The following is a 56083-nucleotide window of genomic DNA, read 5'->3' as shown; positions in this document are numbered from 1 at the left end:
CGCAGCCGCAGGTCGACGCCGAGTTCGGCGGCCCGGTACGCCAGGAAGTCCCCCTCGACGACCTGGGGATCGTACGAGGCGATGTCGGCGAGCAGTTTCTCGGTCGCCCGTTCCGCCAGCAGCCGGGAGCGCAGCATGACCGACTCCCGCAGCAGTATCTCCGTCTGGCGCTTCACCAGCAGACCGAAGCGCCGCACCTGGGCGGGCGTACCGGTGATGCCGACGGTCCCCACCGCCTGCCCGTCGCTGACCAGCGGCAGGGTGACACCGGGGCGCACCCCGCGCAGTCCCTGGGCCTGCGACGCGTTGTGGGTGGCGGGCTCCTTGGTACGGATGACCTCGACGGACGCCTCGTGGAAGCTGCCGACCCGGCTGCTGTCACCGCTGCCGATGACCAGGCCCTCCGCGTCGGTGATCAGCACGTTGAAACCGATGACGGCGGAGGTGTCCGAGGCGATCTCCTGCGCGAGTGACGGGCTCAGCACGAGCGTTCCTCCCGTCGAGAGGCGGGCCGGGCGAGCCGGACTGGACGCAACGTACAGGCGATCGAACGATTTCGGCCACAACTTCGTACGAAGTGAACGGTGACGTGCGACGGAACCCCTCCATAACGTATGGCCCCACCACCTCCCCGCCGAGGGCACCGCGCAGTGAACGGCGGGTTCCTTCAGTGCCGATACGGAAGGCCCGTGCCGATGATCCGTGCGCGCTCGCTCACACTCGCCCTGTCCGCCCTGCTGTCGCTGTCCACGGTCGCCGCGTGCGGTTCGGACAGCGACGCCCCGACGAAGGTCTCCGCGAAGACCGCCTCGCTGGGCACGCTCACGCCCGGCGTCATCAAGGTCGCCGTACAGCCGTACGCGCCCTACACCAGTGTCCGGGGAAACAAGATCGTCGGTCTGGACGGCGACATCCTCGCCTACGCGGCCAAGAAGCTGGGCCTGGAGATCAAGCCACAGGTCACCGACTTCGCCGGCATGCTCGCCGGGGTGCAGTCACGCCGGGTGGACATCACCATCGGCGGGGTCGCCTGGTCCGCCGACCGGCAGAAACAGGGCCTGTTCACCGATCCGCCCTACTACTCGCCCCCGGCGATGGCGGTGCGCGACGGGAAGACGTACCGGACCGTCGACGACCTGAAGGGCCTGAACCTCGGCACGGTCGAGGGCTATGTCTGGGTCAAGTCGATCCAGGACGTGCCCGGCGCCAAGCTGCACGCCTACCCGGACGCCAACGGCGTCTTCGACGACCTCGGGGCGGGCCGCGTCGACGTCGGCTTCCTCGACCCGCTGATCATCATCGCGGCGCAGAAGCAGCGCCCGGAACTGAAGATCAGCACGCAGTACCTGACGCCGCCGACCGCCGCGCAGGTCAAGGCAAAGCCCTCCTACCAGTACTTCCAGCCCTACCAGACCGGCTTCTACCTGCCCAAGCAGGACACGAAGCTGGAGAAGGCGATCTCCGCGCAGATCGACGCCATGTACAAGAACGGCGAGATGGCCAAGCTCGTCAGGAAGTACGGCGGCGACCCCCAGCAGTTCCTCGAGCCCGCCGCCGAGGTCGCCACCGCCCGCCGCGGCGTGGACCGGCCCGCCGACTGGAATCCGCCGTCCGTCGCACCTTCCGGTCAGTGAGGGGATGACATGTCCGGTCTCTTCCAGGTCCCCTGGTCCGACTACCGGCCCGACCTGATCGACGCGCTCGGCCGTACCGTCTCGTACACGGTGGTCAGCTTCGTCGGCGCGGTGCTGCTGGGCCTCGCGGTGGCACTGCTGCGGCTGAGCCGGGCCTGGCCCGCGCGGACCGTGGCCGCCGTCTACACCGAGGTGTTCAAGAACGTCCCGCTGCTGGCCATCATCTTCCTGACGTACTTCGGCCTGGCGTCGGCCGGGATCCGGCTGGACGTGTTCACGGCCGGCTGTCTGAGCCTCGTCGTCTTCTACGCCGCCTACCTCTCCGAGATCTTCCGCTCCGCGATCGGCGGGGTGCACGCCGGACAGACCGAGGCGGGCGAGGCACTGGGGCTCGGTCGGGCGGGCATCTTCGGCCAGGTGGTGCTGCCGCAGGCGGTCCGTCAGGCGCTGCCCGGCACCAACACCATGCTGGTCGACCTGCTGAAGTCCACCTCGCTGCTGGTCACCGTCTCCGCGGCCGAGCTGATGTCCGAGGGGCGGCTGATCACCTCGGCCACGTTCCGGGCCCTGGAGGTGTACCTGGTCATCTCCGGTCTGTACTTCGCGCTGTGCTATCCGCTCTCCCAGCTCCTGCTGCTGCTGGAACGCAAGGTACGGGCGGGCGTCCCCCTGTCCCCGTGGCGGCGACGCAGGGTGCGCGCGGCCCGCGTGCTGCTCGCGGCGGACATCGGCACGGGCCTTGCCACGGACGTCGGCACGGACATCGGCACGGACCTCGAACGCAAGGAGGCGACGGCATGACCGAGCCCCTCACCACGGCGGAAGCAGTACCCCCGGCCCGCACCGAAGCGGTCGTCCGCATCGAGGGTCTGCGCAAGTCCTTCGACGGCCGGGTGGTCCTCGACGACGTGGACCTGGAGGTCGGCCGCGGCCGCATCGTGAGCGTCATCGGCCAGAGCGGCGGCGGCAAGACGACCCTGATGCGCTGCGTCAACCTGCTGGAACGCCCGGACCGGGGCACGGTCGAGGTGGCCGGCGAGGTGGTGCACCAGGGCGGCCGGACGGTCTGCCGTGACCTGCCGCGGCTGCGCCGCACCGTCGGCATGGTGTTCCAGCGTTTCCATCTGTTCCCGCATCTCACGGCGGTGGAGAACGTCGTCCTCGCCCAGCGCAGAGCGGGCATCCCGGAGCAGGAGGCGCTGGAGCGCGCCGTGGCGCTGCTGCGCCGGGTCGGCGTGGCCCACCGCGGCCTCGCCCAGCCCGAGCAGCTCTCCGGCGGTGAACAGCAGCGCGTCGCCATCGCCAGGGCGCTGGCGCTGCGGCCCGAGGTCCTGCTCTTCGACGAACCCACCTCCTCGCTGGATCCGGAGGCCACCCGGGAGGTGCTGAGCGTGATGCGCGAACTCGCCGCGGACGGCATGACGATGCTGCTGGTCACCCACGAACTCCCCTTCGCCCGGGAGGTGTCCGACCACGTCGTCTTCGTCGACGGCGGGAGGATCGTGGAGGAGGGCAGGCCGCGGGACGTCATCGACAACCCCGCCCGGGCCCGTACCCGGGAGTTCCTCGCCGCGTACGGATCCACGTCATGAGCACGGCGCCCGGCCCGGTGGGCGCCGGACCCGTCGTGGGTGCCGGACCCGTCGTGGTCGTGGGGGGCGGTGTCGTGGGCCTGTGCACGGCGTACTACCTGGCGGCGGCGGGGCTGCCGGTCGAGATCGTCGAACGGCGTGGACTGGGCTCCGGGGTGTCCCGGGGCAACGCGGGCTGGATCTGCCTCAGCCACTCCACTCCTGTCCCCGCGCCGGGTGTCGTCCGCTACGCGCTGCGCTCCCTCGGGCGCCCGGACTCGCCGCTGTATCTGCGTCCGCTGCCCGACCCGGCCTTCGTACGGTGGCTGTGGCGGTTCTGGCGCAGCAGCACCCCGGAGACCTTCCGGCGCGGTTATGCGGCGATCGCCGAGCTGAACCGCACCACCTTCGATCTCTTCGACGGCCTGCGCGAGGCCGGCGTCGAGACGACCCTGACGCGTCCCGGGATGGTGCACGCCTTCCTGTCCGCGGCCGAGGCCCGCCACCACCTAGCGGTGCAGCGGGAGATGGCGGACGGCCGCTACCCGATGCCCGACGACGTCGTCACCGGCGATGGGGCCCGGTCGCTGGACGACGCTCTGTCGAGCGGGGTGCGGGCGGCGTACCTCGTCGAGGGCGAGGGCGTGGTGGACCCGGAGGCGTTCGCTCGAGGGCTCGGGGAGTCACTCGCCGCCAGCGGGGTGAAGATCCGCGAGCAGGCGGACGTCACCGGGTTCCGGTCCTCGGCCGGACGGGTCACCGCGGTGCGGACCACTCAGGGTGAGATCGCCTGCACGGCCGTCGTCGTCGCGGCCGGGATGCGGTCCGCCGGGTTGCTGAGCGACCTGGGCGCCCCGCTGCCGCTCCAGGCGGGCAAGGGCTACAGCTTCTCGGTCGACCTGACCCCGGCGCCCCGGCACACCCTGTACTTCGGGGAACGCCGGGCGGTCGCCTCACCGATCGGCGCGACCACCCGGATCGGCGGGACGATGGAGCTCAGCGGCAACAACAACCGCCTCGACTGGCGCCGGGTGGTGGCCGTGGCCCTCGCCAGCCGGCACTACCTGGGCCCCTGGTTCGACGACCCGGACGACCTGGTGGGCCTGATCCGCGATCCCTGGGTCGGCGGCCGGCCCTTCCTGCCGGACGGGCTCCCGGTCATCGACCGAGTCCCGGGCCACGACAACGTTTTCGCGGCCACGGGACACGGCATGCTGGGCGTCACCCTGGGCCCGGTCACCGGCCACCACCTGGCCGAGTTCGTCCGCACCGGCCGCCGCCCCGAGGAACTGTCCCCGTTCCGCTTCGACCGGCTGCGGGGCCGGCTCAGCCCTCGTCGGGGACCGGCCGGGACAGACGGCGGTTGACACCCACGGATCCGACCGGGACGCGAATGCCCGGCCCGGCGCTCCGCTCAGCCCTCGTCGGACGTCAGCTGCAGCGAGATGTTGTTGATGCGGTAACGCTGGTCGGTCGGGGTCGAATACCCCTCCTCCTCGATCACATGCCCGAGGTGCGATCCACAGCGCGCGCACCGCACCAAATGGGCCATATTGCATCCGATGCAACATGCGACATCGGCGATGAAGGGCCTGCTGCCAGTTCGAACGGCACTTTGTGCGGGGCCCTTTGGATAGAAGAGCGGGCTTGATCAGGCTGGAGCTCGCGGTTCCTCGGTTGCGTCCTGGAAAGTGGTATACGGGCTCCCACCTGATCCGGGCGTTTGGCCCGGCGTCGGAGTGAGGGTCCGGATATGAGAACGGCCACCGGCTGATCTTTCAAGATGACCAAGTCTTTGAAGGAGACCAGCACGATGACCGCACCCGGCAGTCTGCCCCTGCACGCCCTCGCGGAAGGGAAGACAATCTCGCCTCGGCGAGTCCGGACCTGCTGCGCGCGATGGCCAAGACGTTCGCCGATACGCTCATGTCAGCGGAAGCCGATGCCCTCTGCAACGCCGAATACGGGCAGGTCAGCGAAGGCGGCCGGACTATCTGGCTCGCCTTCCTGCGTTCCCTGGCCGCCCGCGGCCTGTCCGGCGTCCAGTTCGTCGTCTCCGACGCCATGCCGACCTCGTCGACGCCATCGGCGCGATCCTCCCCGGTGCTTCGTGGCTGCGACGCCGCACCCACTTTGCGAGGAACTTGCTGAGCCAGGTTTCGGGTCGGTGATCAGCGGCTGTCGAGGCCTCGATAGATTGACACCCCATGGAACTCTGGGGAGCACGCCTCTATGGGAACCCTTGTCGGGACTGCGGATTCGACTGGTCGTTGACCCCGCGCGAAGCCATTGGGCAGATCGAGGATATGCCTGCACGATACGCGGCCTTGGTGAAGGGGCGCCGAGGTGATGAACGGCACCCGAAGCTTGCCTGGAACGTCGCCGCCTACACCAGCCACGTCACCGACAATCTGCGAAACTGGGCCGAGCGACTGGTCGGGGCGAGGCTCGCGGGTGTGCGCCAAGTCCCCGGTTACGACCAAGACCTTCTGGCACAGGCCCGCTACTACAACGACGTCTCCTTGACGGGGGCTTTGTGGTCGCTTCAACGGGCGGCCGATGCCTGGGACAAATCGGTGTGTGCCGCGCTGAATGAGAACGTAGTGCTTGAGCATGCCGATCGTGGCGTCCAGCGGGCCGGGGATGTGGCGCTCAACAACGCCCACGACGCCGCCCATCACGCCTGGGACATCGAGCGAATCTTGGCGTACGTCGATCAGGCAACCAGAAGCTGAGCCAGGAAGGTTGTTCCTCAAGGGCGAAGCCAGAGCCGGATGGCAGTCACGGTGACGGTGCCGCGGAAGACGTAGGCACGCTTGTCGTACTTCGTGGCGAGGGACCGAAACCCCTTGAGCGCGTTCATGGTTCGCTCGGCCTCGTTCCTGCGCCGGTAGATCTGTTTGTCGAATCCGGTGGGCCGATGTCGGCGACGGCTTAAGAGTGGACCAGTGACGGGGCTTGAAAGTGGACCTCCTAGTGTCCTGAGTCGTTGGTTTGCTTGCGGTTATAGGGTGGGGTGATGCCTGGTCCGGAAGCCGTTGCCGCTGAGTTGTCCGATCACGAAGGTCGGGTGTTGCGTGGCTAGTTGCGTAAGCGGACGGCGTCTCAGGCTTTGGGGTTGCGGTCGAGGACCGTGCTGGCGTGCGCGGAGGGCCTGGAGAACGCGCGGGGGGCGGACGATCTGGGCGTCTCGCGAGAGACAGAACGCAAGTGGGTGTCCCGGTTCGCCGCGAACCGGCTGGAGAGCCTGGCGGACCGACCGCGTTCGGGGCCACCGTGAGGGTCACCGACGAGCAGGTCGAAGCCCTGGTCGCCAGGACGCTCGGCCAGGCACCACCGACGGGTGATTCGCACTGGCCGACGCGTTCGATGGCGGAGGCGGAGGGCATGTCGCAGTCGGCCGCCTCGCGGATCTGGCGGGCGTTCGGCCTCAAGCCGCACATCGTGGAGACCTGGAAGCTGTCGACTGACCCGCGGTTCGTGACCACGGGTCCGCGACGTGGCGGGCATCTACCTCGCCCCGCCGGAGAACGCTTTGGTCCTGGCGGCAATTGGCCGACGTCACCGCCCCGAGGAGGTCAGTAGGGTGGGTTCATGCCGAAGCATGAACCGTTCGTCGTCGACGGAGTCACTTACGAGCGCGATTCAGCTCTGGGAGAGGGCGGATCAGCCGTGGTGTGGAAGGCCCGCCGTAAGCCCGACGGTCAGGTGTTCGCAGTCAAACGGATTGAGAAGGACCGCGGCGCGGACTCGGCTCGCAACAGGCGTTTCAAGCAGGAGATCGAGTACGGACAGACATCGAGCCACCCGAACGTCGTGAGTATCCACGCGCGCTCAGAGGACGCGAAATTCTTCTACTGCGTCATGGACTTCTACCCGATGACGCTGCGAAACGTGATCAACGACGAAACCGATGCTGACGTGCTTCTCGACTACGTGCGCCAGCTCTGCGATGCGCTCGCGTACGTGCACGGCGACGGCATAGTGCATCGCGACATCAAACCTGAGAATGTCCTCGTCGACCCTGATGCGCGCCGGCTCGTCCTGGCCGACTTCGGCATCGCGCATTTCAAGGACTCCTCGCTCACGAATCGCGGGGACCTCTTAGCGAACCGGAACTACCTCGCCCCCGAGCAGATGGTGAGGAACAACGCCCTCGGTATCGGCAAGCCGGCGGACATCTTTGCACTCGGCCTCGTCATAACCGAGATGTTCACGAAGCAGAACGCCCGAGGGCGACGACACGCGCTTGTGCGCGACCGCTATCCCTTCCTGGCCGACCTCGACCTGATCATTGAACAGATGCTTCTCCAAGACGAGGCGCAGCGGCTCCGCATCGACACCGTACGCGGCATGCTTCGGGTAACCCTTCAGCGGCTCGACTCGGCAATCGAGGAGATCTCCGATGATCTGCGCCCCAACGAAGCGCCCGCCGACAGCTCGTCCGGCGAGGTCGAGCGGATCCTCGGCCGTGCCGCCAGAGACGTGCTGTCGGCGAAGCATGTCTTCGAGCGGGTCGCCGACGGAGAGCTCGGCCGATTCAACCTCAACTATCACTGCGAGGTTGCGTACCGGGTGAGCACGGAGCTGTTCAATACGTGTGCTCAAGCCGTTGTATATGCCTTGTGCAAGGCGAAGTTCGACTATGAGGGCTCCGGGCGGTGGGGCGAGAACGATGACGCTCTCGTGTTGTCGGCCGCCAAGCTGGGACTCCAACGCGAGCTGGAGACGATTCTGGCTGATTTCCCCCTCCCTCAGTCTTCGCGCTGGGGCGGTCTGCCACGGCGGTCGGCTCACTTGTTCCGGTTCTGCAAGGACTACCACTGCGAAGAGCTGCTGACGAGCATCCGCGAATCTGTCTACGGTGAAGGCAATGGCTCGTTGCGGACGAATCTGATCAGCGCCCCCATCCTCTGGATCGCCCGCTGGATTCGTACGAATCTGGACACCGACTACCTGGAGTTCGACAAAACAGTTCGCGAGGACATCGGTTTCGAGCGCCACCTCTCGGTGCTCTGGGACGAGACGCTTCCGTTGGATTCGGCCCGAGAAGCGGTGGGAGTGGATCTGTTGACCGAGCCGCTCAACGCCGACTACGTCGCCGGCACACTGCAGGCGCTTGAAGCGAAGTGGGATGTCTCCGTGGGAGAGCTCGTAGACGGTGAGTACTCGGTCATGTTCCGGTCACGCAACGCGTACCGCTGCTTCCACGACGAGGCGCTCGACCTCGCGGAACCGGGCTCAGTATTCGAAGCCGACGTCCTCGATCTGCTCCGCCCTGAGGCGGAGTTCGACGACCTGGTCGCACTCAGATGGGATCGGGACTTCGACGTGGCCATCACGCTCGGGAAGGTCCTCGGCACCCGCAAGGGTCTAGTGTCCTGAGTCCAGTTCAAGGGCGGTCATAGGATGGGGTGGTGGCTGGTCCGAAGCCGTTGTCGCTGGAGTTGTCCGATCACGAACGCCAGGTGCTGAGTGGCTGGTTGCATAAGCGGACGGCGTCTCAGGCGTTGGTGTTGCGGTCGAGGATCGTGCTGGCGTGTGCGGAGGGTCGGGCGAACGCGCAGGTCGCGCTCGATCTGGGTGTCTCGCGGGAGACGGTGCGCAAGTGGCGGGCCCGATTCTTGGCGGATCGGCTGGAGGGCCTGGTGGACCGGCCGCGTTCGGGGGCTCCGCGGAAGATCACGGACGAGCAGGTTGAGGCCCTGGTCGCCAGAACGCCAGCATGAGCTCCGGGTTCCGGGTGCGTACGAACTCCTCGGTGGTCCAGGAGACAATCCACACCAGCTCGTGCTCCTCAACGTCGACCACGGACATCCGCATAGCGTCCACGCCCACAGCCCGCCACTGTTGATAGTCGCGCTCCGGCTGGTCCTCGACAGCCTGAACGGCGGCCTCTCGCTCGATCACGCATGCAGCTTCCTGCACCGAGCCCTCTCCCGACCAGCAAATTCGCACGGTCCAAAGACACGACGAGGGGGCTGAGGGCGTTCTTGGCCAGGAATACGACAACAACGGAACAAGTGCCTGCGCCGGTACCGGTGCGCATCAACCCCTGGGCCGGGTCCTGGATCAGCTCCACCCTGTCGGTGTCCTTCGGGTCTTGAAGTGCTCTCCCGGCTGAAGCCGGGAGATTCCTGCTTACCTTGCGGCAGCGGGCTTGACGCGCTTCGCGCGCCTGACGACTGCCCTCCCGGCAGCCGGGACGAGCGCGAGGCCCATCCTGTACAGATGCAAGACGTTGCGGGCTGCGTTGTGGTCGGCATTGCCCGACCAGCCGCAGTCCGGGTTCTTGCACACGAACACAGCCTGGGACTCCCTGCTGCCGGGCGTGGTGAAGCCGCAGGCTGAGCAGCGCCGGGATGTGCCGGGGGCGGGGGCCTTGACCAGGGTGCCGCCGTGCTGAGTGGTTTTGTACGTCAGCATGGTGACTGTGCGGCCCCATGCCTCCTGGCTGATGGAGCGGTTCAGCCCGGCTTTCTGGGCAACGTTCTTACCAGGTTCCTCGACGGTTCCCTTGGCGGACTTAACCATGTTCGTGATGGTGAGTGCTTCGACCACTACGGTGCCGTAGGTGCGGGCGATGGCGGTGGTGGTCTTGTGCTGCCAGTCCAGGGCCCGGCGCTTGGCTTTCGCGCGCACTCCTGAGATCTGGTCGTAGGTGTGCTGCAGTCGGCGACTGGTGCGTTCGCCGCGCTTGCGGTGCTGCTTACGCTGCGCGGCGCGCTGCTCCAGGTGCAGAAGCCTGGCCTTCTCCTCCTCCGTCAGCCATGCGCCGTGCTCGTAGGTTTCGCCGTCCGAGAGGGCGACGGGCACGGTGACGCCCACGTCGATGCCGATGTCCGGCCCCTGGTGGGGCTCGGGCCTCCTCTGAAGGGTCTGGACACGGAAGGCGATGTGCCAACCGAGCGCGTCCTTGATCAGCCGGGCCCCGGTGATCCGGTTCTTCGCACTTGCACGCTTGCCCACGGGCAAGTCTTTGGTCCACCGGAAGCGGACACGGCCCACCTTGGGAAGGTTGACCATGCCCCAGCGGCGGTGCACGCGGACGATGTTCAGGTCGCGGCCCTGCGGGATGTCCACGGACATCACCGTGCGGGGACGGCCCTTGAAGTTCGGGGCGTCGGTGCGGCCGTCCCAGCAGTTCTTCCATGCCTGGAAGTACGTCTTGAGTACTGCTTGCGCGGCCTGCGCGGGCAGGACGGCCAGGAAGTCGATGTCCTCGCGGGCCTGGCGAATCGCGGCATCCGCGTGTGGGAGAGTCCGCTTTTCCTTCGGCATCATCCGCCACCACGCGTGTAGCAGGTTCCACATCGTGCGGGCCGCGTGCGCCTGATCATCCGCCGCGCGAACCCCGGCAGGCGACAGTGCAAGCCGGGCGCGGTGCCCGAACTGCCGCTTGACCAGGGTGCCTTGGCTCACGATCGAAACCTAGCATTGGTTTATGTCACCACGCTGTGACACTGATCCCGATGTCAGAACCGGTCGCCAAGTTGTCTACAACTTGCACGCTCACTTAATTTTCGTCACCGAGTACCGGCGGAATTCGTTCACCGACGCCATGCTGGCTCGCACCGAAGAGATCACGCGGGAGGTCTGCGCCGACTAGTCAGCCGCACCTCGTCACACCTCAGGGGCCACGTGAGTTCCATCCCGCCACGCTCACACCGGGATGACGTGAACGTCCGGCGGCTGCAGCACCTCCAGGTACGCGTGGATGTCATCCGGATCACTGGTAAAGATCACCGCGCTGCCGTGCCGGGCAGCAGCCAGCGCCCACCCATGCGTCCACCGCGTCCGGCCGCTTCACTGATGGCGAGTGGGTCGTTGTCTGCTCGGGTGTCCACCTCCTCCGTCGGGGGCACCTTCTGCGTTCTGTGAATCGGTTCACGGGCTCTGCCTCGATGCCCCGCGCGGAACCTCCGCACGGGGCATCACTTCTACTCACCGGCACTGCAACAAGCGGCTGCCGTTCACTCCTCGTCCGGTGTCAACCGCAACGAGATCGAGTTGATGCAGTACCGCTGATCCGTCGGCGTCGCATACCCCTCGCCCTCGAACACATGCCCAAGATGCGACCCGCACCGAGCACACCTGACCTCGGTCCGCACCATCCCATGCGACCGATCCTCGATAAGGTCCACAGCATCAGAGTCGCGTGGATCGTAGAAGGACGGCCAGCCGCAGTGCGACTCGAACTTCGTGGTGGAGGTGAACAGTTCGGCACCGCACGCGCGGCAGGAGTAGACGCCCTGGGTCTTGGTGTCGGTGTACTCACCCGTGAAGGCGGGCTCGGTCCCCGCCTGACGCAGCACGGCGTACTCGGACGGGGTCAGCTCCGCGCGCCACTGCTCGTCCGGCTTCTCGACGTCGTACGACATGTCGGCCAACCCCTTTTCCTCGGTCTGAGGTGTCTGATCTGTGCGAGTCACTTCTGGGCGAGGCGGTCCAAGATCCGCGGACCGAGGTCCGTCACATCTCCCGCGCCCATGGTGAGAACGAGATCACCGGGCTTCGCCATTCCCGCGACCAGCTCCGGCACCTCGTCCTTGTCGTGGACGGCGGTCACATCCGCGCCCGCGGCCCGGGCGGCCGCCATGATCAGCTCGCTCGTCACCCCGGGGATCGGGTCCTCGCGGGCCGGGTAGATGTCGAGGACCACCGAGGCGTCGGCCAGCGCCAGGGCCTGGCCCATCTCCTTGCCCAGCTCCTGGGTGCGGGAGAACAGGTGCGGCTGGTAGACGACCAGGATGCGGGCGTCCCCGGCCGCCGCGCGCATGGCCTCCAGGTCCGCCGTCATCTCGGTCGGGTGGTGGGCGTAGGAGTCGACGACCTGCACACCCGCCTCCTCGCCCTTCAGCTGGAGGCGCCGCTTGACGCCCGTGTACGCGGCCAGCGCCGGGGCCAGTTCGGCGGCAGGGACGCCCAGCGCCACACCGGCGGCCAGCGCGGCCACCGCGTTGTGCGCGTAGTGCCGGCCGGGCACCGAGACCGTGAAGGTGTACTCCTCGCCGTCCAGCAGGACGGTGACCTCGCTCTTCAGCCCTTGGGCCGTCACGGACAGGACCCGTACGTCCGCATCCTCCGACTCGCCGTACGTCACCACCCCCAGGTCACCGGCCGCCACGCGCCGCGTCAGCTCGCGCGCGCCGTCCTGGTCCGCCGCGATCACCAGCGTGCCGCCCTCGATGACCCGGCCGGCGAACGTCTCGAAGGACTCGTAGATCTCGTCCATCGACGCGTAGTTCGCGTGGTGGTCGAGCTCGACGTTGAGGACGATCGCGACCTCGGGGGCGTACTTGTGAAAGCTGCGGTCGCTTTCGTCCGCCTCGGCGACGAAGATCTCGCCGTCGCCGTGCCGGGCGTTGGAGCCGGGGACGTCCAGGTCCCCGCCGATCGCGTACGACGGCTGAAGGCCCAGCTCGGTCAGCGACACGGCGAGCATGGACGTGGTCGTGGTCTTGCCGTGGGTGCCGGCAACCGCGATCGGACGCAGGCCGTCCATCAGGCGGGCGAGGGCGTCCGCACGGTGGACCACCGGGATGCCCAGCTCGGCCGCCCGCGCCAGCTCCGGGTTGTCGGCCCGGATCGCCGACGAGACGACGACACAGGTGGCGTCGTCGGCCAGATGCCCGGCGGCGTGCCCGATGTGCACGGTCACACCGAGCGCCCGCAGCGCCTCGGCGGTCCCGGTCTCCTTGGCGTCGCTGCCCGCGACACGGGCCCCGCGCTGCGCGAGGATCTTCGCGATCCCCGACATCCCGGCGCCGCCGATGCCGATGAAGTGCGGTCGGTCCATGGCGGTGGGGAGGCCGGGTGCCATGTGCGTTTCTCCCAGGGGTGCGAGACGACGGGTGAGGCCCCACCTTATTGCGCACGAAGGCCGCGGCCGACCCAGGGGCGCGGGGAACCGCGCGACCAGCCAGGACGGGCCGACGTCAGAAGGGCCCTAGGGGGTGTCCGCAAAGTCGCGTCGTCCGCCCGGAGGGCGGGCCCTGCGGCGTCCGGTGCGTGCTCTCGGCGTGCCGGGCGGGCGCCCGCGTACTGGTCGTACTCGGGTGTTCGCCCGGTGCGGCGAGAGGGCGTGCCGGGCGTCGCGGGGCAGGCGGGACTTTGCGGACACCCCCTACGCCTTGCTGTGGGAGAACAGCTTCAGCACCGGCACCCCCACCTTGTGGCGCGCTCGTGACGCCCAGTCCCGGTGGAAGAACTCCTCGACGTAGTGGGGGTCGGTCAGCACGATGACCTCGTCCGCGCCGATCTGCTCCACGAGGGACTTCAACGCGTCCAGCGGGTGGTCCTCGATCAGTCGCCCGTCCGCCTCGCTGCCGGTCGCCCGCAGGGCCCGCAGGGACACGTCGAGCGCCTGCTCCGCCGGGCCCCTCGCCTCCTGCCCCTCCGGCGTCTCCCGCTCACGGGCGGCGTCGTCGAGCTCGCCGAGCGCGACGTCGTCGATGGCCCGCAGCAGCCGGTCCGCCTGGTCGCCGCGCGGCTGCAGCAGCACCTGGAAGGCGACCTGCTCGTCACCGTGCAAGGTGGTGACGAACTCCACGTCGGCGGACGTCAGGGCCTTCTCGATCATCAAAACGCTTGTGAACACCAAACACCCCTTCTCCTTCGCAGACCCGGGCGGGTCTTGATGTCCTCCGTCGGCCTGCCAGCCCCTGCGGAAACCATCCTGCCCCGTGATCGCACGGGTACTGCCGGATTCAGTGTGCCCGTCGGAATTCAATTGGATCGGAATATTTCGGCGATGACGGTGCCAGTGGTACCAGTCGCGGCATTCCCGGACAAGCTGCACGGACGGCCGGGCCGGGCTCAGGTCCGCCGGTACCGGCTGAACAGGAATCCCTCCTCCTCCAGCAGGGAGACCAGGGCGAACCGCTGCGGCACCCTGACCGAGGGCCCCCCGGCGATGCGCTGCGCGTCCCCCGCGGTGAGCATCGGGGCCACGGTCAGGCACAGTTCGTCGAGCACCCCGGCGGTCACCAGCTGACCGAGCAGCCGTGGTCCGCCCTCGGTGAGCTGCCGGGTGTGACCGAGCTCGGCCAGTGCCCGCACGGCACGGGCGGGCTCCACGCCGACTCCGTCCCCGGCGGTCACCACCCGGGCGCCGGCCTTCTCGGCGGTGGCGATCCGGTCCGGTGCCGCGGCGGCGCCCGTGAGGATCAGGGTGGGCACCAGGGGCGAGGTGAACAGCGGGAGTGAGAAGTCCAGGTCCAGGCTCGCGCTGACCACCGCGATCGCCGGTACTGGGCCCTGCCCGGCCGCCTCCCGGGCCGCGCTGAACTCCTCGCGCGCGCGTGCCGGGCGGTACCCCTCCTGGCGTACCGTTTCAGCGCCGACGACGACCACGTCCGCGAGGGCCCGCAGGGTGCCGAAGATCCGCATGTCGGCCGCGCTGGAGATGGGCTGCGAACGTCCGTCGTGCTGGGCGGCCCCGTCGAGCGTGGACACCATGTTGGCCCGCAACCAGGCCCCCGGCCCACCGGCCCCGGCCTCGGGTTCCGGCTCGGGGTAGGCATAGGCCTCGGCCAGCTCGGCGAGGCTCCACTCCCCCTCCCCGCGGGGTGGGGCCACCGTCTCGGCTGTCTCGTCGGTCACAGGGAACAGGCGTCGCATGCCGTGAAGTGTTCCACGCGTACGGGAAACCTCACTTCCGGAAATCCCGCCGTTCCGGCCGCCCCGGCGAAGACGGGCCGGACCCGCGGAAACACCGCCACCGCACGGGCTTCACCTGAAACCCCGCCGCCCGAAACCCCCGGCGTCCAGGCCTCCCGGGCGGACGGCGGCCGGACCGCGGGGTCGGCCACCTCGTCGGCGCCCCCGGCCCCGCCGAAGCGGGGCCATCCGGCCCCGCCTCCGGCAGGGCCTAGCATGGGTGACCGTGTCTACCACCCCCGCCGCGTCCGGATTCGGCCCCATGGCCGACGCCGCCCCACTGTCCCTGTGCGCCCGTGAGCCGCATGTCCCCGCGGATCGACTGGTCGCTGAGATGGTGCCGCCGCCGCGGTTCGACTCGGTGCGTTTCAGCACGTACATCCCGGACCCGAATCAGCCGAGCCAGACGGAGGCGGTAGGGGCCTTGGAGTCCTTCGCCGCCGGGCTCGGCGGCGCGCACGCCACCGGCGCCGGCCGGCGTGGTGGTTTCCTCGGCCTCGGCCGGGGCTTCGGCAGGGCCAAGGCACCCAGCACCCCGGCGGGCCCCCGCGGCGTCTACCTCGACGGCGGGTACGGCGTCGGCAAGACGCACCTGCTGGCCTCCCTCTGGCACGCGACCCCGGCCGAGCCCGCGCTCAAGGCGTTCGGCACGTTCGTCGAACTCACCAACCTCGTCGGCGCCCTCGGCTTCCAGAAGACCGTCCAGACTCTCTCCGGGCACCGTCTGCTGTGCATCGACGAGTTCGAGCTGGACGACCCCGGCGACACCGTCCTCGTCTCGACGCTGCTCGGCAAGCTGGTCGACGCGGGTGTCGCGCTCGCCGCCACCTCCAACACCCTGCCGGGCAAGCTCGGCGAGGGCCGCTTCGCGGCGGTCGACTTCCTGCGTGAGATACAGGGCCTGTCCGCGCACTTCCGCGCGCTGCGCATCGACGGCGAGGACTATCGCCACCGCGGCCTGCCCAAGGCCCCGGCGCCCCACAGCGACGAGCAGGTCACCCGGGCCGCGCGGACCACGCCGGGTGCCTCACTGGACGCCTTCCCGCAGTTGCTGGAGCACCTCGCCCGCGTCCACCCCAGCCGCTACGGCGCCCTGACCGACGACCTGCGGGCGGTCTGCCTCACCGACGTCCAGGCGGTGCCCGACCAGTCGACGGCCCTGAGGCTCGTCGTCCTCGCGGACCGGCTCTACGACCGTGAAGTCCCGGTCCTGGCCTCGGGCGCGCCCTTCGACCGGCTGTTCAGCGAGGAGATGCTGAACGGCGGCTACCGCAAGAAGTACTTCCGCGCGATCTCCCGACTGACCGCTCTGGCACGGGACGCCGAGGGACTCGTCGAGCCGAGCTGACCCCACCGATCTCGCCGATCTCACCGGTCACACCGATCTCACGGGTCTGACCGGTCGGACCGCTGACCGGGTCGAACTCCCGGCCCCTACCCGAACGATTCACCAAGATCAAGAGACGGTTCGCGCCACCGATACAGCGGGCTTCAGCCTCTCTTCAGCTCGTAACGTTAAGTTAACCCTGCAAATGGCTTTGCAGGGTTAATGTGTTTCTTGACCAGCCATTGACCAACCGTTGGTCCGGACTTGAGCTGAGCCGGAGTCACGACTCACCTGGAGGGGGGCGCATGTTCCGAGGTAGACCGGTACGCGTCGCGTTGGCCCTCGTCGCTGCCACCCTCCTGGCTCTCCAGTTCTTCGCTCCCACCGCTTCCTTCGCAACCGCGCATACCGCCCGTCAAGCAGTGGCCAAAGCCCAGCCCGGGGTCAAGCTCGCCGGGAAGCCGCTGCGCGACGAGGTCGCCACGCACCACCACTGCGTTCGCACGGGAGGCCCGGCCGGTCCCCTGCACACCCGCGACCGGCATCGCACCGTCGACTTCGCCCCGTCGGGGCCCGAGCGCCCGATACCGGCCCAGGACCGGGCGGACGCGCGCGAACAGGTGCCGGCCGGCGCGTTCGAGCTGTCGAGACCCCCGACAGCGCACTCCCCGGCCACACTCCAGGTCTTCCGCTGCTGACAGCAGAGCAGTAGTTCTCTCCCCCCACCTCTGTCATGTAAGCCCGACGCGCCTCAAGCGCGCCAGGAGGAGTCACCACATATGCAGCCCCTCATCGACAACGCCCGCACGTTCGGACAGCGCCCTGAGGAGTTCGCCAAGCTGGCCGAAGGCCAGTCACCGCAGGTCCTGTTCATCACCTGCTCCGATTCCCGGGTCATCCCGGCACTGATCACGGGCGCCCGTCCCGGCGAGCTCTTCGAGCTGCGCACCGCGGGCAACATCGTCCCCCCGTACGCCTCCGAGCACCCCACCAGCGAGGCGGCCACCATCGAGTACGCCGTGGAGGTGCTGGGGGTCCGCGACATCGTGGTCTGCGGCCACTCGCACTGCGGCGCCGTCGGCGCCCTGGTCCGCGGCGACGACCTGACCGCCGTACCGGCTGTGCGTGACTGGCTCACCCAGGCCACACCGAGCCCGAAGGGCGCGGTCGAGGACCCGTGCGTGGCCGAGGGCGTGCAGAGCCACGTCCTGGCGCAGGTACTGCGGCTGCGTTCGTACCCGTTCATCGACAAGAAGCTGGCGGAGGGTCAGCTCACCCTGCACGCCTGGTACTACGAGGTGCACACCGGGTCGGTGCTGACCCACGACGTTTCCTCCGACACCTACCGCGCACTGTGAGGGCCGCCGTGGAGAACCGAAGCAAGTTCCCTCATCTGAAGCAGGATTTCGCCGCCTCCCTCGTCGTCTTCCTGGTCGCGCTGCCGCTGTGCGTCGGCGTGGCCGTCGCCTCCGGCGTACCGGCCGAGCTCGGCCTCGTCACCGGCATCGTCGGCGGTATCGTCACCGGCCTCATGCGGGGCAGCAGCCTCCAGGTCTCAGGACCGGCGGCGGGTCTGACCGTGCTCGTGTTCGAGGCGGTGAACGAGTTCGGACTGCCCGCGCTCGGTGTGATCGTGCTGGCCGCCGGACTGCTCCAGCTCGTCATGGGCGCCCTGAAGCTGGGGCGCTATTTCCGGGCGATATCCGTCTCGGTCGTCGAGGGCATGCTGGCCGGCATCGGCCTCGTGCTCATCGCCGGCCAGCTGTACTCGGCGGCGGGCCTGAAGGCGCCCACCTCCGGCCTCGACAAGATCCTGGGGCTGCCCGGGGCCGCGGCCGACGCGCTCGGCAGCACCGAGGCGCTCGCCTCGCTCGCGGTCGGCGCGGGCGCGATCGCGATCATGGTCCTGTGGAAGCGGCTGCCGAAGCAGGTACGGACGGTGCCCGGGGCGCTCGCGGCGGTCGTCCTGGCCACCGCGGTCACTCAGGTGTTCGGTCTGCCGATCGCCACCGTCGAGGTGAACGGCCTGCTGGACTCCATCCAGCCGCCCGGGATGGACGCCTTCGGCGAGCTGGGCAACCCGGCCATCTTCGGCACGATCATCGCCTTCACCCTGATCGCCTCCGCCGAGAGCCTGTTCAGCGCGGCCGCCGTGGACCGGCTGCACGACGGTCCGCGCACCGAGTACGACAAGGAGCTCATGGCTCAGGGCGCGGGCAACGCGGTGTGCGGCGCGCTCGGCGCGCTGCCGATGACCGCGGTCATCGTGCGCAGCTCCGCCAACGTCGCGGCGGGCGCCAAGACCAAGGCGTCCCGGGTGCTGCACGGTGTGTGGCTGGTGCTGTTCGCGGTGCTGCTGCCGTCGACCCTGGCGCTGATCCCGCTGCCCGCGCTGGCCGGCATCCTGGTCCACGCGGGGTGGAAGCTGATCCCCTTCAAGGGGATCGTGTCGCTGTGGCGGGACCACCGTGGTGAGGCGCTGATCCTGATGGTCACGGCCGTGTCCATCGTCGCGGTGAACATGTTCGAGGGCGTGCTGATCGGTCTGGCGCTGTCCGTGGTCAAGACCGCCTGGGAGGCCTCGCACCTCAAGATGGAGGTCGTCGACAAGGGCGCCGGCCCCGTCCAGGTGTACCTGTCGGGCAACGCGACCTTCCTCAGGCTGCCGAAGATCCTCGACAGCCTGGAGGCCCAGCCCCAGGACCGCCCGGTCGTGCTCGACCTGTCCGGGCTGCACCACCTGGACCACGCCTGCCGTACGGCACTGGAGAACTGGGCCGAACGGCACAGCGCGGTCGGCACGGAACCGGTCCAGGTCACCGAGCCCGAGCCGATGAAAGTCACCACGGCGTCATAGATGAGCGAGTCGGTGGGGGAGCCGGTCGAGGAACCGGTGCGAGCCACCGCTCCGTAGCCTCACCGGTGCCTGGTCCGGGGTCTGTCGTGGCCCCCGACCAGGCACCGGGCATATCGTTGCAGGAGCAGACATAACGGGCCTCTTCCCGAGGAGGTCGGGATGCTCCAGGATCTTGTCGCGGCGGCCGTGGCCGCCGGTGTCGCCGGCTTCGTGTACCTCGTCTCGGCTGCGCGGGTCGTCAAGCAGTACGAGCGCGGTGTGGTCTTCCGACTCGGACGGCTCGCCGGTGACGTGCGGCCGCCCGGATTCACCACGGTGGTGCCGTTCGTGGACCGGCTGCACAAGGTGAACATGCAGATCGTCACGATGCCGGTGCCGGGCCAGGAGGGCATCACCCGCGACAACGTGACCGTGCGGGTGGACGCCGTCGTGTACTTCAAGGTGGTCGACGCGGCGAACGCCCTCGTCCAGGTCGAGGACTACCGGTTCGCCGTCTCGCAGATGGCACAGACCTCGCTGCGTTCGATCATCGGCAAGAGCGATCTGGACGACCTGCTGTCCGACCGCGAGAAACTCAACCAGGGCCTGGAGCTGATGATCGACAGTCCGGCCGTGGGCTGGGGTGTGCAGATCGACCGGGTGGAGATCAAGGACGTCTCGCTGCCGGACACGATGAAGCGTTCCATGGCCCGGCAGGCCGAGGCGGACCGTGAGCGGCGGGCCCGGATCATCAACGCGGACGCCGAACTCCAGGCCTCCAAGAAACTCGCCGAGGCCGCCCAGCAGATGGAGGACACCCCCTCGGCACTCCAGCTGCGGCTGTTGCAGACGATCGTGGCGGTCGCCGCCGAGAAGAACTCCACGCTGGTCCTGCCCTTCCCGGTGGAGCTGTTGCGTTTCCTCGAAAGGGCGCAGGACCACCCCGCCGACCGGTGACACGCCACGCGCGTGGTTCCCGCGGCCCGACCCAGGTGATAGACACAGCGGCGTCACAGTTCCTGTCCGCCAGCAGGAAGGTCGCACCGCCATGTCCGCAACACGACGTCACGTCCTCGCCCGGTCCGGCGCCCTGGGAATGGGCATCGCCTTCACCGGAGCCCTCCCCGAACTCTTCGCGGGCACCGCCGCCGCCCAGTCCCTCGGCCACACCGGCTACGGGCCCCTCGTCCCCGACCCGAAGGGCCTGCTCGACCTGCCGAAAGGATTCCGCTACCGGGTCCTCTCCCGCGAGGGCGACCCGCTGCTCTCCGGCGAGGGCAAGGTCCCCTCCCACCACGACGGCATGTCGGCCTTCCCGGGCAGACACGGCCGCGTCCACCTGGTCCGCAACCACGAGAACCGCGCCACCGCCGAACTCCCCGTCCCGACGATCAAGGGCCTCACCTACGACCCGGCCGGCAAGGGCGGCTGTACGGCCCTCACCCTGGATGCCCGGGGCGATGTGCTGTCCGAGCGGGTCGCGATCGCCGGAACCGCGGTCAACTGCGCGGGCGGACCGACCCCTTGGGGCACCTGGCTGACCTGCGAGGAGACCGAGGACAAGGCCGGGACCAACGGCTACACCAAGGACCACGGCTTCATCTTCGAGGTGGACCCGGTCGACCCGCACCGCTCAGGCGCCGTCCCGCTGACCGCGATGGGCCGCTTCCAGCACGAGGCGATCGCCGTCGACCCGAAGCGGGGCGTCGTCTACGAGACCGAGGACGCCTTCCTCAAGCCCTTCGGCCTCTTCTACCGCTTCCTGCCCGAGAAACCCCTCGGCGGCCTCGGTTCGCTGCGCGCCGGCGGCCGGCTCCAGGCGATGCGGGTACCGGGCCTGCCCGATCTGTCCTCGATCCAGGATGCGGGCGCCTCCTTCACCGGCATCGAGTGGGTCGACGTACCGGACCCGCTCGCCGCCGAAACTCCGATCCGCCTCCAGGACTTCGGCCCCGAGGGCATCACGCACGCGCAGAAGCTGGAGGGCTGCTACTGGGGCGGGAAGAACGTCTACTTCGTGTCGTCGTTCGCGCACAGCGCGGAGGGGTCTGCGGCCGACCATTTCGGGCAGATCTGGCGTTACGACCCGTCGGCGCGCCGGTTGACCCTGGTGATCGTCTTCGGCCCGGACACCGACGTGCAGCTGCCGGGCGAGTCCCCGGACAACATCTGTCTCGCTCCCAGCGGCGGTCTGATGGTCTGCGAGGACGGCAACGGCGCTCAGCACGTCTTCGGCGTCACCGGGCGCGGCGAGGTGTACGCCATGGCTCGTAACCGCCAGAACCTGGGCACGGCGCAGGAGCCGGAGTGGGGCGAGTTCGCAGGAGTGACCTTCTCCCCCGACGGCAACACGATGTACGTGAACTGCTACACGCCCGGAACTACGTTCGCGGTGACCGGACCGTGGCGTAGGTAGCCGGACGGGAAGGGGTGCCCCGTGGCCGAGAAGAACGCCAAGCGGAAGTCCGGGAAGGTGGACAAGGCCGATCTGAGCGAGCTGCTGCGCGTACCGGGCGGCGAGCCGACCGATCTGTCCTCCTTCGACACCCGCTCCGTCCCGCTCGGCCCCGGGAGCAAGGTCGCGGGCCTCTCGGACACCACCCGGATCGGCGAACACCTCGCCGACCTGCAGGAACGCCTGTTCGCGGCGAGCACGGCCGGCGACCGGCGCCGGGTGCTGCTGGTCCTGCAGGGCATGGACACCAGCGGCAAGGGCGGCACGATCAAGCACGTCATCGGGTTCTGCAACCCGTCCGGCTGCCGGGTGAGGGCGTTCAAGGCCCCCACCCCCGAGGAACGCGCGCACCCCTTCCTGTGGCGCGTCGAGAAGTCCCTCCCGCACCCCGGTGAGCTGGGCATCTTCGACCGCTCGCACTACGAGGACGTCCTGGTCGCCCGGGTCCGCGAGCTCGCCCCGCGCGACGAGATCGAGCGCCGCTACGACGAGATCAACGCCTTCGAGAAGTCCCTCACCGACGACGGCACCACCATCATCAAGTGCTTCCTGCACATCTCCTTCGAGGAACAGCGCGACCGCCTGCTCAAACGCCTGGACCGGCCGGACAAGCACTGGAAGTTCAGCCCGTCCGACGTCGACGACCGGGCGCTGCGGCCGGCGTTCCAGGAGGCGTACGGCATCGCGCTGGAGCGCTGCTCGACGTCGTACGCCCCCTGGTACGTGATCCCGTCGGACCGCAAGTGGTACCGGAACTGGGCAGTGGGACGGCTGCTCCTGGAGCACCTCAGGGCGCTGGACCCGCAGTACCCGAAGGCCGACTTCGACAGTGCGGCGTGCCGTCGGCGACTGCTCGCGCAGTGAACCGGCGCGGACGGGGTACTCGGCCCGTATGACCGAGAACCCGCATGTCAGCGGCTCGTACTGGCTCCAGACCGCGCCCGGGCCGCAGCGCCCCGCACTGGTCGACGACCTCACGGTGGACGTGGCGGTCATCGGCGCCGGGGTCGCGGGACTGAGTACGGCGTGGGAGCTCGCGCGGGCCGGCCGGCAGGTGGCGGTGCTGGAGGCCGACCGGGTCGCGGCCGGCGTCACCGGGCACACCACCGCCAAGGTCACCGCCCTGCACACCCTGATCTACGACAAGCTGCGGCGTACCCGCGGCCCCGAGGGGGCCCGGCTGTACGCCCGCTCGCAGGCCGAGGCGATCGAGCGGGCCGCGCAGATCGCGGACGAGCTCGGCGTGGACTGCGACTGGGAGCGCCGGAGCGCCTTCACGTACGCCCGTGACCCGGAGCGTGAGCAGGAGCTGCGGGCCGAGGCGAGGGCTGCGCACGAGGCGGGACTGCCGGCGTCGTTCGTGACGGAGACCGGGCTGCCGTTCCCGGTGGCGGGCGCGGTGAAGGTCACCGGGCAGGCCCAGTTCCATCCGCGCAAGTATCTGCTGGCCCTCGCCGAGGACCTGGTGGCACGGGGTGCGCACGTGTACGAGCACACCACCGTGGTCGGGCTGGAGGAGGGCGAGCCGTGCCGGCTGACCACCGACACGGGGGCGCGAGTGACCGCGCGGGACGTGGTGGTCGCCACGCACTACCCGGTCTTCGACCGGTCCCTGCTGTTCACCCGGCTCTCCCCGCGCCGTGAGCTGGTCGTCGCCGGGACGATGGCCGCCGACCGCGACCCGGAGGGCATGTACATCACACCGGACGAGGGCACCCGGTCGGTCCGTACGGCACCGTCCGGCGGGGCCGGGGAGCGCCTCCTGGTGGTCACCGGGGAGCACTTCACGCCCGGTACCGGCGACACCCGCACACGCTTCGAGCACCTGGCCGACTGGGCCGGCGAGCACTTCACCGACGTCACCCTCACCCACGCCTGGGCCACCCAGGACAACGACCCCACGGACACCGTCCCGCTGGTCGGCCCGATGCACCCGGGCGCCCGCCACACGTACGTCGCCACCGGCTTCGGCGGCTGGGGGATGAGCGGCGGGATCATGGCGGGCCGCCTGCTCACCGCGCTGATCTCGGGCGAGGAGTGCGCGTGGAGCGAGCTGTACGACCCGCGCCGGCTCCGCTCGACGGTGCGCGAGGCCCCCTCGTTCCTCAAGACGCAGGCGGACGTCGCCCGCCACTTCGTCGGTGACCGGCTGCGGCCCTCGCCGCCCGTCGAGTCCCTGCCGCCCGGCGAGGGCGCCGTCGTCCGCACCGAGGGCGGTCGGCTCGCGGTCTACCGGGACGAGGCCGGAAACCTGCACGCCCTCTCCGCGCGCTGTACCCATCTGGGCTGCCTGGTCGCGTTCAACGCCGCCGAGCGCGCCTGGGAGTGCCCCTGCCACGGCTCCCGCTTCGACACGGACGGCAAGGTGGTCCAGGGACCGGCTGTCCGGCCGCTGGAGCAGCGGGAGATCTGAGCGGGGCGGGGGCGGGTGCGGCCGTCCTACGCTGGAGGCATGAGCGAGGAGTACTGCACGATCAGCGACGCCGGGAAGCCGCCGCGGGCTGACGGGCCTCCGTACGCGGAATGCGTGCTGTGCCGGGAGCCGACGGAGTACCCGGAGTCGTACAAGGGGATCACGCTGTGTCCGGTGTGCGAGTGGCAGGAAGCGCAGCGCACGGCCTGTTCGGGGTGATCCCCAGCATCCCGCGCTGCCCGCGCTCCCCGTGCTCCCCGTGCTCCCCGGCGCCCTCAGGGTGACCTGCGGGAGGTGAGCGCGCAGGCCGTCGCGGTGGCGGCGGACGCGAGCAGGGCGGCCCCGGCGAGCGGCAGCAGGGGCAGCTCGACCGTGCCGGAGCGGGAGCCGGTGACCAGGCCGCTGACCGCCGCCTGCGCCGGGGAGCCGGACACCACCAGCGCCACCAGTGCCGCGAGCAGCAGCGCGGGGACCGCCCGGCCGGTCGCACGCAGCAGGGGCCAGCTGGTGAGCGCGCCGACGGCGGTGCCGAGCAGGGCGCAGGCCAGCGCGGCGAGCAGCCCGGCCGCGCCCGCCGGGAGCAGCGGCACCCGGGTCTGGTGATCGGAGCTCGCCGGATCGCTGATCCCGGCGACGATCACCGTCGCGACCGCGCCGAGCAGTGCCGACACGCCCAGCGCCACCAGCAGCCGGCTCAGGTGCGCCCGCCCCGGCCCGGTCGCCGCGGCCACGCAGTGGCCGGCCGCCGCCGGCTCCCCCGTGACGCAGATCCGCACCAGCCAGGCGGCGACGGGCAGCAGCGCGGCGGCCGTGTACCCGAGCGAGTCGAGTACCGGCTGGCCGCCCTGCACCCCCACGCCCAGGAACGCGGCGTACAGGATGAAGGGCGGCAGCCACCGCTGCGAGCGGATGAGCAGGGCGGCCTGGTAGCGGAGGATGGCGGTCACCTGGGGTTTTCCTCGCCGTAGGGGGTGTCGGCGCGGGTCACGCCGCGCACGTGCCAGGGCGGGCGGGCCGTGAGCAGGTGCCGGAGCAGCACGTCCGAGTGGGACGCGGGGACGCTGAAGCGGTAGGTGCCCGGGACGGTCTCCTCGGCGGACGTGACCGTGACGGCGGGGAGCTGTGCGCCGGGCGGCCCTTGCGCTTCGACGACGACCTGCGGGCCGGTCGGCGACGTCGCCTGTTCCGTACGGCGTTCGAGGGTGCCGTCGTGGACGTGGTACGTGGCGTCGGGCACGCCTGCTAGGCGGCGCGGGTCATGGTCGACGAACACCACGGTGCCGCCGGCGGCGGTGCGTTCGGCCACGGCCCGCTCCAGTTCGGCCCGGGCGTCGGTGTCCAGTCCGGTCCACGCCTCGTCGAGGACGAGCAGTTCGGGTTCGGCGAGCAGGGCCTGGGCGACGGCGACCTTCTGGCTGCTGCCCTTCGACAGTCGGGTCATCGGGGTGCGGGCGTAGGCTGCCGCGCCGAACCGGTCGAGCCACTCGTCGGCGGCCCGTGCGGCGGCGGTACGGGTCAGGCCGTGCACGGCACCGAGGTGAGTGAGATAGCCGGACGGGGTGAAGGGCAGGGCCGACGGGAAGCGTTCGGGCACGTAGGCCGTTCGGGGGCGGCCGGTGACGCGGCCGGTGGTGGGGGCGTCGATCCGCGCCAGGAGGCGCAGCAGGGTGGACTTGCCGGTGCCGTTGGTTCCCCCGATCCGTACGAGTTCGCCCCGGGCGAGGGTCAGGTCGATGCCGCGCAGCACCCAGGAACCGCTCAAGCCGTAGCGGCGGCCCACGTTCTCCAGCCGTAGCGCGTTCTGCATGGGGGACATCATGGCGCGCGCCCCGGCGGTTGGCAGACTGGTTCCGTGAGTGAAGATGCGACGTCGAGTGACGACAGCCCTTTCCGGTCCGACCCCAGCGCACGGGACCACGCGCCGCAGTTCGTGCTGCCCCTGGTCGTCCGTATCGAGCGGGACGCTCCGCCGGCCCGTACCGACGCCCTGGAGACCGCCGCCCGGGCCGTGCTCCTGATGCTGGCCGACGAGCGGTCGGTCGGCGAGGGCGAGTGGGCGCGGGCGATGCGGGACTGGCAGGACGCGCGGATCCGCAAGGTGGTGCGGCGGGCCCGGGGGGCCGAGTGGCGGCGGGCGGTGGCGTTGCCCGGGATCACCGTGGCCGGGAAGTCGGCGGAGGTGCGGGTCTTCCCGCCGGTGCCGCTCGACGGGTGGCCCAAGGACCTGGCCCGGCTCCAGGTGTCGGGCACCGACCTCGACGATCCGGAGCCGCCGGGGGCCGCGGACCCGTCGGGGCCCGTGCTGTGGCTGAACCCGGAGCTGGACATGTCGGCCGGGAAGGCGATGGCGCAGGCCGGTCACGGGGCCCAACTCGCCTGGTGGGAACTGTCGCAGGAGGAGCGGGCCGGGTGGCGCGACGCGGGTTTCCCCCTCGCCGTACGGGCCGCGGACCCTGGCCGCTGGGGTGAACTGACCACGAGTGGGCTGCCGTTGGTGCGGGACGCCGGGTTCACCGAGATCGCGCCCGGGTCCTGCACGGTCGTCGCGGACCATCCGGCGTTGCGGTGACCCGCCTGGACGGCAGGGTCGAGCGGGGCAACCGGACCCGTCAGGCAGTGCTGCGCCGAGCGGTCGACCTGGCCTCCGTCGAGGGGCTGGAGGCGTTGTCGCTGGGGCGGCTCGCCGGTGACCTGGGGCTGAGCAAGAGCGGGGTGTTCGCCCTGTTCGGCTCCAAGCAGGAACTCCAACTGGCGACGATCCAGGAGGCCTCACGGATCTACGTCACGGAGGTGCTGGAGCCTGCCGCGACGCCCGCGCCGGGGGTGGCCCGGGTGTGGCGCCTGTGCGAGGCCTGGCTGGACTACTCGCAGCGTCGGGTCTTCCCGGGCGGTTGCTTCTTCTACGGGGCGATCGCCGAGTTCGACGCCCGGGAGGGGCCGGTGCATGACGCCCTGGTGGCGGCGCAGCGGTCCTGGGTCACGTTGGTGGAGGGCTGCAGCGAGGAGGCGCGGCGCGTCGGTGAGCTGCGCGCGGACACGGATGCCGGGCAACTGGCCTTCGAGCTGGTCGCGTTGATGGAGGCGGCGAACGCGCTGTCGGTGCTGCACGGCGAGGCGGGCGCCTACCGCAGGGCCCGCCTCGGCATCGCGGCCCGGCTGCGGCTGGCCGCGACGGACCCGTCCCTCGCACCTGAAGTGCCGTGAGGCGCGGCTGAGTTGCGAGAACCGCGGGTGATGCCTCTGACTCCGGGGGACCATCCGCGTCTCTCGTCCGAAACAAGTAGCACGATCGTTCGTTTAGTTTTACGCTGCCTGTCATGAGCTCTCCTCGACGAAAGATCCTGCGCTCCCGCTGGCAACCGGGACCGGAGCCCCCGTCCGGCGATCCCCTGCTGGTCACCGTCACGGACTTCACCGCCCGCGGATACGGCCAGGCCGCCGCGGTCGCCGTGAGCGGGCTGCGGTTGCGCCGCACCTGGCCGCAGACGCCCGGCGCGGTCGGGATGTGGCTGTGGGCCGATCCGGTCCGACGGCGCTGCGGAGCGGTGTCCGTGTGGGCGGACGAGCGGGGTCTGAAGGAGTTCGTCGGCCGTCCCGACCACGTCCGGATCGTGCGCGCCCACCACGGTCGCGGCGAACTGCGGTCCACCCGGCGCGAGTTCGCCGCGTTCGACGCGGGCGCCGTGTGGGCGTACGCCCTGGGCCTGATCACCGAGGAGCGGTGATGGACCTCGTCGAGTTGGACCGGATCGCCGTACGCGAGGCGGTGCGGGTGGTGGATCTGGCGCGGGAGCGGGACTGGGAGCGGGACACCCCGTGCGCGGGGTGGACGGTGCGGCGACTGGTGGCGCACATGACGGCCCAGCACCACGGCTTCGCGGCCGCGGCCCGCGGAGCGGGCGGGGAGGCGGAGCACTGGCGGGAGCGGGAGGACGCGAGCGATCCGGCCCTCGCGCACCGGGTGGCCGCGGCGGATGTCCTGGCCGCCTTCGCCGAACCCGGCGTGCCCGAAAGGCAGTTCACCCTGTTCGAGCTGAGCGGGAGCTTCCGCGGCCGGACCGCGATCGGCTTCCACCTCGTCGACTACGTGGTGCACGCCTGGGACGTGGCCGTGAGCCTCGGCACCGGCCTCGACCTGCCGGACGAGGTGCTCGGCGCGGCGCTCGCCGTCGCCCGGCGCGTCCCCACCGACCCGGCGGCACGCGCTGAGGGGTCCGCGTTCGCCGCCGCGCTGGACGTGCCGGAGGGGGCGGCGCCGCTTGCAAAGACGCTTCGGCTGCTGGGGCGGGCGCCGGAGCGGTGGCCAACGGTTGTTTGAACGCCTTCACCGTCCCGCGCGTACCTTCTGACGCCGGCCGCGCACCGCGCGGTCGACTCGGGGCCGGTCCGAGGCGAACCTCAAATGTTGCTCTGAACGCGGGCGCCCAGCGGTTCGAGTCCGCGCGTCCGGGCCATACCCACGTCACGTCGAAGGAGCGTCGAAGGGGACGACTCGAGGGAGACGACTCAGCGGGTTCAAGGCGTGTGGGCGGGCGGAGGAGGAGACGATGGAGCGACTGGGGACGGGCATCGGGTGGCGGCCGGAGATCGCGGACGCCGTGGAGCGCATGCCGGGCATCGACTGGGTCGAGGTCGTGGCGGAGAACACCTGCCCCGGCCACCTCCCGCAGTCCCTGCTGCGGCTGCGTGAGCGCGGGGTCACCGTCGTCCCGCACGGTGTCTCGCTCGGTCTCGGCGGCGCCGACCGCCCCGACCCAGGACGCCTGACCGTCCTCGCCGAGCGAGCTCAGGCGCTGGGCTCGCCGCTGATCACCGAGCACATCGCGTTCGTCAGGGCGGGCGGCCCCCTGACGGCCTCCCCCGGCCTGGAGGCGGGCCATCTGCTTCCGGTACCGCGCACCCGCGACGCCCTGGACGTGTTGTGCGAGAACGTCCGCATCGCACAGGACGCACTGCCGGTACCGCTCGCCGTCGAGAACATCGCCGCCCTGATCTCCTGGCCCGGCGAGGAGCTGACCGAGGGGCAGTTCCTGTACGAGCTGGCCGACCGCACCGGAGTGCGCCTGCTCATCGATGTGGCGAACCTGCACACCAACCACGTCAACCGCGGCGAGGACCCGGCCGAGGCGCTGGCCGACCTCCCCCTGGAGGCCATCGCGTACGTCCATGTCGCGGGTGGCTTCGAACGCGACGGAGTCTGGCACGACAGCCACGCCCACCCGGTCCCCCGCCCGGTCCTCGACATCCTGACCGACCTCGCGTCCCGGGTCCGCCCGCCGGGCGTCCTGCTGGAACGCGACGAGAACTTCCCCGAACCGGCCGAGCTGGAGAGGGAGTTGGGGGCGATCCGGGAGGCACTGGAGAAGGGCGGCGCCGATGCGGGGGCGGTGCTGCCCGCCGGATCCCGGACCGACGCCACCCGGCCTGCCGACGCGACGACCACACCGGCTCCGGCTCCGACTCCCACCCCTACGGCGGCTACTGCTCCCGACCCGACTCGGGCCCCGGCGCCGTCCCCGGCCGACGACCCCGCCCGTCAGCGGCTCGCCCTCGCGCAGACGGCGCTGCTGTCCGCGCTGGTCGCCGGTACGCCCGTCCCGGAGGGGTTCGACCGGGTGCGCCTCGGCGTCCAGGCCCGCGCGCTCGGCGGGAAGCGGGCGGACGTGGTCGCGAAGGTCGCCCCCGAACTCCCGGCCATCCTCGGTCCCGGCTACCGCCCGGCCTTCCTCGCCTACGCCCACGGCCACCCGATGACGGACGGCTACCGCCGCGACGCCCTGGACTTCGCCGAGCAGGTGCTGCTCGCCGGGCAGCCGGAGGACGCGACGGCACGACGGCAGCTGCGGGAGTGGTGGCTGGAGCGGTCGGGCCCGGCACCGCGCTCGCAGCGCCCGACGGCGCGGCTGGCTCGCGCCACGCGGCGGGTCCTGCTGCGTCGCTGACCACAGCACGCGGCCGAACCGGGTGGCCGACCGACCCCGTCCGTCCGCGGCCTCGGCGGACACCGCCCACCCGCAGCCGGCCCACACCGTCCAGCCACATGGCCCGCGCGACCTACGCCACCTCGGGCTCCCCCACTAGGCGCGGGCTCCCCGCGGTCGGCCTCTCAGGTGTGCCAGGGTTAACACTCCTGACAATCACCCGAGCCAGGAAGCCCGCTTCACTGCACTGTGCCCCCATACATCCCCCGCCTTTCTTCACCCATTCGTCCCGCCTCGCCCCTGATGCAACCTTCCTCCCTCGTACGGCAGTTGACGTAGACCGCGCAGTAACATGTCAACCCCGCACCTGAGACCCACTAGCGTGCGGTGCCGCAACAGGAGGCACCATGCGACCCCGTCCCCCCGTCAACGGCAGAGGCATCTTCACCGGAACCGGCATCATCATCGTCGGTCTGATCGCGACCTTCGTGGCGCTGATCTTCCCGCTCTGGTCGTACGACGACCAGCCCGCCACCGGCGTGGACGTACTGAACGCCGAGACCGTGTCGACGGTGTACGGGCCGCTGTCCGCTCTCGACCGGGACTTCGTCACGAAGGTCCGACTGGCCGGCCTGTGGGAGCTGCCCGCCGGTCAGCAGGCGCAGCAGAAGGGCACGACGGAGGCCGTACGAAGGGCGGGCACGCACCTGGTCGAGGGGCACACGTTCCTGGACGAGCGGGTCCGGGACGTGGCCGCCAAGCTCGGCCTGGAGCTGCCCAACGAGCCGACCGAGCAGCAGAAGCAGTGGCTCGCGACCCTGAACACCGCCCAAGGCGTCGACTACGACCACCAGTTCGCCAACATCCTGCGGCTCGCGCACGGCAAGGTCTTCTCAGTCGTCGCCCAGGTACGGGCCGCCACCCGCAACTCGCTCGTCCGTGCCCTCGCCGACGACGCCAACACGACCGTACTGGACCACATCAAGGTCCTTGAGGCCACCGGGTACGTCGACTTCGACGCCCTGGCCCGGGACATGGCGGCGGCGAGCACTCCCCCGGTCACCGGCTCCCCGACCCCGCCCGGCCCGATCACCGGACCGGGCCCGGTGGTCCCGGTGACCCCGTCACCCTCCCCGACGTACCCGCTCCCGCCCCCCGCCTCCAACCCACCCCCGCCGGCACCCGAGACCTCCTGACCCGGTCACCCACCGGAACGTCACCGGGTTCCTCCGAGGACGCCCCGGCCGGCTGGTCGGCGCGGGGCTCGCCGTTCCCGGCGGCGTCCGTGCGGGGGTCGCCGCCGGGAGCCGCAACGTACAGTTCGCCGCGCTCGCCGTGCCGCCCCTGGGCGCGACCGCGCTGCTGACGCCGGCCCAGTCGGACGTACCGCGCGGCCTTCGCCCACCGGGAGCAGCAGGAGGACTGGCGCGCGTAGGGCTTTGACGGGGCGTACGGGCGTATCGGGCCCGACACCGGCCGGGGTGCTTGCCTTCGCCAACAGCCGGGCGAAACATCCCTTTTGTTGCTGTCGTGCACCGAAGGGACACCCGATGCGAGCGCCCGCCCTCTACTCGGCCGCCGGGGCCTTGCTGCTGACCACGCTCGGCGCGGCCCCGGCCGACAGCGCCCCCGCAGTGCCCGGCGCGGCCGAGTTGCGCGGCACGGCGGTGGCCGCCGCCCGGGCCGGGGCGCGGGGCGTCGACTTCGGCGCCTGCCCCGCCGCGGAGGACCTGCCGGGCACCGTGCGGTGCGGCACCGTGTCCGTGCCGCTCGACTACGCCCGGCCCGACGGCCCGCAGATCGAACTGACCGTGAGCCGGGTGCCGGCCACCCACAAGGACCCGGACAACAGCAAGCGCCGGGTGCCCCGGCAGGGCTCCCTGGTCTTCAACCCGGGCGGACCCGGCGATTCCGGCATGTACTTCCCGCTGATCGGCGTGCTCCCCGAGTGGAAACGGCTCGCGGCGGCGTACGACCTGGTGGGCTACGCCCCGCGCGGGGTGGGCCGGTCCGCGCATCTGTCCTGCCAGGATCCCAAGACGTTCCTCGAAGCTCCCACACAGGCGCCGACGCATCCCTCGGAGACGTACAAGAAGGAACGCGTCGAGCGGGCGAAGGCGTACGCGCGTGGCTGCGCGCGGCGCGGCGGTGAGGCGCTGCGGCACTACACCTCCCTCAACAACGCGCGCGACCTGGACGTCCTGCGCGCCGCGCTCGGCGAGTCGAGGCTGACGTTCATGGGCGCGTCGTACGGCACCTACCTGGGGGCGGTGTACGCGACCCTCTTCCCCTCGCACGTACGGCGGATGGTGTTCGACGCGGCGGTGAACCCGGACCCCGAGCAGATCTGGTACCGCAACAACCTCGCCCAGTCGGCCGCGTTCGAGGGCCGCTGGCAGGACTTCCGGGACTGGGTCGCCCGGCACGACGACGTGTACGGGCTGGGCGACACGGCGGACGACGTGCTGCGCAGCTACGAGAAGGCCGCGGCGCAGCTGGCCGTGAAGCCGGCCGGCGGGACGGTCGGCCCCGGGCAGTTGCGTGAGGCGTTCCTGTCGGCCGGGTACTACGACGACTACTGGCCGCACCGCGCGCAGGCGCTGTCGGTGTATCTGAAGGGCGACCCGCAGCCGCTGATCGAGCAGGCCGGGCCGTACCCGGAGACGGCGGCCGACGCGGAGAACGCGCAGGCGGTCTACACGGCCGTCGAGTGCAACGACGCGCCCTGGCCCACCCAGTGGGAGGTGTGGGACCGGGACAACACCCGGCTCGCACGCGTGGCGCCCTTCGAGACCTGGGACAACGTGTGGACGAACCTGTCCTGCGCGTACTGGCTCGCGCCGCGTCAGCGGCCCCTCGATGTGCGTACCGGCCCCGGTGAGGTGCCGGGGACGCTGATCCTGGCGGCCGAGCGGGACGCCGCCGCGCCCTACGAGGGGGCGTTGGAGTTGCGTCGGCGGTTGTCGGGGTCGGTGCTGGTGACGGAGCGGGACGCCGGTAGCCACGGGATCGCGGGCGGGCCGAACCCGTGCGTCAACGGGTACGTGGACGCCTACCTGCTGGAAGGGCGGCTTCCGGGGCGGCGCGCCGCGTGTGCGCCGCACCCGGAGCCGGAACCGCGTTATGCGAGCCCGGCGACCAAGTCGGCCACCGACTTGCGGCGGCCCGTGTAGAACGGGACCTCTTCGCGGACGTGCATCCTGGCCTCGGAGGCACGCAGGTGGCGCATGAGGTCGACGATGCGGTACAGCTCGTCGGCCTCGAAGGCGAGGATCCACTCGTAGTCGCCGAGGGAGAACGAGGCGACCGTGTTGGCGCGCACGTCCGGGTAGCCGCGGGCCATCTTGCCGTGGTCGGCGAGCATCCGGCGGCGGTCCTCGTCGGGCAGCAGGTACCAGTCGTAGGAGCGCACGAAGGGGTAGACGCTGACGTAGTCGCGGGGCGACTCGTCGGCGAGGAAGGCGGGGATGTGCGCGCGGTTGAACTCGGCGGGGCGGTGCAGCGCCATGTTCGACCACACCGGCGTGAGGGCGCGGCCCAGCCTGGTGCGGCGGAAGAGGTTGTACGCCTCCTGCAGCTGGTCGCTGGTCTCCGCGTGCCACCAGATCATGAGGTCGGCGTCGGCGCGCAGACCGGACACGTCGTAGGTGCCGCGGATCGTCACATCCTTGGCGGTGAGCTGGTCGAACAGCTCCTGGACCTCGTCGGCGTAACCCGCGCGGTCTTCGGGGAGCACGTCCTTCAGCTTGAAGACGGACCAGAGGGTGTAGCGGATGGTCTCGTTCAGGTCCTTGGCCAGCTTGCCCTTGTTCGGGACCCTGCCGGACTCGGTGGTGGGGGCGTCGTCGCTCATGGTCCTTATTCTCCCGCTCCGCCGTGCAGACTCTGCACCGGGTTGGCGGTGAGCTCCCGCGTCGCGCCTAGGGCCCTTCTGATGGATCTCCGTGGGAGAAGGAGCGGCGTTCGGTGCGTGCGATCGGCGTGCGGCGTGGAGGGTCATGTGGCGGAGCCACCTGGCCCTTCGCGCCGTGCGGCTGGGGGTCCCCCCACGCCCTTGAGGCAGTGGGGGAGTGCGTGCCGGGCGACGCGACGCCGCGGAGATCCATCAGGACGGCCCTGGGCCGCCGCCGATCTGGTCCACCGCCGCGTACGCGCTCGCGATGCAGGCCGGGATGCCGACGCCGTCGTACAGGGCGCCGCACACGGCGAGCCCCGGCAGCTTGCCGACGTGTTCGCGGATCCGGGCCACCCGCGCGTGATGGCCGACCGGGTACTGGGGGAGGCCGTCGGTCCAGCGGACGACGCGGGTCTCCACGGGAGCGGCGTCCAGGCCGGTCGCCTCGCGCAGGTCGTGCCGGGAGACGGCGACGAGGTCGGCGTCCTCGCGCTGCAGGATCGCCGTCTCGCCGTACCGGCCGACGGAGGTGCGCAGGACGAGCAGATCCGGGTTCTCGGCGTCGATCCAGCCCCACTTCTGGGAGGCGAACGTCGACGCCTTGATGGTGCGTCCGTCGACGGGCGGGACGAGGAACCCGCTGCCCTCGGGGAGGGTGACGTCCGCGCGGCGGTAGGCGAGGGTGACCAGGGCCATGGAGGCGTACTCGACGGCGGTCAGCTCGGTGGCGGCCGCGGGTGACTCGGTGCGCAGCAGACCGGCGGCGACCGGGGCGGGGGCGGCGACGATCACCGCGTCGGCGTGCCGGACCCGGTCCCCGGCGACTACCCGCCAGCCGCCGGACGCCTCGCGGCGCAGCTCGGTCACCGGCGACCCGGTCACTATGTCTCCGCCGCGCTCGCGCACCGACTCGGCCACCGCGAGCGGCAACGAGCCGACTCCGCCCGCGATGCCCATGAACACCGGCCCGGTCTGCTGGTTCGCCGCGGCCTTCGCCTGGATCTCGCGGACGGCCGCCGTCAGGGAGTCGTGCGTCCGCGCGGCCTGGAAGAGCTGCGGGACGGCCGAGCGCATCGAGATGCGGTACGCGTCGCCCGCGTAGACCCCTCCCAGCAGCGGCTCCACGAGACGGTCGACGACCTCACGGCCCAGCCGCGCCGCCACGTACTCCCCGACCGCCACGTCCTCGCCGACCTCCGTGCGGGGCAGGTCGGTGTCCTGCCCGATGCGGGCGAGACCCTCGTCGGACAGCACGCCGGTCAGGGCGTCGGCGGTGCCGGGGACACCCATCACATGGCCCTTGGGCATCGGGCGCAGGACGCCGCGGGTCCACAGCGAGGCGGTCGCGGTCGCGGGCGGCTGGAGGCGGTCGGTCAGGCCCACCTCGCGGGCGAGGGCGACGGCCTCGGGGCGGCGGGCGAGCATCGATTCGGCGCCGAGGTCGACACGGGCGCCCGCGATCTCGCCGGGCAGCAGCTTGCCGCCGACGCGGTCCGAGGCCTCCAGCACGGTCACCCGCGACCCCCGTCGCAGCAGCCGGTGGGCGGCTGCCAGCCCCGCGATCCCGGCTCCGACGACGATGACATGCCCGATGCCCGTACCCGTTGCGCTCATGTGCCCACCTTCTCAGACGCCACTGACACCCCGGCGCCGGGCCGGTGTCCTGCACGAGTCCCGACCGTGACCGCATCGGGACCGTTTCCCTCCAACGTCCCGGCCCGCTCCGGCGTCGAAGGAACGTCAGTCGTCACAACCCCCGGGGGTAGCCCGCATGCGCGCACGACGTTCCGTACGACCCGTTCAGGCCCTGGCACCTCTCCTGCTGGCCGCGGCCCTCGCGCTGACCGGCTGCAGTGCCGGCGGCGGTGATTCCGGCACCACGGCGGACGACAGGCCGGCCGCGCAGAGCGACGCGAAGGCGGCCGCACCGGGTGGCGCGGCCGAGTCCGACCGTTCCCGCGGGACCGGTGGCGCCAAGGCGACCGCGCCCCTCAAGGTCACCAGCCACATCATCCGTACCGCGTCGCTGACCGTGCAGGTCAAGGACGTACCGAAGGCCCTCGACGAGGCGCGCGGCACCGTCGAGAACGCGGGCGGCTACGTCGGCGACGAGTCCACCAGCCGGGACCAGGACGGCCACGAACGCACCCGGGTGGTGCTGCGGGTGCCCGTCGACCGGTACGACACCGTCCTCGACGAGCTCCAGGGCACCGGCAAGCTCCTCGAACGCACGGCGAAGGCGCAGGACGTCACCGATCAGGTCGTCGACGTGGACAGCCGCATCGCCTCGCAGCGTGCCAGCGTGGCACGGGTGCGTGAACTGATGGACCAGGCGACCAAGCTCAGTGACGTGGTGACGCTGGAGGGCGAGCTGAGCAGGCGGGAGTCCGACCTGGAGGCGCTGCTGGCCCAGCAGTCGTCCCTGAAGGACCGCACCAGCCTGGCGACCATCACCCTGTCCCTGTCCGAGACGCCGGTGAAGAAGGCGGCCCACAAGGACGACGACCCGGGGTTCGTGGACGCGCTGGCCGGCGGCTGGGACGCGTTCGTGACGATGCTGCGCTGGCTGGCCGTGGTGATCGGGGCGGTGCTGCCGTTCCTGGCGGTGGCCGCGCTGATCGTCCTGGCGTGGCTGCGGATGATCCGGCCCCGGCTGCCGCGCCGCCCCGCGACCCCGCCCGCGACGACCGCGCTCGGCCCGCTCCCGACGGCCCGGCAGGCGCCCGAGCCGACCCACCCGCAGGAGGGCGGCGAGCAGAACTGAGCTGCGGCGAGCGGGCTTTACGGGACTGAAGTGCCCTGCCCACGTAGCGTGTTCGTATGAGTATGAGCCGTACGAAGCGTGGGTCGGAGCGTCTGGTCGTGATCGGCGGCGACGCCGCGGGGATGTCCGCGGCGTCACAGGCCCGTCGGATGAAGGGCCCGGACGAGCTGGAGATCGTGGCGTTCGAACGCGGCCACTTCACCTCCTACTCGGCGTGCGGGATCCCGTACTGGGTGGGCGGTGACGTCTTGGAACGGGACCAGCTGATCGCCCGGACGCCCGAGGAGCACCGGGCGCGCGACATCGACCTGCGGATACGCACCGAGGTCACCGAGATCGACGTGGCCGCGGGGCGGGTGCGCGCGCGTGACGTCGATTCCGGGGCCGAGTCCTGGACGTCGTACGACAAACTCGTGATCGCCACCGGTGCCCGCCCGGTGCGGCCGGATCTGCCGGGCGTGGACGCGCCCGGGGTGCACGGCGTGCAGACGCTCGACGACGGCCAGGCGCTCATCGACACGCTGGCCGAGACGCGTGGCCGCAGGGCGGTCGTGGTCGGCGCGGGCTACATCGGCGTCGAGATGGCCGAGGCGCTCATCAACCGCGGCTACGAGGTGACGGTCGTCAACCGGGGCCGGGAGCCGATGTCCACGCTCGACCCGGACATGGGCCGGCTGGTGCACGAGGCGATGGCGGGCCTGGGGATCACCATGGTCGACGACGCCGAGGTCACCAAACTGCTCACGGGCGACGACGGCCGGGTGCGGGCGGTGGCCACACAGGACGCCGAGTACCCGGCGGACGTGGTGGTGCTCGGCATCGGGGTGCGCCCCGAGACGGGGCTCGCCGCGGCGGCGGGGCTGCCGCTCGGTGCCCACGGCGGCCTGCTGACCGACCTGGCGATGCGGGTGCGCGGCCACGAGAACATCTGGGCCGGCGGGGACTGCGTGGAGGTCCTCGACCTGGTGTCGGGCCAGCTGCGGCACATCGCGCTGGGCACGCACGCCAACAAGCACGGCCAGGTCATCGGCACCAACGCGGGCGGCGGCTACGCCACGTTCCCCGGCGTGGTCGGCACGGCGGTCAGCAAGGTGTGCGACCTGGAGATCGCCCGTACGGGCCTGCGTGAGAAGGACGCCCGCAGGGTGGGCCTGCGGTTCGAGTCGGTCACCATCGAGTCGACCAGCCGTGCGGGCTACTACCCCGACGCCGCCCCGATGACGGTGAAGATGCTCGCCGAGCACCGCACGGGACGGCTGCTCGGCGTGCAGATCGTCGGCCGGGAGGGCGCGGGCAAACGGGTCGACATCGCCGCGGTGGCCCTGACCGCCGGCATGACGGTGGAACAGATGACAGCCCTGGACCTGGGCTACGCCCCTCCGTTCTCCCCCGTCTGGGACCCGGTCCTGGTGGCGGCCCGCAAGGCAGCTGTGAAAGTGCGGGCCTCCTGAACCGACCGCTACGCGGTCCCGTTGATCCTCTCGATCGCCTGCCGCGCCTGGTCGGCCGGCGGCCTCGACGGCAGCGACGAGACGGAGGCACTGCTGGTCATGGGCGCCGGCTGCTCCCCCGCCGGCTTCGCGTGGGCCGCCGACCGGGCCGACCTGAGCCGGTGGCTCACCGCCTCGTCGAGGGTCACCGGCCGCTGCATCTGCGCGGCCAGCCGCCCCGCGTCCTGGCCGAGCCGTGCCACGTCCTCCCAGGGCAGTCGCAGCACCAGCGAGATCTCCGCCTCGCCGTCGGGCGAGGCGTGCATAGGAGGAGTAACTCGGTCGTTCATCGCCTGTTCCTCACGTCGTCCCCGCGACCCGCCTTCCCCGTGCCGCGGGCGGTTGACGAGACATACGCACCCGCGGGCGGCGGCGTTCACCGATTCGCGGCCCGCATCGGGGGCACACCTTCCTTGTGGTCATCCCCGTGCACGACGTGAACCCCGTACGCCGCACCCCCTGGGTGACGTACGCGCTGATCGCCGCGAACGTCATCGTCTTCCTGTTCATGCCCGGCCTGTCCGGCTCGGTGGCGGGCGACAGCAGCCTGTCCCAGCTCTGCCACCTCCAGGCGTTCCTGGACCACTACGCGGCCGTGCCACAGGAACTGATCCACCATCAGCTGCCGCGGCTGGTGCCCACCGGCGACGTCGGGATGGGGTCGCGGGGCGCGGGCTGCGTGGTGGGGCCTCCGACGTACGACAAGTCGCCGCCCCTCAGCGTCCTCACGGCGATGTTCCTGCACGGCAGCTGGCTGCACCTGCTGGGCAACATGCTGTTCCTGCTGATCTTCGGCAACAACGTCGAGGACCGCATGGGCCACGTGCGGTACGCGCTCTTCTACGCCGTCTGCGGCTACGCGGCGTCGTACGGCTTCGCGCTGCTCAACGCCGACTCGGCGGACCCGCTGATCGGCGCGTCGGGAGCCATCGCCGGGGTGTTGGGGGCCTACCTGGTGCTGTATCCGAGGGCCAGGGTCTGGGTGCTGGTGCCGTTCCTGGTCTTCCTGCCGTTGCGGCTGCCGGCCTGGCTGGTGCTGGGCTTCTGGTTCGCCCTGCAGGCGGTGTACTCGTCCGGCGAGGGCGTCTCCGCCGCCGGCACGGTGGCGTACGCGGCGCACGTCGTCGGTTTCCTCGCGGGGATGCTGCTCGCCTGGCCGCTGAAGCCGGGTACGCCCCCGCCGCCGGAGCCGCGCGGCCTGCTGTTCGGCAGGCGGGCGAGGCCCCGGCACACGTGGTGAGCGCGCGTCAGCGGACGGTCTGCGTGTGGACGTACTCGACGAGCCGGGTCAGCGCGTCCGGGTCGGTGGTCGGCATGACGCCGTGGCCGAGGTTGAAGATGTGACCCTCCAGGTCCGCGGCCGCGTCGAGGACCTCGCGGGTCTTGGTCTCGACGGCCTCGGTGCCGGCGAACAGGACGGTCGGGTCGAGGTTGCCCTGGAGCGCCTTGCCGGGGCCGACACGGCGGGCGGCCTCGTCGAGCGGGACGCGGAAGTCGACGCCGACGACGTCCGCGCCGGCCTCGCCCATCAGCTTCAGCAGCTCACCGGTGCCGACGCCGAAGTGGATGCGCGGGACGCCGTACCCGGCGACGGCCTCGAAGACCTTGGCGGAGGCGGGCAGCACCGAGCGGCTGTAGTCCGCCGGGGACAGCGCGCCGGCCCAGGAGTCGAACAGCTGGACCGCGCTGGCGCCGGCCTCGATCTGGACCTTCAGGAAGGCGGCCGTGATGTCCGCGAGACGGTCGAGCAGGTCGGCCCAGAGCTCGGGGTCGCCGTACATGATCGCCTTGGCGTTCTCGTACGTGCGCGAGGGGCCGCCCTCGACCAGGTAGCTCGCGAGGGTGAAAGGCGCGCCCGCGAAACCGATCAGGGGGGTCGAGCCGAGCTCGGCGGTCAGCAGACCGATGGCCTCGGTGACGTAGGAGACGTCGTCGGGGGTGAGGTCGCGGAGCTGAGCGAGGTCCGCGCGGGTGCGGATCGGGTGCGCGACGACCGGGCCGACGCCGGGCTTGATGTCGAGGTCGACGCCGATCGCCTTGAGCGGGACGACGATGTCGCTGTAGTAGACCGCAGCGTCCACGCCGTGCCGGCGCACCGGCTGGAGTGTGATCTCCGTGACCAACTCGGGCCGCGTGCAGGACTCGAGCATCGGGATGCCCTCGCGGACCTTGCGGTACTCCGGCAGCGAGCGCCCGGCCTGCCGCATGAACCACACAGGCGTGTGCGGCACCGGCTCGCGCCTGCAGGCCCTGAGGAAGGCGGAATCCTGGACCGCGTCGGACGGGGCTGTCTGCTGCGCCGGGCGCGGGCTCACGGGGCTCTCTTTGGCACTCACGGGGCAAGTCTCGCACGGCACCGGACCCGGCCCCGACGCAGACCCCGACGCCCGGCAAAAGGGTGTCCCTCCCTGCACAAGGCCCCCGTTCCCCTTAATCTTCCCCGCATGGCTGCGGCTCAGGGACGACTGTCGGACGGCACTGGCGGAATGGACGAGGCGAAGGACACCGAGGAGGGCGAGGGGCATACGAGCAGGTCGGTTCCACCGCCCTTCCGGGCGGCCGTGGACGCGCTGCGAGCGGCGCGGTTGCGGCCGCAGATCGAGGTGGAGCCGACTCCGGCACCGCAGCGGCTCGCTCCGTACGCGTACGCGCTGGAAGCGGCGGTCGTCGACGGCGACCAGGACCTGGCCGACGGCCGGCTGGTGCTGCTGCACGACCCGGACGGGCACGACGCCTGGCAGGGCACCTTCCGGCTGGTGACGCTGGTGCGGGCGGAACTGGAGCCCGAGATGGCCGCCGATCCGCTGCTGCCCGACGTCTGCTGGTCCTGGCTGACCGGGGCGCTCACCGCACGCGGTCTGACCTGCGGCGAGCCGAGTGGCACGGTCACCCGGGCGAGCTCCCACTACTTCGGCGGCCTGTCCGAACGTCCGGCCGCCTCGCAGATCGAGATCCGCGCGTCCTGGACACCCCGAGAGGGTCTGGGCGGGGTGCCGGACGCCGCGGCACACCTGGCGTCCTGGTGCGATCTGCTGGCCCAGGTCGCGGGACTGCCGCCGGCCGGCCCGGGCGACGCGTCGGTGGTCACGCTGCCGCAGCGCCGGGACCCGCAGGCCCGCTGAGCCCCCCTTGACCACGCTGATTGACCGCGCTGACTGACCGCGCCGATCGACCGCGCTGACGCGCCGATGTGCCCGTACTGACCACGGTCGACCCTCGTCAACCTCTTTACTGATCCCTGTCGACCTCTTTGCCGATCTCTTTGTCGATACGGCCACTTTCGGCCTCGTATCGACGAAGAATGAAACCGTTCGATCTTCGAGTGATCGATCGCGTGTCCGAATTGCACGGATTGTTACTCACTAGATCGTGATCATTCTCTAAAGGCGAACGGGTTTGGTGCCGAAGACGACTGTGACCTTGAAAGCACGATTCGTCCCGGCTTCCTCCCCACAAGCCGGCCCCGTCCCCCACCCAGGAGGCCTGGTGTCCGTTCTCCTCGAGCAGCCCGCAAGCCTGGTCGCCTACCGCCCGAACAAGCCGACCGCCATGGTGGTCGTGGCCGACCCGCGCGTCCGCTCCACCGTCACCCGCCACCTGTGGGCGCTCGGTGTGCGCGACGTCATCGAGGCCTCGTCCGTCGCGGAGGCTCGTCCCCGCATCGGCAACCCCCGCGACATCTGCGTCGCCGACGTCCACCTGCCCGACGGCTCCGGCCTCACCCTCCTGTCCGAGACCCGCGCCGCGGGCTGGCCCAACGGGCTGGCCCTGTCGGCCGCCGACGACATCGGCGCGGTGCGCAACGCGCTCGCCGGCGGAGTCAAGGGCTACGTCGTCACCGGCACCCGCACGAACCTCGGGCTCCCCACCCGACCGGGCGCCGCCCCCATCGGCGCCGCCGCCGCCCGTATGCACCGCCGCCCCCCGGGTGCCCCGAGTCACCCGGGCGGCTACCGCGAACTGTCCGGCCGAGAGGTCGAGGTGCTGCGCCTGGTCGCGGAGGGCCAGTCGAACAAGGCGATCGGCGTCTCGATGGGCCTGTCCGCCCTGACCGTCAAGAGCCACCTCGCCCGCATCGCCCGCAAGCTCGGCACGGGTGACCGCGCCGGGATGGTCGCGGTGGCCCTGCGCACCGGGATCATCCACTGACCCACCCCTCGCGAGCCGGATCCCGCACCGCGTCTTTCACCGAGGTGACTGGTTTACGACCCTCAGGCGCCCGCCGACGGAACGTTCCGTCGGCGGGCGCTGTCCATACATGGATACCCTTGACATGTGACCGACGCCCAAGACACCGCAGCAGACATTTCACTGCGAACCACCGGAGGCGCCCCTCCGGACGACGGCGGATCTTCTGTTACGGGGGCGCCGAACTCCGAGCCCGGCCCTGAACCGGTCCCCTTGCTGGAACCCCGCGAGGGCATTCCGCCGGTGATCGCCGACGACGAGTCGCTCGCGGAGGTGATCGCCGCCTTCGCCGCCGGCTCCGGCCCGGTCGCCGTCGACGCCGAGCGCGCGTCCGGCTACCGCTACGGCCAGCGCGCCTATCTGGTCCAGCTGCGCCGCGAGGGCGCGGGGACCGCGCTGATCGACCCCGTGGCCTGCCCCGACCTGTCGGGTCTGGGCGAGGCGCTCTCCGGGGTGGAGTGGGTGCTGCACGCCGCCACCCAGGACCTGCCGTGCCTGCGGGAGATAGGCATGGTCCCCACCCGCCTGTTCGACACCGAGCTGGCCGGCCGGCTCGCCGGGTTCCCCCGGGTGGGCCTCGGCGCAATGGTCGAGGGCGTGCTGGGCTTCGTGCTGGAGAAGGGCCACTCGGCCGTCGACTGGTCGACCCGGCCGCTGCCCGAGCCGTGGTTGCGCTACGCGGCACTGGATGTGGAGCTCCTCGTCGACCTGCGGGACGCGCTGGAGAAGGAGCTGGACCGGCAGGGCAAGCTGGAGTGGGCGCAGCAGGAGTTCGACGCCATCGCGTCGGCGCCGCCGCCGGAGCCGCGCAAGGACCCCTGGCGGCGGACCTCCGGGATGCACAAGGTGCGGCGGCGTCGGCAGCTCGCGGTGGTGCGTGAGCTGTGGCAGACGCGGGACCGCAACGCCCAGCGGCGGGACGTGTCGCCGGGCAAGGTGCTGTCCGACGCGGCCATCGTCGAGGCGGCGCTCGCCGTTCCGGCCAATGTGCACGCGCTCGCCGCGTTGAACGGGTTCGGGCACCGGATGGGCCGGCGGCAGCTGGAGCAGTGGCAGGCGGCCGTCGACCGGGCCAAGGCGATGGCCGAGGCCCAGCTGCCGCAGCCGGGACAGCCGGTGACGGGGCCGCCGCCGCCGCGGGCCTGGGCCGACAAGGATCCCGCCGCCGCGGCTCGGTTGTCGGCGGCCCGGGCGGCCGTCTCGGCGCTGGCCGAACAGCTCTCCATGCCGCAGGAGAACCTGATCACGCCGGACACCGTGCGACGGGTCTGCTGGGAGCCGCCCGCCGTGGTCGAGGCCGAGTCCGTGGCGGCCGCGCTGGCGGGGCTGGGGGCCCGGCCGTGGCAGGTGGAACAGGTGACGCCGGTTCTGGTGGCCGCGCTGTCCGAGTAGCCGTCGGGGTGGGCGCGCTCACCTCGTGGCTCCGCGCATGAAGCCGTTGTAGATGAAGCGTTGCAGGCTCAGGAAGACGATCAGGGTCGGCAGGATCACCAGGACCGCTCCTGCCGAGATCGTCTCCCAGTGGGCGGCGTAGGGGCCCTTGAAGCGGAACAGGGACGTCGAAATCACGCCAAGATCCTCCGAGGGCATGTAGAGGAAGGGGATGTAGAAGTCGTTGTAGACGGTGATCCCCTTCACGATCACGACCGTCGCGACGGCCGGCCTGAGCAGCGGGAAGATGACCTTGCGGTAGATCGTGAAGGCACCCGCGCCGTCCAGGCGGGCCGCCTCGTCCAGGGAGATCGGGATGGACCGCACGAACTGCAGGAAGATGTAGATCGAGACGATGTCGGTGCCCATGTAGAGGACGATCGGCGCCCACAGCGAGTCGAACATCCCGAGGCTGTTGACGATCTGGAAGGTGGCGACCTGGGTGGTGACGCCCGGGACCAGCGCGGCGACCAGGAAGAGCGCGACCACCAGTTTCCTGAAGCGGAAGGTGAAGCGATCGATGGCGTAGGCCGTCATCGAGCCGATGAGGACGGTACCGCCGATGGAGAACAGCAGGATGACGGCGGTGTTGCCGAACGCCGACAGCATCTCGCCGCCCTCGAACGCCGACACGTAGTTGTGGAAGTTGAGCGGGTCGTCCGGGAGCGACAGCGCCCCGCCGCCCCGGGCCATCTCCGTCTCGGACTTCAGGGACGTCAGCAGGACGACCGCGAGCGGCAGCAGGACCACCAGCGTGGCGGCGATCAGCGAGAGGTACACGAGCGTCCGGGCCACGGCACGACGTGTCATACGAGGTCCACCCTGTCGTCGGGGACGAGGCGCCGCTGTACCCAGGTCACCAGCAGGATGATCAGCAGCAGCACGATCGCGGCCGCCGAGGCGAGCCCCGTCTTGTTGAAGCGGAAGGCCAGGTTCAGCGTCTGGATCACGAAGGTCTCGGTACCGGTCGCCCCGCCGGTCATGATGTACGGGATCTCGAAGGCCGACAGCGAGCCGGAGATCGACAGGATCACCGTGAGGGTGACCACGGGTTTGATGCCGGGCGCGATGATGTGCCGGAACTGGTGCCAGCGGTTGGCCCCGTCCAGTTCCGCGGCCTCGTACAACTCCCCCGGGATGGACTGGATCGCGCCGAGGAACAGGACGAAGTTCACGCCCATGTAGCGCCAGACCGAGACGCCGGCCAGCGAGGTGTTCGCCGAGACCGGGGTACCGAGCCAGGAGCGGTCGGAGTGGTACCCGAACAGGCTCAGCACCGAGTCAAGGGTGCCGCCGTCCTGGAAGAAGTAGAGGAACACGAAGCCGATCGCGACCCCGTTGATCAGGTACGGGAAGAAGAGCACGCCCTTGAAGAAGTTCCGGAAACGAATGTTGAAGCTCAGGATCGTCGCGAAGTAGAGCGCGGCGACGATCTGCACCACGGAGGCGGCGAGGTAGTAGCCGCTGACGAAGAAGACCCGGAAGAGGTCCTCCCTGGTGAAGATCTCGGTGTAGTTCCCGACGCCCGTGTAGTGCAGTTCCGGGCTCACACCGTCCCAGTCGGTGAGGCTGTACGCGGCCATGTTGGCGATCGGCGCGTAGGTGAAGGTGATCAGCAGGGCGAGCGGGACGATCAGGAAGAGCCAGGGGGTGAGGCCCCGCCGCAGCCGCGCCCGGCGCGGGGCGGGGGCCGGGACGGGGGCGGCGGATGCCACGCCCGCCCCGGCCCGCACGGCCGTCTTCTCGGTGACGTCCGTCATCAGGACCCCGAGGTCTTCCGCGCCTTGGTCCAGCGTTCACTGAGGTCGGCGAAGAAGTCGTCGAGGCTGCCCTTGCGGGCACCGCGGGCGAGGTCGACGAGGTTCTGCCGGTACTCGGGGGCGTAGATGCCGGTCTCCGACTGGTTGTCGATGTTCTTGACCTGGGCGCCCTTGCTGTCGTCCACCTCGATGAACTTCACACCGGCGTCCTCGTAGGGCTTCATCACGGCGGGCAGCGGGGCGTCCTTGAGCGGGGAGATGGCCAGGTTGTCCTGGGCGTAGGTCGACTTGTCGGTGAACCAGTCGATCCAGGCGCGGGCCGCGTCCTTGTGCTTCGAGTGGACGTTGACGGCCTGGTTGTAGTCGGGGCTGACGACCGCGCAGAACGTGCCGTCCACCTGGGACGGGAAGGGCATGAAGCCGATGTCGTCGGGGTTCACCCCGGCCTTCTTGGCGGCGTCCTGGAACTGGACGATCGCCCAGGTGCCGAGCCAGTGGGTGGCGATCTCGCCCTTCGCCAGCCTGGGCTTGGACTCCTCCCAGTTGCTGGTCGTCGGGTCCTTCTCGATCAGCCCGGACTTCACGGTGTCGTACAGCAGGGTGTCGCCCACGCGCAGGTCGGCGCCCTTCGCCCACGGGTCGCCCTCGGCCAGCTTGTCGGTGGCCTTGGTGTCGCAGTGGACCGAGCCGTTGACGTACGTCCAGGAGGTCAGCGTCCAGCCGGCCGCGAAGTTGGTGTAGTACGGGATCGCGTCGGTCTTGGACTTGATCGCCTTGAGGTCGGTGAGGAACTCGGCCGGGGTGGTGGGCCAGTCGGTGACCCCGGCCTCCTTCCAGACCCGCTTGTTGTAGACGAACCCGGGGCTCACCCCGACCGGGGTCTGTCCGTAGACCTTGCCGTCGACGGTGGTGAAGTCGGTGAAGCGGTACTTCTTCCCGCGCTCTTCCTGGGTCCCCAGCGAGGCGAAGAACTTCGGGTAGTCGCTCTTCTTGATCACCGCGGGGATCAGCAGCACATCGCCGTAGTTCTCCGTGTTCATACGGATCTTGACCTCGGCCTCGTAGTTCGTGAGGGCCTCGAACTCGACCTTGACCTTCGGATAGGTCTTGTTGAACTCGGCGGCGTACTTCTTCATCGTGCCGTCCTGCACCAGGTCGGTCCGCACGGTGAGGACCTTGATGGTGCCGGTGACCTTCGACGGGTCGTCGGGCGCCTTGGCATCGGCGCCCTTGGACGAGCCTCCGGTCCCGGTGCAGCCGGGGACCAGCAGGGCGGCTGCGACGACCATGGCGAGGATGTGACGGCGGTTCATGTGCATCAGCTCCGTTCACGGGTTCACGGGACGGACGAGCACGTACGAGATGGCTGATTCGGCACTCTGACAGCGCTTTCTCAACCGGTAAAGTCCCATTCCCGCCAACGATGACCACGTGGCGCTCGATGCTGGGGTAGACCGGTTTAGGGAGTGCGCATGCTGGAGGCCACACCGCTCACCGAGGGCTGGATCCTGAAGCACGAGGGGGGTGAGCTCCCGGCCTCCGTGCCCGGTTGTGTGCACACCGACCTGCTGGCGGCGGGGGTGATCCCGGACCCCTTGGTCGGGCAGGGCGAGCGTGAGGTCGCGTGGGTGGGGCGACGGAAGTGGACGTACGAGACCGACCTCGCGGCGCCGGACGGACACGAGCAGACCGACCTGGTCTTCGACGGCCTCGACACCGTCGCCGAGGTGCTGCTCGACGGCCGGCTCCTCGGACGGACGCGGAACATGCACCGCTCCTACCGCTTCGACGTGACCGGGCTCGGCGGCCGGCTGTCGGTGCGGTTCGGGTCCGCGTACGCCGAGGCGGAGGCCGTGCGCGGGACGCTGGGCGAGCGGCCCGCCGCCTACGCCGAGCCCTACCAGTACCTGCGCAAGATGGCCTGCTCCTTCGGCTGGGACTGGGGGCCAACGCTGGTGACGGCCGGGATCTGGCGGCCGGTGCGGCTGGAGCGCTGGTCGACGGCCAGGCTCGCGCGGGTGCGCCCGCTGGTGACCGTCGAGGACGGCTCGGGGCGGGTCGAGTTGCGGGTGGACGTCGAGCGGTCCCGGGTGGAGGCCCGGCTTTCGGTGGAGGCGAGGGTCGGCGGGGTGCGGGCGCGCGCCGAGATCGACGGGACGAGTGGGACCGTACGCGTCGAGATTCCTGACGTACGGCTGTGGTGGCCGCGCGGTTACGGCGAACAGCCGCTGTACGAAGTCAAGTTGACGCTCCTGCACGAGGGCCGGCCGCTGGACGTGTGGCGGCGCCGGGTCGGCTTCAGGACCGTCGAACTGGACCGGCGCCCCGACGCGCACGGCACCGGGTTCACCTTCGTCGTCAACGGTGAGCGGCTGTTCGCGCGGGGCGTGAACTGGATCCCGGACGACGTGTTCCCGTCCCGGATCGGACCGGACCGCTACCGGGAGCGGCTTCGGCAGGCGGCCGACGCCGGGGTGGACCTGGTGCGGGTGTGGGGCGGCGGGATCTACGAGAGCGAGGACTTCTACGACGCCTGCGACGAACTCGGTCTGCTGGTCTGGCAGGACTTCCCGTTCGCGTGCGCGGCCTACCCGGAGGAGCAGCCGCTGCGCGGCGAGGTGGAGGCCGAGGCCCGCGAGAACGTCGTACGGCTGATGCCGCACCCCTCGCTGGTGCTGTGGAACGGCAACAACGAGAACCTGTGGGGGTTTCGGGACTGGGGCTGGGAGGCGCGGCTCGCCGGGGACTCCTGGGGGGAGGGGTACTACCTGGGCCTGCTGCCGCGGGTGGTGGCCGAATTGGATCCGACGCGGCCGTACGCGGCGGGCAGTCCCTGGTCCGGGTCCTGGGAGCACCACCCGAACGACCCGGCGCACGGCACGCACCACTCCTGGGAGGTGTGGAACCGGGAGGACTACGCGGACTACCGCGCGAGCGTGCCGCGTTTCGTGGCCGAGTTCGGCTGGCAGGCGCCGCCCGCGTACGCCACGCTGCGCCGCGCGCTGCCGGGTGAGGAGCTCGCCCCCGACTCCCCCGGGATGCTGCACCACCAGAAGGCCGACGACGGCAACGGCAAGCTGGAGCGCGGGCTTGCCCGTCATTTCGCCCTGCCCGAGGGGGACTTCGACCGCTGGCACTACCTCACGCAGATCAACCAGGCCCGTGCGGTGGCCGCCGGGATCGAGCACTGGCGGGCGCACTGGCCGGTGTGCGCGGGCACGGTGGTCTGGCAGCTCAACGACTGCTGGCCGGTGACGTCATGGGCGGCGATCGACGGGGACGGCCGTGAGAAGCCGCTGTACCACGAGTTGCGGCGGCTGTACGCGGACCGGCTGCTCACCCTCCAGGTGCGGGAGGGTGGGCTGGTGTCGGCGGCCGTCAACCAGTCGGCGCGGGTGTGGTCCGGCACGCTGGCGCTGCGGCGGATGTCCGTCGAGGGGCTGGTGATCGGTTCGGCGAACGTGAGCTTCACGGCCGGGGCGCGGTCGGTGGCCGACTTCGCGGTGCCGAGGGAGCTTGTGCCGGTGGGCCCGAAGGAGTTCCTGGTCGCGGACGCGTGGGGGCCCACCCGCCCGGGCGAGGTCGAGAGCGGGGACGGGCTGCGTGCCCTGCACTTCCCGGCCGCGGACCGCGACATCCCGTATCCCCGGCCCGAGTTCGAGGTCGCGCTGGTGCCGGGCGGGGTCGAGGTGACGGCGCGCACCCTGCTGCGTGATCTGCTGCTCCAGGCCGACCGGCTGGATCCGGCGGCGCGGGCCGACCGGGGGCGTCTGACGCTGCTGGCCGGGGAACGGGTGACCATCGGTGTGCGGGGCTGGAAGCGCCGGGACGACCAGGATGCCGCCGCCGTCCGCACCGCCCTGTACTGCATGGAGCCCCACCGATGACAGACCAGCCGCCCTCGCGCGTCACCATCAGGGACGTCGCCGCGCGCGCCGGTGTGTCCAAGGGGGCGGTGTCCCTCGCCTTCAACCACAAGCGGGGGTTGTCGGAGGCGACCCGGGACCGGATCTTCGAGGCGGCGCGGGAACTTGGCTGGGCACCGAGCCCCACCGCCCGGACGCTGGCCGGTTCGCGGGTGGACGTGGTGGGGCTGGCGATCTGCCGGCCCGCCCGGCAGCTCGGCCTGGAGCCCTTCTACATGGACTTCGTGTCGGGGGTGGAGAGCGTCCTGATCGAGCGTTCCTGCTCGTTGCTGCTGCGGCTGGTGCGGAGCGTGGAGGAGGAGGTCGGGCTCCAGGAGACCTGGTGGCGGGGGCGGCAGATCGGCGGGTCCATCCTCGTCGACTTCCGCGCGGACGATCCTCGGGTGGCCGCGGTCGAGCGGCTCGGGATGCCGGCGGTCGCCGTCGGGCACCCCTCGCTGACCGGTGGCCTCACCTCCGTCTGGACCGAGGACGCGACCGCGGTGACGGAGGCGGTGCGCTATCTCGCCGCGCTCGGACACCGGCGGATCGCCCGGGTCGGGGGCGCGGCGGCCCTCGGGCACACCTCCATGCGTACCGCCGCCTTCGACGGGGCTGCCCGCGCGCTGGAGCTGGCCGGGGCGTGGCAGGTGGCCACGGACTACTCCGGGGAGGCGGGGGCGCGGGCGACGCGGTCGCTGCTGACGGCGGCGCCCCGGGACCGGCCGACCGCCATCGTGTACGACAACGACATCATGGCCGTGGCGGGGCTCTCGGTGGCCGCCGAGATGGGGCTGGGTGTGCCCGACGACGTCTCCCTGCTCGCCTGGGACGACTCCCAGCTGTGCCGGCTCACGCATCCGACGCTCTCCGCGATGAGCCATGACGTGCACGGCTTCGGGGCGGAGGCGGCCCGGACCCTGTTCGGAGTAATCACGAAAGAGGGCCCCGGATCGCACCCCGTGCCCACTCCGGTCCTGACCCCACGGGGCTCGACGGCACCTCCGAGGGTGTGACCTTCACCGCTTGAGCCGGGGGGACTGTGCAGCTACGTTACTCATAAGTAGCATGGGTGCTGAGCGCGCGCTCAGCGCATCGCAGCAGTGCAGATCCCGCACCCTGGAGGAGAGCCATCGTGCCTCGTACCGTCAAGGACGTCGTCTTCGTCGACGGCGTCCGCACCCCGTTCGGCAAGGCGGGCCCGAAGGGCATCTACCACGAGACCCGGGCCGACGACCTCGTCGTGAAGGCGATCCGGGAGCTGCTGCGCCGCAACCCCGGTCTCGACCCCAAGAAGATCGACGAGGTCGCCATCGCCGCGACCACCCAGATCGGTGACCAGGGCCTGACGCTGGGCCGCACGGCCGGCATCCTCGCCGGGCTCCCCCAGTCGGTGCCGGGCTACTCGATCGACCGTATGTGCGCCGGTGCGCTCACGGCCGTCACCACCACCGCCGGCTCCATCGCGTTCGGTGCTTACGACGCCGTCATCGCCGGTGGCGTGGAGCACATGGGCCGCCACCCGATGGGTGAGGGCGTGGACCCGAACCCGCGCTTCGTCAGCGAGAAGCTGGTCGACGAGTCCGCCCTGTTCATGGGCATGACCGCGGAGAACCTGCACGACCGCTACCCGACGATCACCAAGCAGCGCGCCGACGAGTACGCGGTGCGTTCGCAGGAGAAGGCCGCGAAGGCGTACGCCAACGGCAAGATCCAGGCGGACCTGGTGCCGATCTCCGTACGTCGTACCAACGCGGAGGCCGGTGAGACGGGCTGGGGCCTGGTCACCGCCGACGAGCCGATGCGGCCGGGCACCACGCTGGAGAACCTCTCCGGTCTCAAGACGCCGTTCCGCGTGCACGGCCGGGTCACCGCCGGTAACGCGGCCGGTCTGAACGACGGCGCGACCGCCTCGATCATCGCCAGCGAGGACTTCGCCCGCGAGCACAACCTGCCGGTCAAGATGCGCCTGGTCTCCTACGCCTTCGCCGGTGTCGAGCCGGAGGTCATGGGCTACGGCCCGATCCCGGCCACCGAGAAGGCCCTCGCCCAGGCCGGTCTGTCGATCGAGGACATCAACCTCTTCGAGATCAACGAGGCCTTCGCGGTCCAGGTCCTCGCCTTCCTGGAGCACTACGGCATCGCCGACGACGACGCCCGCGTCAACCAGTACGGCGGCGCCATCGCGTACGGCCACCCGCTGGCCTCCTCCGGCGTCCGCCTGATGACGCAGCTGGCCCGCCAGTTCGAGGAGCAGCCGGAGGTCCGTTACGGCCTCACCACCATGTGCGTCGGCTTCGGCATGGGCGCCACGGTCATCTGGGAGAACCCGAACCACAAGGACGCCGGAGGCGACAAGTGAGCACCACCGAACTCCTGAAGGGCGCGGCCGAGCTGTTCCCCGACGAGGTCGTGACCTCGGCGCACGTACGCCACCTCGACCTGCCGTTCGGCGCCGGGCGCTTCGCGCTCATCACGCTGGACAACGGCTTCGACCACACCAAGCCGACCACCTTCGGCCCGGCCTCGCTGGCGAACCTGAACACCGCCATCGACCAGGTCGAGAAGGAGGCCGCGGCCGGCGACATCGTCGGTGTCGGCATCACCGGCAAGCCGTTCATCTTCGCCGTCGGCGCCGACCTCAAGGGCGTCGAGCTGCTGAAGGAGCACAAGGACGCGCTGGCCATCGGCAAGGGCGGCCACGAGGTCTTCAAGCGCCTGGCCGGCATCGCGGTCCCGACCTTCGCCTACTACAACGGCGCGGCGATGGGCGGCGGCGTCGAGGTCGGTCTGCACTGCGCGTACCGGACCGTCTCCAAGGCGCTCCCGGCGTTCTCTCTGCCCGAGGTCTTCCTCGGCCTGGTCCCCGGCTGGGGCGGCTGCACTCTGCTGCCGAACCTGATCGGTGCCGACAAGGCCGTCTCGGTGATCATCGAGAACTCGCTCAACCAGAACAAGCAGCTCAAGGGGCAGCAGGTCTTCGACCTCGGTATCGCCGACGCGATCTTCGAGGGCGCCGACTTCCTGGAGCAGTCGCTGATCTGGACCGCCCAGGTCCTCAAGGGTGACGTCGAGGTCGAGCGCCCGGTGATCGACCGCGGCGAGGCCTGGGACCAGGCCGTGGCCAAGGGCCGCTCCATCGCCGACTCCAAGGTGCACGGGGCCGCTCCGGCCGCCTACCGCGCCCTCGACATCATCGCCGCCGCCAAGAACGGCGACCTCCAGCAGGGTTACGACGCCGAGGACCAGGCCCTCGCCGACCTGATCATGGGCGGCGAACTGCGGTCCGGGATCTACGCGTTCAACCTGGTGCAGAAGCGCGGCAAGCGTCCGGCCGGCGCCCCGGACAAGAACCTGGCCCGCCCGGTCACCAAGGTCGGCGTCGTGGGCGCGGGCCTGATGGCCTCGCAGCTCGCGCTGCTGTTCCTGCGTCGCCTTGAGGTGCCGGTCGTGCTGACCGACATCGACCAGGAGCGCGTCGACAAGGGCGTGGGCTACGTCCACGCCGAGATCGACAAGCTGCTCGGCAAGGGCCGCATCAACCAGGACAAGGCCAACCGTCTCAAGGCCCTGGTCTCCGGTGTGCTGGACAAGGCCGAGGGATTCTCCGACGCCGACTTCATCATCGAGGCCGTGTTCGAGGAGATCGGCGTCAAGCAGCAGGTGTTCGCGGAGGTCGAGGCGGTCGCCCCGGCGCACGCCATCCTCGCCACCAACACCTCCTCGCTGTCGGTCACCGAGATGGCGTCGAAGCTGAAGAACCCCGAGCGGGTCGTGGGCTTCCACTTCTTCAACCCGGTCGCGATCCTCCCGCTCCTCGAGATCGTCCGCGGCGAGCAGACCGACGAGGCCTCGCTGGCCACCGCGTTCGGTGTCGCCAAGAAGCTGAAGAAGACGGCGGTTCTGGTCAAGGACGCCCCGGCGTTCGTCGTCAACCGCATCCTGACCCGCTTCATGGGCGAGATCCAGAACGTCATCGACGAGGGCACCCCGGTCGAGGTCGCCGAGAAGGCCGTCGAGCCGCTCGGCCTGCCGATGTCCCCGCTGGTGCTCCTGGAGTTGGTCGGCCCGGCGATCGGTCTGCATGTGTCCGAGACCCTCAACGGCGCCTTCCCGGACCGCTTCAAGGTCTCCCCGAACCTCGCCGCCGTCGTCAAGGCGGGCAAGCGCGGCTTCTACGTCTACGACAGCGGCAAGCCGGAGCTGGACCCGGAGGTCGCCGCGCTGCTGAAGCAGGGCGACACCGTCCTCACCGAGGAGCAGGTCCGCGAGCGTGTCCTGGACGCGGTGGCGCAGGAGATCGGGCTCATGCTCGACGAGGGCGTCGTCGCCGAGGCCCAGGACATCGACCTCTGCCTGATCACGGGCGCCGGCTGGCCCTTCCACCTGGGCGGCCTCACGCCGTACCTGGACCGCGAGGGTGTCTCCGAGCGCGTGAACGGCAAGACCTTCCTGGCCCCGGGCGTGGCGAGCGTCCCGGCGTAACGCGGTACCCCTGAGGGGGGTGGGGCGCATGGTAACGATCCATGCGTTCCACCCCCTTTTGGCATGCCTCGACGGATAGGATCCTCACATAATCCGACCACTTGTTTACATTGCCCTGACGGTTCCGACCCACTGACCGGTCAGCGCCGTGCAGAAGGAGTCCCCGTGGCGTCCAACCGCCGCCGCCCGCCCCGACGACGGATCTGGCCCAAGATCAGGCTGCTCCTCCTGGTCTGTGTGGTCGCCGCAGGTGCCACGGCGCTGTATCCCGTGTGGAAGGCGGCGAACCCCGATCCGCCGGAGCTCGTCGTGCGGTACCGCACCGACACCCCGGCCACCGCCGCGGCGGCCAAGCCGTCGCTGGAGGTGATCAACGACTCGAAGAAGCCGCTGCCGCTGTCCGAGCTGACGCTGCGGTACTACTTCACCGCGGACGGGGACTCCACGTACGCCTTCAACTGCGTCCAGGCCGCCGCCGGCTGCTCGAACATCGCCGGGACCGTGAAGAAGCTCGACACCCCCTCCACGGACGCCGACCACTACCTGGAGCTGCGGTTCACCGAGGACGCGGGCACGCTGGAGCCCGGCGCCAACAGCAAGGGCATCGACGTCCAGCTGTTCCGCGCCGACCACAAGAAGCTGAAGCAGTCCAACGACCGGTCCTTCGACGCGGACAAGACCACCTACAAGGAGTCGAAGACGGTCACCGCCTACAAGCGTGGCGTCCTCACCTGGGGTGACGAGCCGGACGGCGGCGGCGAGAAGGGCGCGTCGGCCAAGTCCGCCGCCGCACCCGACCCCCTGCCTGCCGCTCCGCCCGGAGTGCTGTTCGACAACTTCGCCTACGTCGGCGCCAAGGACCCCGCGCTGTTCAAGCACGGCTGGCTGGTCCGCAGCAGCAAGGGCGGGCCGGGCATCGACGACACCTGGTCGGCGGACGGGGTCACCTTCCCCGCCGAGAAGGACGCGCTGGGCGACGGTCAGGTGCTGAACCTGCGCGCCGCCACCGACGGCACCGCGTCCGGCACCACGCAGGCCAGCCTCGGCACCGCGCGACGTGAGTTCCGCGACGGCACCTACGCCGCCCGGGTCCACTTCAGCGACGATCCGACCGAGGGCAGGAGCGGCGACCACGTCAACCAGACCTTCTACACCATCGGCGGCAGCGGAAAGACGTACAGCGAACTCGACAACGAGTACATGCCGAACGGCGGTTGGGGCCGGCTCGGTCCGAAGCTCGACACCGTGTCCTGGTACAGCCACGAGCAGAACGACCGCGTCTACGCCACCACCCACAAGAGCCTGGCCGGCTGGCACACCATGATGATCACGGTCGAGGACGACGTGGTCACGTACCGCATGGACGGCAAGAAGCTCTTCTCCAGCAGCGGCAAGTACGCCCCGCGGGCCGGCATGTCGATCAACTTCAACCACTGGTTCGTGGACCTGCCGTTCAAGGGCGACCGCGCCTGGGACATGCGGGTCGACTGGCTGTACTACAACGCCGACTCCGTGCTCTCCGCCAAGGAGGTCGACGCGGCGGTCGAGAAGTACAGCGACAACGGCATGAACTACTTCGACACCGTTCAGGAGAAGCGTTGAGCAAGGAGCATTCCCGGACCTCGGCCCGCTCACTGAGCCGGCGCGCCGCGCTGCTCATGGGCGGCACCGGAGGTGTCGCTCTGGCGGGGGGCGGCGGCGCGTGGCTGGGGACCGTGGCGGCCCAGCCCGCGGACGCCACGGCCGCCGAGGCGGCCATCGGAGGCCTCACCACACCTCCGGCCTACGCCCCGTCGGGGCGGCGCCCCAAGTACCGCCGGGCCACCTGGTCCCAGCAGTTCCAGGCCTCGCACGGCTGGACTCCGGGGGGCGCGGGCACCGCGTCGGCCGAGGCGAACGACACGTCCGCCTTCGTGCGCGGGACGCAGTCGGTGCGGGTCACCACCAACGGCACCGGCAAGCAGTCGTACGTCCGCAGGACCGGTATGGCGGCGCAGAACCTGACCGGCAAGATGATCAGGCTCGTGTTCCGGGTCGACGACGTGACCAACCTGTCCAAACTCGTCTTCTACCTGGGCAGCGGCGGGTTCGCGAACTACTTCTCCTGGACCTTCCACGCCCATTCGACGACGTCGGCCAACTATGTGCAGTCCGGGGAGTGGGTGACCGTCCACCTGCAGTGGGCGGACGTCACCAGCGCTGCCGGAACCTACTCGGTCTCCGCCTCGGGCGCACCGTCCACCAAGACCGGCTTCACCGACATGTCGTTCGCCGTGTACGACAACGCGGGCGGGCCGGTGACCTACCGGCTGCAGGCCGTCGAACTGATACCGGACACCGTCTCGGC

General features: G+C 70.5%; 52 protein-coding genes and 4 pseudogenes (2 of these 56 running past the window's edge). 38 read left to right on the top strand and 18 right to left on the bottom strand.

Going from position 1 to position 56083, the window contains the following annotated elements:
* A protein-coding gene (locus tag ABZ027_RS01405; protein WP_356763111.1) for a sugar diacid recognition domain-containing protein crosses the window boundary here: on the bottom strand, positions 1-485 show its start. The gene continues 775 nt to the left of window position 1, outside the view; the window shows 485 of its 1260 coding nt (coding positions 1-485); the start codon lies at positions 483-485; its stop codon lies beyond the left edge, outside the window.
* Between the two features lie 210 nt (positions 486-695).
* On the opposite strand from ABZ027_RS01405, the gene ABZ027_RS01400 reads away from it, so the two are divergent.
* From ABZ027_RS01400 to ABZ027_RS01385, 4 genes are read left to right on the top strand one after another with little or no spacing between them, the layout of a single operon-like run.
* A complete protein-coding gene (locus tag ABZ027_RS01400) occupies positions 696-1634 on the top strand; it encodes a transporter substrate-binding domain-containing protein (RefSeq protein ID WP_356763441.1) in 939 nt (312 codons plus the stop codon).
* Positions 1635-1643: 9 nt separating this feature from the next.
* Positions 1644-2435, top strand: coding sequence for an amino acid ABC transporter permease (locus tag ABZ027_RS01395; protein ID WP_356763109.1), 792 nt, complete (start codon positions 1644-1646; stop codon positions 2433-2435).
* A complete protein-coding gene (locus tag ABZ027_RS01390; protein WP_356763107.1) occupies positions 2432-3226 on the top strand; it encodes an amino acid ABC transporter ATP-binding protein in 795 nt (264 codons plus the stop codon). The genes ABZ027_RS01395 and ABZ027_RS01390 overlap by 4 nt, the downstream gene beginning before the upstream one ends.
* Positions 3223-4572 (top strand): FAD-dependent oxidoreductase, encoded by a 1350-nt coding sequence (locus ABZ027_RS01385; protein ID WP_356763105.1) that lies wholly within the window; start codon positions 3223-3225, stop codon positions 4570-4572. Before ABZ027_RS01390 ends, ABZ027_RS01385 begins: the two co-directional genes overlap by 4 nt.
* 47 nt (positions 4573-4619) lie before the next feature.
* Here the strand turns inward: ABZ027_RS01385 and ABZ027_RS01380 are convergent.
* Positions 4620-4745 (bottom strand): annotated as a pseudogene (locus tag ABZ027_RS01380) (peptide-methionine (R)-S-oxide reductase); the annotation flags it as partial.
* Between the two features lie 455 nt (positions 4746-5200).
* Here ABZ027_RS01380 and ABZ027_RS01375 point away from each other — a divergent pair.
* Positions 5201-5358: pseudogene (locus ABZ027_RS01375) on the top strand (transposase); the annotation flags it as partial.
* A 54-nt stretch (positions 5359-5412) separates the two neighbouring features.
* The gene (locus ABZ027_RS01370) at positions 5413-5940 is read left to right on the top strand and encodes a hypothetical protein (protein ID WP_356763103.1); all 528 of its coding nucleotides are present in this window, start codon (positions 5413-5415) and stop codon (positions 5938-5940) included.
* 17 nt (positions 5941-5957) lie between these two features.
* Here ABZ027_RS01370 and ABZ027_RS01365 read toward each other — a convergent pair.
* Positions 5958-6176, bottom strand: a pseudogene (locus ABZ027_RS01365) (transposase); the annotation flags it as partial.
* A 162-nt stretch (positions 6177-6338) separates the two neighbouring features.
* Here ABZ027_RS01365 and ABZ027_RS01360 point away from each other — a divergent pair.
* The 3 genes and pseudogenes from ABZ027_RS01360 to ABZ027_RS01350 all read left to right on the top strand — a co-directional run.
* Positions 6339-6485: a helix-turn-helix domain-containing protein gene (locus ABZ027_RS01360; protein ID WP_356763439.1), complete on the top strand. Its 147-nt coding sequence runs from the start codon at positions 6339-6341 to the stop codon at positions 6483-6485.
* Between the two features lie 314 nt (positions 6486-6799).
* Positions 6800-8590, top strand: coding sequence for a serine/threonine-protein kinase (locus ABZ027_RS01355; protein WP_356763101.1), 1791 nt, complete (start codon positions 6800-6802; stop codon positions 8588-8590).
* A gap of 32 nt (positions 8591-8622) precedes the next feature.
* Positions 8623-8925: pseudogene (locus ABZ027_RS01350) on the top strand (helix-turn-helix domain-containing protein); the annotation flags it as partial.
* Here ABZ027_RS01350 and ABZ027_RS01345 read toward each other — a convergent pair.
* Together ABZ027_RS01345 and ABZ027_RS01340 are read right to left on the bottom strand one after the other, a co-directional pair.
* Positions 8888-9043: a YrhB domain-containing protein gene (locus ABZ027_RS01345; protein WP_356763437.1), complete on the bottom strand. Its 156-nt coding sequence runs from the start codon at positions 9041-9043 to the stop codon at positions 8888-8890. The pseudogene ABZ027_RS01350 and the gene ABZ027_RS01345 sit on opposite strands and share 38 nt — an antisense overlap.
* A 303-nt stretch (positions 9044-9346) precedes the next feature.
* Positions 9347-10627 (bottom strand): transposase, encoded by a 1281-nt coding sequence (locus tag ABZ027_RS01340; RefSeq protein WP_356763099.1) that lies wholly within the window; start codon positions 10625-10627, stop codon positions 9347-9349.
* Positions 10628-10649: 22 nt separating this feature from the next.
* On the opposite strand from ABZ027_RS01340, the gene ABZ027_RS01335 reads away from it, so the two are divergent.
* The gene (locus tag ABZ027_RS01335) at positions 10650-10814 is read left to right on the top strand and encodes a transposase (RefSeq protein ID WP_356763097.1); all 165 of its coding nucleotides are present in this window, start codon (positions 10650-10652) and stop codon (positions 10812-10814) included.
* A 364-nt stretch (positions 10815-11178) separates the two neighbouring features.
* On the opposite strand, the gene msrB is transcribed toward ABZ027_RS01335, so the two are convergent.
* From msrB to ABZ027_RS01315, 4 genes are all read right to left on the bottom strand, one after another.
* Complete coding sequence (gene msrB, locus ABZ027_RS01330; RefSeq protein WP_356763095.1) at positions 11179-11586, bottom strand: peptide-methionine (R)-S-oxide reductase MsrB; 408 nt, start codon at positions 11584-11586, stop codon at positions 11179-11181.
* 47 nt (positions 11587-11633) lie between these two features.
* The gene (gene murC / locus ABZ027_RS01325) at positions 11634-13028 is read right to left on the bottom strand and encodes a UDP-N-acetylmuramate--L-alanine ligase (RefSeq protein WP_356763093.1); all 1395 of its coding nucleotides are present in this window, start codon (positions 13026-13028) and stop codon (positions 11634-11636) included.
* 303 nt (positions 13029-13331) lie between these two features.
* Positions 13332-13805 carry an indole-3-glycerol phosphate synthase gene (locus tag ABZ027_RS01320; protein WP_356763435.1) on the bottom strand — a complete coding sequence of 158 codons (474 nt, stop codon included), beginning with the start codon at positions 13803-13805 and terminating at the stop codon, positions 13332-13334.
* A gap of 218 nt (positions 13806-14023) precedes the next feature.
* Complete coding sequence (locus ABZ027_RS01315) at positions 14024-14827, bottom strand: pyrimidine reductase family protein (RefSeq protein WP_356763092.1); 804 nt, start codon at positions 14825-14827, stop codon at positions 14024-14026.
* Positions 14828-15092: 265 nt separating this feature from the next.
* On the opposite strand from ABZ027_RS01315, the gene zapE reads away from it, so the two are divergent.
* The 9 genes from zapE to ABZ027_RS01270 all read left to right on the top strand — a co-directional run bounded on the left by zapE (position 15093) and on the right by ABZ027_RS01270 (position 24116).
* Entirely contained in the window at positions 15093-16214 is a 1122-nt protein-coding gene (gene zapE, locus ABZ027_RS01310; protein ID WP_356763090.1) for a cell division protein ZapE, read from the top strand.
* Positions 16215-16498: 284 nt separating this feature from the next.
* Positions 16499-16891 (top strand): hypothetical protein, encoded by a 393-nt coding sequence (locus tag ABZ027_RS01305; RefSeq protein WP_356763088.1) that lies wholly within the window; start codon positions 16499-16501, stop codon positions 16889-16891.
* Between the two features lie 81 nt (positions 16892-16972).
* Positions 16973-17551 (top strand): carbonic anhydrase, encoded by a 579-nt coding sequence (locus ABZ027_RS01300; protein ID WP_356763086.1) that lies wholly within the window; start codon positions 16973-16975, stop codon positions 17549-17551.
* Between the two features lie 8 nt (positions 17552-17559).
* Complete coding sequence (locus tag ABZ027_RS01295; protein WP_356763084.1) at positions 17560-19050, top strand: SulP family inorganic anion transporter; 1491 nt, start codon at positions 17560-17562, stop codon at positions 19048-19050.
* A gap of 159 nt (positions 19051-19209) precedes the next feature.
* Positions 19210-19986 carry a slipin family protein gene (locus ABZ027_RS01290; RefSeq protein WP_356763082.1) on the top strand — a complete coding sequence of 259 codons (777 nt, stop codon included), beginning with the start codon at positions 19210-19212 and terminating at the stop codon, positions 19984-19986.
* 91 nt (positions 19987-20077) lie between these two features.
* Positions 20078-21445 carry a PhoX family protein gene (locus tag ABZ027_RS01285; protein WP_356763080.1) on the top strand — a complete coding sequence of 456 codons (1368 nt, stop codon included), beginning with the start codon at positions 20078-20080 and terminating at the stop codon, positions 21443-21445.
* 21 nt (positions 21446-21466) lie between these two features.
* A complete protein-coding gene (locus ABZ027_RS01280; RefSeq protein ID WP_356763078.1) occupies positions 21467-22348 on the top strand; it encodes a PPK2 family polyphosphate kinase in 882 nt (293 codons plus the stop codon).
* 28 nt (positions 22349-22376) lie between these two features.
* Positions 22377-23897, top strand: a complete 1521-nt coding sequence (locus tag ABZ027_RS01275; RefSeq protein ID WP_356763076.1) for an FAD-dependent oxidoreductase — start codon at positions 22377-22379, stop codon at positions 23895-23897.
* Positions 23898-23936: 39 nt separating this feature from the next.
* Complete coding sequence (locus tag ABZ027_RS01270) at positions 23937-24116, top strand: hypothetical protein (protein ID WP_356763074.1); 180 nt, start codon at positions 23937-23939, stop codon at positions 24114-24116.
* 56 nt (positions 24117-24172) lie between these two features.
* On the opposite strand, the gene ABZ027_RS01265 is transcribed toward ABZ027_RS01270, so the two are convergent.
* Positions 24173-24844 carry an ABC transporter gene (locus ABZ027_RS01265; RefSeq protein ID WP_356763072.1) on the bottom strand — a complete coding sequence of 224 codons (672 nt, stop codon included), beginning with the start codon at positions 24842-24844 and terminating at the stop codon, positions 24173-24175.
* Entirely contained in the window at positions 24841-25704 is an 864-nt protein-coding gene (locus ABZ027_RS01260) for an ATP-binding cassette domain-containing protein (protein ID WP_356763070.1), read from the bottom strand. The genes ABZ027_RS01265 and ABZ027_RS01260 overlap by 4 nt, the downstream gene beginning before the upstream one ends.
* 45 nt (positions 25705-25749) lie before the next feature.
* Between ABZ027_RS01260 and ABZ027_RS01255 the strand changes: the two genes are divergently transcribed.
* From ABZ027_RS01255 to ABZ027_RS01225, 7 genes are all read left to right on the top strand, one after another.
* Positions 25750-26466, top strand: a complete 717-nt coding sequence (locus ABZ027_RS01255; protein ID WP_356763068.1) for a peptidyl-tRNA hydrolase — start codon at positions 25750-25752, stop codon at positions 26464-26466.
* Positions 26463-27101, top strand: a complete 639-nt coding sequence (locus ABZ027_RS01250) for a TetR family transcriptional regulator (protein WP_356763066.1) — start codon at positions 26463-26465, stop codon at positions 27099-27101. Before ABZ027_RS01255 ends, ABZ027_RS01250 begins: the two co-directional genes overlap by 4 nt.
* 113 nt (positions 27102-27214) lie before the next feature.
* Positions 27215-27622, top strand: coding sequence for a hypothetical protein (locus ABZ027_RS01245; RefSeq protein WP_356763064.1), 408 nt, complete (start codon positions 27215-27217; stop codon positions 27620-27622).
* A complete protein-coding gene (locus ABZ027_RS01240; RefSeq protein WP_356763062.1) occupies positions 27622-28215 on the top strand; it encodes a TIGR03086 family metal-binding protein in 594 nt (197 codons plus the stop codon). Before ABZ027_RS01245 ends, ABZ027_RS01240 begins: the two co-directional genes overlap by 1 nt.
* A 229-nt stretch (positions 28216-28444) precedes the next feature.
* A complete protein-coding gene (locus ABZ027_RS01235; protein ID WP_356763060.1) occupies positions 28445-29839 on the top strand; it encodes a DUF692 domain-containing protein in 1395 nt (464 codons plus the stop codon).
* Positions 29840-30225: 386 nt separating this feature from the next.
* Positions 30226-31014, top strand: a complete 789-nt coding sequence (locus ABZ027_RS01230; protein WP_356763058.1) for a DUF4142 domain-containing protein — start codon at positions 30226-30228, stop codon at positions 31012-31014.
* 354 nt (positions 31015-31368) lie between these two features.
* Positions 31369-32991: an alpha/beta hydrolase gene (locus ABZ027_RS01225; protein ID WP_356763056.1), complete on the top strand. Its 1623-nt coding sequence runs from the start codon at positions 31369-31371 to the stop codon at positions 32989-32991.
* Here the strand turns inward: ABZ027_RS01225 and hemQ are convergent.
* On the bottom strand, positions 32940-33671 hold the full coding sequence (gene hemQ / locus ABZ027_RS01220; RefSeq protein ID WP_356763054.1) for a hydrogen peroxide-dependent heme synthase: 732 nt from the start codon (positions 33669-33671) through the stop codon (positions 32940-32942). The genes ABZ027_RS01225 and hemQ overlap by 52 nt on opposite strands.
* A 252-nt stretch (positions 33672-33923) precedes the next feature.
* Positions 33924-35327, bottom strand: a complete 1404-nt coding sequence (gene hemG, locus ABZ027_RS01215) for a protoporphyrinogen oxidase (RefSeq protein WP_356763052.1) — start codon at positions 35325-35327, stop codon at positions 33924-33926.
* 157 nt (positions 35328-35484) lie between these two features.
* On the opposite strand from hemG, the gene ABZ027_RS01210 reads away from it, so the two are divergent.
* Together ABZ027_RS01210 and ABZ027_RS01205 are read left to right on the top strand one after the other, a co-directional pair.
* Positions 35485-36477, top strand: coding sequence for a DUF4349 domain-containing protein (locus tag ABZ027_RS01210; RefSeq protein WP_356763050.1), 993 nt, complete (start codon positions 35485-35487; stop codon positions 36475-36477).
* A 56-nt stretch (positions 36478-36533) separates the two neighbouring features.
* On the top strand, positions 36534-37928 hold the full coding sequence (locus ABZ027_RS01205; RefSeq protein WP_356763048.1) for an FAD-dependent oxidoreductase: 1395 nt from the start codon (positions 36534-36536) through the stop codon (positions 37926-37928).
* Between the two features lie 8 nt (positions 37929-37936).
* On the opposite strand, the gene ABZ027_RS01200 is transcribed toward ABZ027_RS01205, so the two are convergent.
* Positions 37937-38257 (bottom strand): hypothetical protein, encoded by a 321-nt coding sequence (locus tag ABZ027_RS01200; protein ID WP_356763046.1) that lies wholly within the window; start codon positions 38255-38257, stop codon positions 37937-37939.
* A 125-nt stretch (positions 38258-38382) separates the two neighbouring features.
* On the opposite strand from ABZ027_RS01200, the gene ABZ027_RS01195 reads away from it, so the two are divergent.
* The gene (locus ABZ027_RS01195; protein WP_356763044.1) at positions 38383-39207 is read left to right on the top strand and encodes a rhomboid family intramembrane serine protease; all 825 of its coding nucleotides are present in this window, start codon (positions 38383-38385) and stop codon (positions 39205-39207) included.
* A gap of 7 nt (positions 39208-39214) precedes the next feature.
* Here ABZ027_RS01195 and hemE read toward each other — a convergent pair whose 3' ends face one another.
* Positions 39215-40282 (bottom strand): uroporphyrinogen decarboxylase, encoded by a 1068-nt coding sequence (hemE, locus tag ABZ027_RS01190; protein WP_356763433.1) that lies wholly within the window; start codon positions 40280-40282, stop codon positions 39215-39217.
* A 129-nt stretch (positions 40283-40411) separates the two neighbouring features.
* Here hemE and ABZ027_RS01185 point away from each other — a divergent pair, with 129 nt between their 5' ends.
* From ABZ027_RS01185 to ABZ027_RS01175, 3 genes are all read left to right on the top strand, one after another.
* Positions 40412-41089: a DUF3000 domain-containing protein gene (locus tag ABZ027_RS01185; RefSeq protein WP_356763042.1), complete on the top strand. Its 678-nt coding sequence runs from the start codon at positions 40412-40414 to the stop codon at positions 41087-41089.
* 364 nt (positions 41090-41453) lie between these two features.
* On the top strand, positions 41454-42116 hold the full coding sequence (locus ABZ027_RS01180) for a response regulator transcription factor (protein WP_123992183.1): 663 nt from the start codon (positions 41454-41456) through the stop codon (positions 42114-42116).
* 126 nt (positions 42117-42242) lie between these two features.
* Complete coding sequence (locus tag ABZ027_RS01175; protein WP_356763040.1) at positions 42243-43547, top strand: ribonuclease D; 1305 nt, start codon at positions 42243-42245, stop codon at positions 43545-43547.
* Between the two features lie 18 nt (positions 43548-43565).
* Here ABZ027_RS01175 and ABZ027_RS01170 read toward each other — a convergent pair whose 3' ends face one another.
* From ABZ027_RS01170 to ABZ027_RS01160, 3 genes are read right to left on the bottom strand one after another with little or no spacing between them, the layout of a single operon-like run.
* The gene (locus tag ABZ027_RS01170) at positions 43566-44396 is read right to left on the bottom strand and encodes a carbohydrate ABC transporter permease (protein ID WP_356763038.1); all 831 of its coding nucleotides are present in this window, start codon (positions 44394-44396) and stop codon (positions 43566-43568) included.
* A complete protein-coding gene (locus ABZ027_RS01165; RefSeq protein WP_356763036.1) occupies positions 44393-45346 on the bottom strand; it encodes a sugar ABC transporter permease in 954 nt (317 codons plus the stop codon). The genes ABZ027_RS01170 and ABZ027_RS01165 overlap by 4 nt, the downstream gene beginning before the upstream one ends.
* Complete coding sequence (locus ABZ027_RS01160; protein WP_356763034.1) at positions 45346-46659, bottom strand: ABC transporter substrate-binding protein; 1314 nt, start codon at positions 46657-46659, stop codon at positions 45346-45348. The genes ABZ027_RS01165 and ABZ027_RS01160 overlap by 1 nt, the downstream gene beginning before the upstream one ends.
* A 159-nt stretch (positions 46660-46818) precedes the next feature.
* Between ABZ027_RS01160 and ABZ027_RS01155 the strand changes: the two genes are divergently transcribed.
* The 6 genes from ABZ027_RS01155 to ABZ027_RS01130 form a co-directional block, all read left to right on the top strand.
* Complete coding sequence (locus ABZ027_RS01155) at positions 46819-49233, top strand: glycoside hydrolase family 2 protein (RefSeq protein WP_356763032.1); 2415 nt, start codon at positions 46819-46821, stop codon at positions 49231-49233.
* On the top strand, positions 49230-50267 hold the full coding sequence (locus tag ABZ027_RS01150) for a LacI family DNA-binding transcriptional regulator (RefSeq protein ID WP_356763030.1): 1038 nt from the start codon (positions 49230-49232) through the stop codon (positions 50265-50267). The genes ABZ027_RS01155 and ABZ027_RS01150 overlap by 4 nt, the downstream gene beginning before the upstream one ends.
* Positions 50268-50386: 119 nt before the next feature.
* Positions 50387-51613: an acetyl-CoA C-acyltransferase gene (locus ABZ027_RS01145; RefSeq protein ID WP_356763028.1), complete on the top strand. Its 1227-nt coding sequence runs from the start codon at positions 50387-50389 to the stop codon at positions 51611-51613.
* On the top strand, positions 51610-53736 hold the full coding sequence (locus ABZ027_RS01140) for a 3-hydroxyacyl-CoA dehydrogenase NAD-binding domain-containing protein (protein ID WP_356763026.1): 2127 nt from the start codon (positions 51610-51612) through the stop codon (positions 53734-53736). Before ABZ027_RS01145 ends, ABZ027_RS01140 begins: the two co-directional genes overlap by 4 nt.
* Before the next feature lie 165 nt (positions 53737-53901).
* A complete protein-coding gene (locus ABZ027_RS01135) occupies positions 53902-55338 on the top strand; it encodes a cellulose binding domain-containing protein (RefSeq protein ID WP_356763024.1) in 1437 nt (478 codons plus the stop codon).
* A protein-coding gene (locus ABZ027_RS01130; RefSeq protein ID WP_356763022.1) for a polysaccharide deacetylase family protein crosses the window boundary here: on the top strand, positions 55335-56083 show its 5' portion. The gene runs 715 nt beyond the window's last position; the window shows 749 of its 1464 coding nt (coding positions 1-749); its start codon is at positions 55335-55337; its stop codon lies beyond the right edge, outside the window. Before ABZ027_RS01135 ends, ABZ027_RS01130 begins: the two co-directional genes overlap by 4 nt.

Origin of the sequence: Streptomyces sp. NPDC006332, from assembly GCF_040612855.1 — a bacterium.
Lineage (GTDB): Bacteria > Actinomycetota > Actinomycetes > Streptomycetales > Streptomycetaceae > Streptomyces.
Note: the sequence above shows the minus strand (reverse complement) of the source record. Positions and strands in the feature narration are given on the sequence as shown.

What these genes read in the sequence shown, in the direction of transcription:
- ABZ027_RS01230 (WP_356763058.1), top strand. Translation starts at nt 30,226, where the DNA reads ATGCGACCCCGTCCCCCCGTCAACGGCAGAGGCATCTTCACCGGAACC.
- hemQ (WP_356763054.1), bottom strand. Translation starts at nt 33,671, where the DNA reads ATGAGCGACGACGCCCCCACCACCGAGTCCGGCAGGGTCCCGAACAAG.
- ABZ027_RS01275 (WP_356763076.1), top strand. Translation starts at nt 22,377, where the DNA reads ATGACCGAGAACCCGCATGTCAGCGGCTCGTACTGGCTCCAGACCGCG.
- ABZ027_RS01400 (WP_356763441.1), top strand. Translation starts at nt 696, where the DNA reads ATGATCCGTGCGCGCTCGCTCACACTCGCCCTGTCCGCCCTGCTGTCG.
- ABZ027_RS01205 (WP_356763048.1), top strand. Translation starts at nt 36,534, where the DNA reads ATGAGTATGAGCCGTACGAAGCGTGGGTCGGAGCGTCTGGTCGTGATC.
- ABZ027_RS01150 (WP_356763030.1), top strand. Translation starts at nt 49,230, where the DNA reads ATGACAGACCAGCCGCCCTCGCGCGTCACCATCAGGGACGTCGCCGCG.
- ABZ027_RS01300 (WP_356763086.1), top strand. Translation starts at nt 16,973, where the DNA reads ATGCAGCCCCTCATCGACAACGCCCGCACGTTCGGACAGCGCCCTGAG.
- ABZ027_RS01385 (WP_356763105.1), top strand. Translation starts at nt 3,223, where the DNA reads ATGAGCACGGCGCCCGGCCCGGTGGGCGCCGGACCCGTCGTGGGTGCC.
- ABZ027_RS01210 (WP_356763050.1), top strand. Translation starts at nt 35,485, where the DNA reads ATGCGCGCACGACGTTCCGTACGACCCGTTCAGGCCCTGGCACCTCTC.
- ABZ027_RS01240 (WP_356763062.1), top strand. Translation starts at nt 27,622, where the DNA reads ATGGACCTCGTCGAGTTGGACCGGATCGCCGTACGCGAGGCGGTGCGG.
- ABZ027_RS01370 (WP_356763103.1), top strand. Translation starts at nt 5,413, where the DNA reads ATGGAACTCTGGGGAGCACGCCTCTATGGGAACCCTTGTCGGGACTGC.
- ABZ027_RS01355 (WP_356763101.1), top strand. Translation starts at nt 6,800, where the DNA reads ATGCCGAAGCATGAACCGTTCGTCGTCGACGGAGTCACTTACGAGCGC.
- murC (WP_356763093.1), bottom strand. Translation starts at nt 13,028, where the DNA reads ATGGCACCCGGCCTCCCCACCGCCATGGACCGACCGCACTTCATCGGC.
- ABZ027_RS01285 (WP_356763080.1), top strand. Translation starts at nt 20,078, where the DNA reads ATGTCCGCAACACGACGTCACGTCCTCGCCCGGTCCGGCGCCCTGGGA.
- hemG (WP_356763052.1), bottom strand. Translation starts at nt 35,327, where the DNA reads ATGAGCGCAACGGGTACGGGCATCGGGCATGTCATCGTCGTCGGAGCC.
- ABZ027_RS01245 (WP_356763064.1), top strand. Translation starts at nt 27,215, where the DNA reads ATGAGCTCTCCTCGACGAAAGATCCTGCGCTCCCGCTGGCAACCGGGA.
- ABZ027_RS01165 (WP_356763036.1), bottom strand. Translation starts at nt 45,346, where the DNA reads ATGACGGACGTCACCGAGAAGACGGCCGTGCGGGCCGGGGCGGGCGTG.
- ABZ027_RS01305 (WP_356763088.1), top strand. Translation starts at nt 16,499, where the DNA reads ATGTTCCGAGGTAGACCGGTACGCGTCGCGTTGGCCCTCGTCGCTGCC.
- ABZ027_RS01155 (WP_356763032.1), top strand. Translation starts at nt 46,819, where the DNA reads ATGCTGGAGGCCACACCGCTCACCGAGGGCTGGATCCTGAAGCACGAG.
- ABZ027_RS01315 (WP_356763092.1), bottom strand. Translation starts at nt 14,827, where the DNA reads ATGCGACGCCTGTTCCCTGTGACCGACGAGACAGCCGAGACGGTGGCC.
- ABZ027_RS01170 (WP_356763038.1), bottom strand. Translation starts at nt 44,396, where the DNA reads ATGACACGTCGTGCCGTGGCCCGGACGCTCGTGTACCTCTCGCTGATC.
- ABZ027_RS01335 (WP_356763097.1), top strand. Translation starts at nt 10,650, where the DNA reads ATGTCACCACGCTGTGACACTGATCCCGATGTCAGAACCGGTCGCCAA.
- ABZ027_RS01235 (WP_356763060.1), top strand. Translation starts at nt 28,445, where the DNA reads ATGGAGCGACTGGGGACGGGCATCGGGTGGCGGCCGGAGATCGCGGAC.
- msrB (WP_356763095.1), bottom strand. Translation starts at nt 11,586, where the DNA reads ATGTCGTACGACGTCGAGAAGCCGGACGAGCAGTGGCGCGCGGAGCTG.
- ABZ027_RS01185 (WP_356763042.1), top strand. Translation starts at nt 40,412, where the DNA reads ATGGCTGCGGCTCAGGGACGACTGTCGGACGGCACTGGCGGAATGGAC.
- ABZ027_RS01160 (WP_356763034.1), bottom strand. Translation starts at nt 46,659, where the DNA reads ATGAACCGCCGTCACATCCTCGCCATGGTCGTCGCAGCCGCCCTGCTG.
- ABZ027_RS01395 (WP_356763109.1), top strand. Translation starts at nt 1,644, where the DNA reads ATGTCCGGTCTCTTCCAGGTCCCCTGGTCCGACTACCGGCCCGACCTG.
- ABZ027_RS01225 (WP_356763056.1), top strand. Translation starts at nt 31,369, where the DNA reads ATGCGAGCGCCCGCCCTCTACTCGGCCGCCGGGGCCTTGCTGCTGACC.
- ABZ027_RS01270 (WP_356763074.1), top strand. Translation starts at nt 23,937, where the DNA reads ATGAGCGAGGAGTACTGCACGATCAGCGACGCCGGGAAGCCGCCGCGG.
- ABZ027_RS01260 (WP_356763070.1), bottom strand. Translation starts at nt 25,704, where the DNA reads ATGCAGAACGCGCTACGGCTGGAGAACGTGGGCCGCCGCTACGGCTTG.
- ABZ027_RS01390 (WP_356763107.1), top strand. Translation starts at nt 2,432, where the DNA reads ATGACCGAGCCCCTCACCACGGCGGAAGCAGTACCCCCGGCCCGCACC.
- ABZ027_RS01290 (WP_356763082.1), top strand. Translation starts at nt 19,210, where the DNA reads ATGCTCCAGGATCTTGTCGCGGCGGCCGTGGCCGCCGGTGTCGCCGGC.
- ABZ027_RS01200 (WP_356763046.1), bottom strand. Translation starts at nt 38,257, where the DNA reads ATGAACGACCGAGTTACTCCTCCTATGCACGCCTCGCCCGACGGCGAG.